A 47,313-nucleotide genomic window follows, 5' to 3' on the forward strand; every position below is an offset into this window, starting at 1 on the left:
CCGACTTCCTTCAGATTCCGTCTCGCGATGGACACCCTTGTCTTAAGCTATGCACTTGGCACTATTAACCCGTGCTAGGGACTTTCACCCATTAGATTGCGCCCATGCCGGGCGCACAATAAAAAAGTACACATTAAAATTCTGTGCACTTTTTTTTGGTTGGTCTTTACTTAATATAAGTTTCTACTATTTCTCCATAATATAAAGTATGATAATCTCCTGTTTTATAAGATCCTTCTACAATATCTTTTGATAAAAGCTCAGGATTCATCTCCTGTTTATATACAATTTTGCATTCATAGTGAAGTTCACACTCACTAATTATAGGAGTATCTACCTTTTTACTTTTCTCTAATGTTAGATTACACTCCTTGAATTTGTCAATATCCCTTCCAGATTTACTACCACACACCATTAATTCATTTTTCAGATTTTTACTTAAAGGTATACTCACCGTGAAATTATCTGAATTTTCCATAAAATCATAAGTGTACCTTGACTTTCTTACCATAACTGTAAATATAGGTTTATTCCATACATAACCTACCGTTCCCCATCCTATGGTCATAGTATTAATCTTATCACCAGATTTAACTGTTAAAAATGCACCTTGAGTATGCAAAACTTCCATGCCATCTTCTAAATTTTCCATAAAATTAACTTTCATTTCTAAATCCTCCATTCAATTATTCTATAAAAATAGTATTATTATAGGTATAGTTATCCCAGAAACTATTGTAGTTATAAATACACACTGTGAAGCAAGCAGACTGTCCCCACCGTACTTTTCAGAAATTATTGGAGCCATTACTGCTGCAGGCATTGCTTGCAATATAACGCAGATATTTAGTAATAATTCATCCACCCTTAAAAATTTTAACACTACATAAACAATCATTGGAACTATTAAAAGTCTAACTGCAGCAGCATAATATACAGAAACATCAGAAAAAGCAGTCTTAAACTTGATCTCTGCCAGCATTGAACCAACAATTATCATAGATATTGGTGTTGTAGTAGATCCTACAAGTTTTAGTGAAGTGGCAATAGGTACCGGTAAATTTATTGAAAATACGAATACAATCAGGCCAATAAATACTGCTATAAGTGCTGGATTTGCTACTGCTTTCCTCATGGACTTAAATTCTTTCTCACCAGTAAATAACATTACACCTACTGTCCATACTAAAATGTTAAATGGTATATTAAATATTGCTGCATAAAAAACACCTATACTACCATAAATACTTTCAAGCACAGGATAACCCATAAAGCCTACATTGCAAAAAATTGTTATAAACCTAAAAACCTGTTGTTTACTAGTGGGAAACTTAAAAAACATAATTTTACTAATAAATATCAAACTTATGTGTATTAAAAAAGAGTAGAGTAAAATTTTTTGAGCATTACCAACCATCTCTGCTTGATATTTAATATTAAAAGATGTAACTATCATAAATGGTAATGTTATATTTAATAACAATTCTGATAGTCCTTTATCAACTACGTTGTTCAGAAACTTCTTTTTCTTTGCATAAAATCCCACCATCATAATAATAAATAATACTAAAACTTGATTGACTAACTGGCTATTTCCCATTTTTGGTCTCCTCAATTAAAATATGCTACAACTTAACTTTAACATAATAATTGGGAACAGTTAAGAAGTATTTTAAAGATTTGTGCATATACTTTATAAATAATTCATATTAAAACTAATAAGTTTACTAACATTAATGAATAAATGCAAGGGGGAATTTAAAGTGTATATTAATATGGACCAATATATATATGATCTTTATAAAGAAGCTGAGTACTGTAAATATAATATGGTGTGTACAGATAGATTTGATGATGAGATTTTTTATAAAAATTCACTTATAAAAAAGCTTCGTGAATTAAGTGATTTACTAGAGGATGATTTTAAAAGTTCAATAACGTAACTTAATTAAATTTACACCCTCCAGTTTTAAATTTTCTTACAATTGCCCTCAATATAAGGCACATTAAAATAAATAGCAATTCAATATGCTAATATATTCTAATGTGCCTAAATTCATTTATAATGACATAAACTCTATTTTTCTATTTTTAAAATACACAGGTTTCAAGTTACATATCTCACATATCCTACTGGCTACCATAAAATTGTTACCAATATCCTCTGCATGATGAGCATCGGAACCTATAGTTACATATTTCCCACCCATTTCTTTATATGAACTATAAACATGGATTAAATTATTATATGCCTGCACATCTTTAAGTCTTCTTGTATTAATCTCCATTACTTTTCCATTATGTACTATAACTTTTAGCACTTCATCTATATATTCTTTAAATTCGGGATAGTGTATTTCATTATCCTTATAGGTAGCATATCTAGATATGTAATCAATATGCCCTAAGCTATCAATAAAATCATACTTTTTTACACAATCAACCATACTTGAAAAATATTGTTCAAAAGATTCACTTTTAGTTTTTCCTTCATAATATTTAGGACTAAAAATATCTTCCCCCTTAGTAACATGTATGGATCCAATTACATAATCAAAGGGATATTTATTAATTATCTCTCTATTTTCTTCTAAGCAAATCAGTTGCATGCCAATTTCAATTCCAAGCATTAAATTATCACTTTTATACTTTTTATAGTCTTTAAAATACTTATCTATGTCAAAAGTAAAATCTGTTCCTGTTGGGAATTTTAGATCTAGATGCTCTGTAATAGTCATCCCTATGTCAAGCTTTCTAGCATGTTCTATTCCGTGCTGAAGTTTCATTTTAGAGTCTAAAGAAAACTCTGTATGTATATGTGAATCTATCATAAGTCATCTTCCTCTCATTTTTTTAAAATTTAATAAGCATATCTTATCTTCGTTTTAAAAAAATTAATCCAAATAGTATTTGCTAACATAAGGAGACATCATGGCCTGCATTAAACAACCATAGTTCATATTGAAATCAACAATATCCCCAACCTTATAGTCTTTTTCACTTTTAGTAACATCTAATATTAAGTGATCACTACTTGCACCAAGAATTTTAACTTTCTCATTTAGTGGAAATACTCCATCAACATAAATATCTTGCCTACCTAAAGCAACAATAGCTTTTCTTATTATGCCCTCATCCTCAAAATGAGGTGTATTCCCAAATGCATCCATACCAATTGTACCTGTTGGAACTGATGGTTTATTTTTAACTTCAATAATTTCTCCCTTAAGTATAAAACAATCACTATAACAATTATCTATTTTATGGCCATAAGCTGTCTCTGTACCCAAAACAATGGCCTCACCTACTCGAAGCTGGTTTATACCACTAGGAATAGTACCATTCATAACTAATGGAAGCGAACTAGAATTTCCACCTGATACAACAGGTAACTCAATCCCTAATTGCTCCTTAATGCTATGTTTAATTTTAATTAGTTTACCTAAATTTTCTTCATCTGGAATAACTCCTCCATAGCAAGTTAGGTTAGTACCAATTCCTATAAGCACTATGTTATCAATAGCAATAATTTCTTTTACAGTAGCTAATACGTCCTCTTCAAGTACACCTTCTCTTAAATCTCCCAAATCAACCATTAATATAATGCTATGAGTCTTTTTCATTCTCTTTGCAGCTTTAGAAATTTTTTTAATAGTTTCTATTTCTGAATTAAGACTTATATCAGAATACTTTACTACAAGTCCTGCATTACTTGGCATAGGAATTCTTAAAAGTAATTTTTCACATTTTATATCTTTAGCCTTTTTAAGATTGCCTATTCTGGCATCAGCAATACCCTTAATACCACCTTTAACCATTGCTTTTGTAATGGGAGTATTGGCACAATACGATTTTGTCACCCCAAAAACATCTATTCCTTTATTTTCGCACATATTTACAATTTCTACGGTATTATGTGTTATTTTGCTTAAGTTTACCTCTACACATGGATAGTTTGTTCTCATAATTTAAACCTCTCCTTTGGTTGCTTAATTGCTACTTTTTATTTCAAGTAATATTTCAGTGAGTAGATGCCACCCACGTGGCAAGTTGCAACTTATACAAGCTATTTTTACTTTACTGCAAGTCTGCTGGGAAAACCAAACCAATTTGTTTTCTTGTTTCATCCATAGTCTCCATTACCCACTTAGAATTTTGTAACAACTTGGAATCGCCCTCTATATCATTATTTTTAATCATGGTTATAAATGTGTCTATTTCATAGCACATATCATGTTCATTATGAAATTGTGTAAGATCTTCTTCTTTTCCATCTCTAAGAATCAGTGTCACTTTTTCAAATTTATTTATATTTTTAATTATTATATTTCCATCTTCGCCTTGAATCTCTGAAAACAAATTTGAATTTGTTATTTTTGAATACACAGCTATAGCATCCATTTCATCATATTTAAATATTATGCTTCCTTCCCCATCAACCCCTGATTCCAAAATTAGTGCATTTGCTTTTATTTCCTTTGGTTTACCAAACAAATTTATCATAGGATGTATACAATAAACACCTATATCCATTAGCCCTCCATTGGATAATTTTTGATTAAACGCATTTAGTACTATTCCTTCCCTATATTTATCATAGCGAGAAGAGTACTGACAATAGCTTCCAAAATATTTTCTTACCTTACCTATTCTGTATAGATTATCTTTAATAATTTTAAAATTTGGAAGTTGTGTTGTTTTCATTGCTTCCATTAAAATAACACCATTGTCTTTTGCAGCATTTATCATATTATTTACTTGTTTTGCATTTGATGCAAAAGCTTTTTCACACATTACATGTTTTTTATGGTTTAGAAATAATATAGCTTGCTTTTCATGAACTGCATTCGGCGATGCAATATACACTGCATCAATTAAATCACTTTTAGCCATCTCCTCCAAATCTGTGAAAACATGTTGAACGTCATATTTTTTTGCAAATGCAATCCCTTTTTCTTCATTTCTTGAATATACTGCTGTTAAAATAAAATCTTCAACCTGCGAACCACCATTTAAAAACCAGTCTGTAATATTATTTGTTCCTACAACTCCAAATCTTATAATTTTCTTATTCATTAAATTCATCTCCTATACATATATCTTACATATATATATAAGGTATCATACTTCTATGCTATTTAATATATTATTGACAAAATATACAATAGAGCTTATTCTGATTTAACAATAATAACTGTTACTTCACAATGATTTGATTTAATTGAATTTTAAAAAAATAATAAAACTGGGGTGGTATTTTGAGTAATAAAAAAATTCTAACTGGCAATGAAGCAATAAGTAGAGGTTTTTGGGAAGGTGGTGGAATGATTGCGTCCAGTTATCCAGGATCACCTACTGTACAAATTTTAGATTCTTTAAAACAGTATAAAGAGATTTATAGTGATTGGGGAACTAATGAAAAAGTAGCAATGGAAATCGCAATGGGAGGCAGTATTGCCGGCGGGCGATCAATGGTTTCTATGAAACACGTAGGTGTAAACATTGCAAGTGATCCTTTTATGACTTTTACCCAAACAAAAACAAAGGGTGGATTTATATTAGTTGTAGGTGATGATCCAGGACTTTCAAGTTCACAAAATGAACAGGACAGTAGATTTTGGGGTAAATTCGCTAATATACCTATTTTAGATCCAAGCAGTCCACAAGAAGCAAAAGATTTTGCAAAAGATGGCCTAAAACTTAGTGAGAAATTCCATACACCAGTCCTAATAAGAATGATGAGTAGATTATGTCATTGTAGGGCAGCAGTAGAATTAGGTGATAGAGAAAATTTTATTCCTGAAGGTTTTGTACCCGAACAAGGAAGATACAGCATGCTTCCACCCTACTCTAATGCACAGCAGTATTTCATGAAAGAAAGAATAGAAAAACTTCAAAACTTCAATGAAGATTATGAATATAATTATTTAGAAGAAGGGAATGGAAAGGAATTTTTAATAATTACTTCTGGGCTTATATACGAGTCTTTAAAAGAATTAGAATTAAAAAACATAAGTATACTAAAATTGGGTATGATTTGGCCCCTTCCTATAGAAAAAATCAAAAAAATAAGTGAAGAATATGTCAATATAATAGTAATTGAAGAAATGTTACCTTTTATGGAAGAAGAACTTAAAATAAATGGAATTAAAGCAAAAGGAAAAGAATTTTTTTCCTTTACTGGTGAACTCACTATTGAGGATATAAAAACGGGTTTAATAAAAGCTGGAGCTTTAATTAAGCCTGCCGAAGTAGGAATATCACAAAAGGAAGAAACCATTACAAGAACACCTATGCTTTGTGCAGGCTGCCCCCATAGACCCATATTTCATATTTTAAAAGCTAATAATGCAACAGTTATAGGGGATATAGGATGTTATTCTCTAGGAATACAAGAACCTTTTGAAGTTCATAAAACAAATATCAGCATGGGTGCATCTCTTGGAATGGCACTTGGAGTTGCTACTGTTCATTCAATGATAAATAAAGGAAAACCAATAGTAGCTACAATTGGAGATGGAACTTTTTTTCATTCTGGTATGACAGGATTTATACAGCTTGCAAAAACCACAGAAAACATAACAGTTATTGTAATGGATAATAGAACTACTGCAATGACCGGCGGGCAAAATACACCAACTACAGGTGATTATTTTAAAGAGGAAGTTGGATATCATGTGAGCATTCCAGATATTTTAAAATCTTATGGAATAGCAGACATTACAGTGGTGGATCAGTTTAAATATAAGGAAACGAAAGAAATTATAAATAATGCAATGAAAAGGTCGGGACTTTCCGTAGTTGTAACAACGCGCCCCTGTGCACTAAATTTTAAAATTAAAAGTCCTCATTATTATGTAGATGAAAATATATGCATAAGTTGTAGAAGCTGCATCAGAACCAACTGCCCACCAATTTCTATGAAAATGTATCCTGGAAAAAAAAAGAAAAATTCTTATATAAATCCAGACATGTGTGTTGGTTGTTCTGTATGTTCTCAGGTCTGCCCTGTGGGTGCAATAAAATGTAGCATTAAAAAACAACAAGAAGGAGTGAATTAGAATGGCAGTTACAAACATTTTTATGGCTGGTGTTGGTGGACAAGGGTTGGTACTTACCACCGAAATAATAGTAGAAGTTGCTTTCTTAGAAGGTTATGATGTAAAAAGCAATGATGTAATTGGACTATCCCAAAGAGGTGGAAAAGTTTGGGGAAGCATAAGATTTGGTGAAAAAATACATTCAGCTTTAATTCCAGAGGGCGAAGGTGATCTTCTTCTTGCAATGGAAGAGTTAGAAGGATTAAGATTATCATCAGCCTTGAAAAAAGGATCGAAAATTATTTTTAATGAAGAAATTATTTTTCCCAATAGAGTACTTATTGAAAAGGATGAATATCCGGGAAATATAATAGAGAAATTAGTAGTAAGCGGATATGAGGTTATTTCTGTAAATGCAAGAGAAATAGGAAGGTCCCTTGGCAATATTAAAACCGCAAATATTGTTCTTTTAGGCAAGCTATCTAAATATTTACCTTTCAAAAAAGAAACGTGGCTAAGCGTTATTGAGAAAAAAGTTCCAGCAAAAACTGTTGAAGTAAATTTTACTGCCTTTAAGGCTGGTAGGCAAGCATAAAGAAAGGGAATCCTTTATTGGGATTCCCTTTCTTTATGCTTGCCACCGGAGTGGCACCATGTATATAATGGATAAGTAGATAAGAGGAGTGGATTTTAATGGAATTGCATAATAAAAAAACTTTTACTAATAAAAAATTAGTGGCAATAATCGCAACCCTATGTTGTTTTTTATGGGGAAGTGCATACCCTGCAATAAAGAATGGGTATATAATGTTTCACATTGCAACTGCAGATGTTTCTTCTAAACTTGTATTTGCTGGGTATAGATTTACTCTTGCAGGTATTATTTTACTCATAGTTGCTCAAGTTTCTGGCAAAAAAATATTTGCCGTTACAAAAGAAAATATTTTTAAAATATTTATCTTAGGTATTACTCAAACACTGCTACAATATATCTTTTTCTACATAGGGCTTGCAAATACTACTGGAGTAAAGGGTGCTATTATGAACTCTATGGGCACCTTCTTTAGTGTTCTTTTAGCTCATTACCTATACAAAAATGATAAATTGAGCAGAAAAAAAATAGTAGGATGTATTATCGGATTCTTTGGTGTTATAATAGCAAATTTTAGCATGGACTTATTCAAATTTTCTTTTAATATTATTGGCGAAGGATTTATAATAATTGCTGCTTTTATTTTTTCTGCTTCTGGTATTTATGCAAAGAAGCTTACCCAAAGTATAGATGTGATGCTCGTTACTGGGTATAATCTTTTTATGGGCGGAGTGATGCTAGTATTTATAGGACTAGTTTCTGGTGGAAGAGTAAATCACTTTACTTCTAGTTCTACAGCATTATTAATTTATATGGCAATTCTATCAGCAACAGCCTTTTCATTATGGACCCTACTTCTAAAATATAATAAGGTAAGTGTTGTATCCATTTATAATTTTTTGATCCCTATCTTTGGGGTAATGCTTTCTTCTATATTTTTAGGTGAAAACATTTTGGAAGCTAAAAACATTGTCGCCCTTGCATTAGTATGCCTAGGAATTTGGTCTGTAAATAAACCTAGTCCTAAGAAAAAAGCCAGTACTAATTAATTTTTTCTTTTTGAATGTTGATATCCATCTATACAATAAAGGGACAGATTATGCAAGTGGGCATATTGTATAATTGACAATATTAAATGTTGTCTATGAATTTAAATGATTTTTATGTCGCAAATTGTCTTGTAATGTATAATAGTGTACATATATGTTATAATAGTAATTGTGGATATAAATAATTCAACAAAATCAGATTTCAAAATGTATAAAGGATGGTATTAAAAATGTTTAAACATGAAAAATTATTTCAAGATTATTTAAAATTGAAAAGTAAAAAGTCAAAAAAATATATTACTGGATTTCAAGCATGTAATAGATCCAAAGAAAATGTAGCAATTAAAGTTAATTTAGAAAATGGGAGTAGTCTAAGAATAGATTATAATGGTAACAGCATAGCATCAAATAAGTTTGAGTTTTAACTAATTATGTGCTTGAAAATACTGTTACAAAAATAAGAAACCTTATAGCATAACAACGGGTTAGTTTTTGAGGTGCATATATAGTCATTATTACAGCAAACAGCATATATTTTAACAATAGAATGAGTAGAAGGTTTAACACTACCTGCTGCTTATTTTTATTTCATAATTATTAAATACAACTGAAAATTTTCGACTTCACTTAATTCGGTTTTTATGAATATTCTTCACCAATTGTTTAAGGCCAAGGATACATTTATTCTCTTCTGTAATCATAAATCTCATTTTTGACATTTAACTCTTATGAAATATTTCTTTATCTTTTTCATACTGCTTTTTATCCCTAAACAATAATATTATAGATATAAATAAGCAAATAAACTCTGCGTAATAAGAAATATTTATATACCACATACCAAAAGAAAATGCTTGGTCAAAAAAGAAACTAATTACTATAGCCGATATTACAGTAGCAAGCCAACCATTCCCCATATAGATATAATTTACTTCGCATAAATCTACAACTTTGAACCAATCGTAGATTTAAAATTAATTAAAAAATTAAGAAAGGCATAAGTTTAACCTTTAAGACCATTTGTTTGACGTTCCATGTTTTCTAAAACGATATCATAGATTTCTCCCAAAGAAGCACAATACTCAATAACCTTCCATGGTATGTTTGTGTGAAAATGAATTTTAATCATTTCAAAGTCCCCAACAGCAAGCAAACAGTCACCTTCAATATTGTTTGTAATATATTCGTTGATTGCATCTTCCGAAAGATTATGTCCTTCGATTAGTAATTGGATATCAAATTTGTATTCAAGCATAATACACTCTCCTTTGTTTCTTTTTTCTATAAATTAATATTTGGCTGCGTGTTCTATAAATAATTTTTATTCCACAGTTTTTTACCAATGTGACGCACTTTATGAAAATTTCGTATTTACTCCCTAATTACTATTTATTGCTCTTGTAAAAACTTCTTTATCTAAATACAATTTATGCAGGTTCTGATTTCTCCATAATATACCATTCACCCTTTATATTCTTAATAGTAAAAGTAATTGGTATGTCTGATGAACCTCCTATGATTTTGCCTTGTAAATCCATTACTTTAACCGAATAAGTCATTTTAACGTAAACAATACCTGCAACTTTGATTTGTGAATTTACTTTTAAACTAAAATCTACTTTGTAAGTTTCTTTTTTGTTCAGCCCACCATAAGCATCATATATATTTGTTCTTTTAAATACTTGTGGTGCTACATGTTTTGATAACTCGTCAGTATACCCCTCATTGGTTAAGAATGTTTCCTTTACCACATCATAAGTATCTGTCTTTGAAAACCATTTGGGCATGAATTTAGTATAGGTGTATCCACTAATAATAAACAAGCATATTATAATCCCTATACTTGGTAGCATATTCTGTTCAATAATCTTTTTCACTTTATTAATCATGTTCTCCACCTTTTTTATATTTTTTAAATACTTCTATTGACTGCGTTATATTCTACAATGTTCAATGAACTATGTGTTTAGAATATATCTAATATTGTATAAAATTATAACATGTTTTCTATATTCTTAAAATAAGCCTTACAACTATAGTATATATGTTATTATTTAATACTGCATTAATTATTTTTAAAACTATTTGTTTATATTTTAAATATTATATAGAAAGAGTTATTCAATAGAACCTTCCTTGTTGCCAATATTTGTTACATGAATCCCATGCCCACCAACAGCAGTAACTGCAAAAACGGCTTTAAACTTTGTTCTAATAGTGATTTATGATATAATTCCAATGCCTGCAATGGAACTGCATACATATTGTCAGATGTCCCAATTTTATAAGTTTGTGCCGCAGTAAATCCAAATTGACTGAAATAGTCTGGGTCTCCATAAATAAGTATTACTGTGTAACCAAGTTCTTTTGCCATTGTATTAGTATTTTCTATTAAAATTCCGCCAATTCCTTTTCCCTGAAAAGCAGGTAGAACAAATATGAGACCAAAAGAAATAACATTATGGTAAGAACAGTTATCATCAATAGCTTTAGTGTAAACAATATTACCGACGATTTTCACATTCACTTCTGAAACAATATCCAATTTACAAATACATGAATCAGATAAAGCAGCTTATCTACAAAAAACCTGGATATGCAACATAATCTTTTAAATTGTTTCAGTCAAAACGGTTATCTTTATCTTTTTCTACAAAATTTGAAGGAAAATGATGATGGAAAATAGAATTAGGATAGTAGCATATTTAAGAGGTATTTATACAAAAGAAAACAACGTTGGAGGAGTACTTAATGAAAATAGATTTAACCGAAGGAAATATTTTAAAAAAGCTTATACTTCTAGCTCTGCCTATCATGGGAACATCCCTAATACAAACAGCTTATAGTCTTACAGATATGCTATGGGTCGGCCGATTAGGTTCGAGATCTGTTACTGCAGTAGGTACCGCTGGCTTTTTCACTTGGTTTGCTTTTGCTTTTATTACAATCCCACAAATAGGAGCTGCGGTTGGAGTATCCCAATCAGTAGGACGAAAAGATGCAAAAGAGACCGATAGTTATATACGGCATTCCATACAAATGATCTTAGTTTTCGCCGTTTTATACGGTGCTACAATGTTAATCTTTAGAAGACAGCTTATAGGTTTTTTTAATATTGCAGGTAATGATATTGTTAGTATGGCAGTTAATTATCTTGCTATAATTTCTGTAGGAATGATGTTTTTCTTTTTACCACCTGTACTTACAGCAATATTCAATGGTCATGGAGACAGTCATACACCTTTTAGAATAAACACAGTTGGACTTATGTTTAATATAATACTAGATCCTATTTTGATATTTGGTCTTGGACCATTTCCTAAAATGGGAGTTGCTGGAGCCGCTGTTGCAACAATATTTGCTCAGTTTGTAGTAACAATAATATTTATATTTGTAATCACAAAGAAAACAGATTATTTTAAAGGACTAAATTTTTTACAAAAACCAGATTGGAAACATATAGCTAAAATTGTTAAGTTTGGCCTACCTGTTGCGGTGCAAAGTGGTGTATTTACTTTTATAGCAATGACCATAGCAAGGATCCTTACTAGATGGGGATCAACTCCCATTGCTGTGCAAAGTGTAGGTTCACAAATTGAATCAATATCATGGATGACAGCCGGAGGTTTTCAAACTGCATTAAGTGCCTTTGTAGGTCAAAATTTCGGAGCAAAAAAGTGGGACAGAATATATAAAGGGTATTTTACATCGTTAGGTATTATTGCAATTTTTGGAACAATAACATCCTGCCTTCTAATATTTTTACCTGGTCCTATTTTTTCTATCTTTATCTCAGAGAAATCAGTAATAAAAGATGGAATAGTTTATTTGAGAATACTTGGAGTTTCCCAACTTTTTATGTGCATAGAAATAACAACAGCTGGAGCTTTTAACGGCCTTGGGAAGACAATGCCTCCTTCAATAGTAGGCATTATTCTAAATGCTATGAGAATTCCAGGAGCACTTTTCTTATCAACCTTTCTTGGACTTAGTGGTGTATGGTGGAGCATAAGCATTAGCAGTATCTTAAAAGGGTTAATATTAACAAGTTGGTTTATAATATTCCTCATTAGACATCCAGAAATAAAAAGAATGAAACAAAAAGGCCACAAAAAAACACCGCTATAAATGTCGGTGTTATTTGTAATACATAACTTGATCTACAAAACTATTTTCTATATTATGAGGAATTGGAAGTTCCATCATTGTTTTAAGTCCTGGTCTACTAGAAATAACTTGAGGAATCATGTTTACAACCATAGCTATAGTTCCTATTCCACCAGGAGTTTCAGGTTTTATTGCTAAATGAAGATCCCCGTCCCCTTTTATATCTATATAGTCACCGGTATCTACCGCCTCACATTCTGGGTGTATTTGTTGTAGGTGTTCCAGTGTTATAATTGGTTTTCCCTTTCTTGTAGCAACCGCAATGTGATTACACCCAGCTACCATACCCGGTTCAACCTTAACATAGGAAGTTTCTCTATAAGTATTTGATATTATTGGGTCGTATGTTTCGGTTATTTCGTCATAATCTAGCCCTAAAGTAATTGCAATCATTTGTATAGATTGCGCAAAGCCTATGTGACCAACTATACATCCCTTTTCAATTCCAGCCTCAAATTCTTCTAGAGATAAACCTACACCATGAGTACTCATTACAGTGGGACCAAAAGGAGATAAATCACTTATCCTTTCTGCTCTAATGGAATCTACACTTCTACAAGCAGCAGACAAGCTGATAATTAATGTGTCTAAAACAAATCCTGGATTAACCCCTGTACCTAAAATTGTTACATTATTTTTTTTTGCCAGTCTGTCCATTTCTTCTGACAATTCTTTTTCAACAATATATGGATAAGCCATTTCTTCTGCAATAGTAATACAGTTCTTGCCACTCTCTACTATAAGCTTTATTGCTGGATATACACTTTTAGCAAAGGAATCTATAGCAACTATAACTATATCTGCTTTTATTTCCTTCATTAAAGACTCTGCATCGCCGCTAACAATTACCCCTAAATTTTCATGGTCTAAGATTTCTCCTAAATCACTACCTACTTTTGAAGGTGCCTTATCTAAGGCACCTTCAATTTCAATACCCTTTTTAGTAAGTATCATTTTACCAATACCGGTTCCCATTTCACCAAGTCCCCATATGATAACTTTTATATCTTCCATTATTATTTTTTTACCTTTATTAAATCCCTAACGTCTCCTATTATAGCTCTTGGAACTGGTAAATCCAGCATTGTTTTAAGGCCTGGCTCTGAATTCATTACAAGTGGAATCATATTAACACATATAGCTATTGTAGCAATCCCTCCTGGTATTTCTGGTTTTATTTGAAGGTTCAAGTTTGGTACTCCATTAATTGTAATATAATCTCCAGTATCAATATCCTCCATTTCGGGTTTTATTTGTTGAGGATGTTCCATTGTTACAAACAATTTATCTCCTAAATTTGCATATCCTAATTGCCTACATCCAGCAACGTCTCCAGCTTTTACAGTAACAATATCTGTACTGCGTGGAATAGTGGTAAGAATTGGTGATTTTTCTTGTCTAATATTATTTAGCTTAATATTGAATGCTTCTTCAAACATCCCAAAGGATTGTAAAAATCCAACGTGTCCATCTATTGTATTGTCTTTAACTCCTTGTATAAATTCTTCCTTTTTGAGTCCTATACCTTGCTCAACCATAACTGCTTTTCCAAAACATGCGAGGTCATTAACTCTAGTAGCCTTTATGCTATCAACAGTATCAGAAACTCCTGTAAGCATTATAGCAACTAGATCCATGATGAATCCAGGATTTACTCCAGTTCCTAATATGGAAATCTTATTTTTTTTAGCGATTCTATCCATTTCATCTGATAATTCTGGGTCTAGTGCTCTTGGATAGGACATTTCCTCTGCCGTTGTTACAATATCCATGCCAGCTTCTGCTGCCATTTTTATTAATGGAAATACAACTTTTGTAAAGGAAGCTGTAGCCATAAGGCAAACATCTGCATAACCTTTTTTTATAACATCTTCCGCATCTTTTGTAACTATACAGGAATTATCTTCATTAGACTTTACACCTAATACCTCATAAAGCTTTTTCCCGGTTTTACTAGGATCCATGTCAATAGCACCTACAATAGTAAATCCACTTTTACTTAATACCATTTTTGCAATACCACTACCCATTACACCTAGGCCCCAAACTACAACTCTTACCTTGTTTTTCATAATTTTTTCCTCCTAAACAATTTTTATATTTTAGATAAATAATTAATCAATTAAATTTTTTTAATATGGTTATGCTCCTTTTTCTAAACAGATGCTGACTTCATCAATTTCCATATCCCTAGTTATATCTAAACTTTGGACTAATAAGGCCTTGGCAACTTCACTATTTTCTCTACTTAAAACTCCTGCAGAGGCCATGATATAGTTTTTATCGAGTAGCACTTTAGCACCCTTTTTAGGTAGCATTGTAAGCTCATCCTTTAAATATCTTATTCCCTGGAGCATAGCCTCACCACTGGTCAGTCTTGTAAGTGCACCGCCGGTACCTATTATATATTTAACCTCAGATAAATCCTTACCATAAGCTACAAAACCGCTTTCACCATCATATTTTCTTTTGATAACTCCTACATGCCTACTTATTGCAACATCGAGAGCCTTTTGGGTTAGCAAACTACTTGCATTTATATCCTCTAACTCTGTGGGAATTGGTTTTATATGCTTAGTTATGTGCTCTTTAGTAAGTCCCCCCAAATCCCTTAAATCTAGTAAATCAATAAGGTTTTTGCTGTTAATAAAAACTCCAAGATCTCCTTCTACAGTCCTTTTAGCCTTTGGCTCAGGATTTACAAGCATATCTAAAACTACACTACTTCCCTCAGTAACAGAATGCACATCCGTGGTAGCGCCACCTACATCAAAAACCACCAAATCACCTATGATATCGTATAAAACTTTTGAACTTTCCATAACGGCTCCTGGAGTTGGCATTATACTCCCATTTACCATTTCTTTTATTTTATTCATCCCAGGTGCCTTTACTATATTTTTTTCAAAGGCTTCTTGTATTATTTTTCTTGCTGGTTCCACATTTAAGGTATCTACCATTGGATAAACATTATCAATTGTATAAAGCTCTTGCCCGAAAAATATATCTTTTATTTCTTCCTGATTTTCAATATTTCCACAATATACAATTGGAATGTTAAATTTTTCAGCGCTTATAAGTTCTGCATTATAAAGAGCTGTTTCTCTTTCACCATAATCTGTTCCCCCAGCAATCATTATCATGTTGGGGTTTATTTCATGAATTCTCTTTAAATCACTTTTTCTCATTTTGCCAGCAGTAACCATTTTTATAATGCCACCAGCGCCCAGGGCGGCTTCCCTAGCAGCCTTAACAGTCATTTGCTGCATTAGTCCATGGACAGTTATGCGAAGCCCCCCTGCTGCACTTGAAGTTGCCAGCATCCTATTCCAAGTAAGTGATTCTCCAATTTGATCTTCTATATCCTTTACTGCAGCTTTAAGGCCTATTGTTACATCTCCATCTAACACCGTAGTACAACTTTTACCTTGAAAAGGTATATTAACAACAACCTGACCATTAGCGTGGTAGGATGCGTTAAAAGCTGTAACTAAAGTAGTTGTGCTACCTATTTCAGCAACTAGATAATCTACCTTCAAGTGAATTTCCTCCCTTTTACACTTCTTGCTATTCTTCTATATCAGGAATGCCCATTAATTTTTTGATAATAAAGGATGCAACATCTGTTCCATTTGATCCACGCCCAAATCCAACATCCATACCGTTTGCTTTCGCTATATCATCTGTTACTTGTGTACCGCCAGAAATAAGTATAATTTTATCTCTTACTCCTTTTTCTATGCAAAGATCACTAAGCTTTCTCATATTCTTTATATGCACATCATTATGAGAAATTATTGTACTACATAATATGGCATTAGCATTTGATTCTATAGCGGCATCTACCAATTTTTCTATTGGGCAGGAGGTTCCAAGATAAAGTGCCTCTATACCAAATCTTTCAATACCACCATGTTTTATATCTATAACCTCTCTTAGCCCTACTGAATGTTCATCTTCACCTACAGTAGCTGCAGCAACCTTTATTGGGTGCTCTTTTACGTAATCTTTCATAACTTGATTAGAAAGCACTTTTCTTCTTTTGGGAAGTACTAGTTCATCTCGTTTTACAGGAGTAAAATCGCAAATTCCCTTAATTTCTACAAGGCAGCCTTCAGCCTTTTGCAAAACTTGTTTATGAAGAATTTCTACATTCTTTAAATTCATTCTTTTGCCCATTTCAAGGGCCGCCGCTTCACTAATCTGTTCATTTTCTGGTATAAATAGTGTAATCTTTACATATCCATCTTTAGCCCATTGAACTTCAGGAATGATAGTGCCATCTTCTTTAACCTTTTCCATTCTCTTAAATACATTATCATTTTCATCTAATTCATCGATATATTGAATTTTTGAATGGTTACATAAGGTACATTTTTCTATAGGGTCGCAAGCTTTCTTATATTCTGATGGAACATTATTAAATCCGAAATGACCACAAACTGGTGCAAAATAATCCGCATCTCGTGGAACTATTGTGTCCACAGCATCTCCACCATCCATCTTTCTTGCAATACCATCACCATTTCTTTCTGGGTACTCACCTGAATCTATAAAGAAGCCCGCATCAACTGCTTTAAAATATCCGCCTACTTCGATGATTTCTTCAAGGAATAATATGGCTCTTTCTTCTATTTCTCTAGCTTTTTCGGGAAGATATCCAGTCTTCTTAAGTTCTATCATGTCCATCAGTCCATCCATACCTAGAAACGACTGTTTTGCAGTATTTATCGCATGAATATTATTATAATGCCATGGAACATTACGTCCTTCATCAGGGGTTATAGTACTTTGGATATCTACGGAAGTTAATTCTGAAATTAGAAGATTTAATGTATGACCAACTGTAGCTTCTCTTTCACAAGATTCTACATATTTTGTATTCATCTGAGCTCTCATTTTGTACTTTTTAAAGAAATGCCTAAGTGCCACTGCATAAGGCAGGTCATATCTCATACAAGGAGCGGGCGCTGAAGTTGGTGGCACAGTTGAAAGTGCAATATTTTCTGGTTTCATGCCTACCATTTCTGAAAAGCAAGAATTTATAGCATGTTGTACCATAAGCTCTGGCATTACCTTATAACCCTTCATTGCCGTTGCGTTTGCATTATGTGCACCATCTATTTGAAGTATATTTGCCCAGGACATTACACCTTTTGCAACCGCTGCATCTACAAAAGATCTATACATATTAATATTTCTATAAAGAACATTGTATTGTGGATCTTGATGAGCTCCATTAACGCCTTCTTCCGCGAACATAACTGCTACATCGGGCCCTGCCACACCAGATACATATGAATGGAAATTAATTTTTCTTCCCACTTCTTCTTCTATTAAATCTATAGCTTTTCTTGTTGCTCTAACTTCTTTTCTTGTTATTGGAACGCCACCTATACCTTCTGGGCTTCCTTCAAGTAATCCATCAAAGTGACTTTGCCCCATTGTCCTTATAACCATTAAATGATCCGCTCCATGCCAGGCTGCCATTCTCATTCTTCGTATATCATCTTCGAATCTTCCTGAAGCTATTTCTGTGGTAATAACAGGTCTTGGTTGTGGATCTATGCCTCCAAAACTTCTTGCTGCGGGAAGGCCTTGACTTTTCTTTAGGGGAGCTGATATTTCATGATAAGTAAATTCGCCTACTTTTCCTTCTTTGTTTTCCTCTCTCCAGTGCCAGCCCCTCCATTTTGGTTCATATTTATCTAAGTCTTTTAATATTTCCTCCACATTTAGCTTTATATTTTCTTCTAACATTTCAACCATTACCTGTCACTTCCCTTCATTTTTTCTGAGATTATATCCCACCCTATTCCTTTAGACAATTCCTCTCCGGCTTTAAGATAGTCCATATCTTTTAGATTTGCATAAGTTAAAATAACATTTCCAACACCTTTAGAAAGTAAATTGTACTTTGTAGCATAATCAATTAATGGTTTTGCGTCCAAACTTGAAAATCCCATTCTGAGTACTACTGACCTCTCAATAGCTGGAGATGTATGGGTATAAGCTAAATCAACAATAGGTTTTACAATTTGCTGAGTTAAGCTCCAAAATTTATCATATAATTGTTGCTCTGTAAGTTCTTTTAAAGGTTCTCTTCTTTTCTCAAAATCATCTTCTCTTTTCATAAATTATATTCCCCCCTACCATATTTGAACTTAAGATATTCGCTGAATTAACAAATTTCAACATTGAGCCCCTCTAATATCTCAACTACTTTTTCATTGCTCAGTTTTGTTTCTAGTGCTAAAAACTTAATGTCAACCTTTTCTAATTTATTATCAATCAATTTGTTAACGCTGTTTTTTATATAGGAATTTTTTAACTCTTCCATGTCCACATCTATTACTTCAACTATTGATGGGTGAGATGGAATTACTATATTTTCGCCCGGTACTTGCTCTTTTGGATCACCAACATAAACCTTAATTCCATTATCTTTAGCAAAATTAAGTTGTGGTATTAAATGTTTTCCAGCTCCTGTATATTCAGTCTCTTGCACAACTATTATGGCATCGTCCTCGTATTCCTGAGCAATTGCAAAAGCTGCTACAAGAGAGGTATTTCCTGCTGGGCCTCTTTCTAGTCCTTCAAGTTGGGCTAATATTTCTGTCATCCAAAATACTTCGCCTTGAGTAGTAGTTACATATCTATCTAAATACCTTAGAGGCCTTGCCGCACTTCTAGGTACATCTGATCTGTCTGGAAACGTCATAAATGGAATTCCAAAGCCCGTGTGCCCTGTGGTAAACGATTTCCTATTAAAGTCTATGTCAGAAGCCATATGAAGACCGGAAAGATCAACTGAGGCACCTATTATTTTTGTTTTATCAGCACCTGCCTTAATAAGTCCCCTTGCAGTTCCAGTAACATTTCCACCTCCTGCATGAGTTATAACCACTGCCTCAGGATCTTTACCAAATTTTTCTCTGCACTGCTCGGCTATTTCATAACCTAATGTTTCAATACCTGCAATGCCGTAGGATGAATATAATGAAGCATTATAATAGCCAGTATCTTCAAGTATTTTTAGATAAGTATAAAATAATTCAGGACCTACCGAAAGCCTAATAACTTCTGCTCCAAATCCCTCACATTTTCTTGCTTTTTCTAATATTTCTGGCTGTCCTACTTTTTTCGAATCATAACATTCGTTGGCTATTATACATTTAAGTCCTCTAATATTTGCTTGGGATGCAACTGCCGCTCCATAATTACCTGAAGTAGCTGCTCCTACGCCAAGGTACCCTCTTTTCATTGCATCATATACAGATATAGATGCTCTTCTATCTTTAAAACTTCCAGAGGGGTTACAGCTTTCATCCTTTACAAATATTCTAGCTGCATGTCCAGTTTTAGAGATTTTTCGTGCTAGTTTTGTAATGTTTTTTAATTCCAGTAATGGAGTATTTCCAACCCCTACATCATTTTGAATTTCTTTAACTTCGTCTAAGCAATATCCAACATCCTTCATTAATCCTTCATAATCAAAGGAAAGCTTGCCAGTTTCATATTTACTATAATCTATCCCTATAGATTTAAGAATTATTTCATTCTTATGCTGCATAAGCTCTTCATACTTATTCATTTTTTATTACCTCCTCCTAAAACTGATTATTTTATTTTGATATTATTTCTCTAGCTTGTTTTCCTATATTGCTTATTTCTTCAACATATTTACCATAGGTATGATAATAACCTGGCTCTATTTCCACAATTGTACCTTGGGAAGTTCTACCTATATTAGTTTCAACTTGTGCCACATATCCCAGTTCGCAATCGTCAAGGCACTTTCCGCGTGTCCAGCTTTTAAGAGGAGTTTGCTTAGTTTCATCTGGTATATTAGTAGCTCTATCTTCTGGTGTTAAAACTATTTCTTCTATTTCAACCCAGGTTCCTTTTTTTATCATGATTTTTGCCTCCCAAATTCAAATTTATTGTTGAAAGTATTTTATTTATATAGAGCAATTTCTGTGCCAAATAGTAAACACATGTATTTAAGCCAATGCCTAAAAACATGTGTTCCATATTAGCAAAATATTCTGCATATTGTTTTAGAATAAATTATAGTTATATTGGTAATTTTTGCTATTGCCTCTGATTGCTAAGGTTGCTATGCATGCAAGATATTTTGCACCAGTAGCAAAATATCTTGCTTATTTTAAAATTCTCCCATTATTTTATGAATCTTAATCTTATATTGAAGATTTTGTCTTGAAATACTAAGTTCTCTAGCTGCTTTACTAACATTATAATTATTTTTTTTTAATATTTTTTCTATAATGGTCTTTTCAATATCACTCATATAACACTCTAAATCAAAACTGACATCTTTATTTTTAATGATTCCAGAAACATTATTAAATTTTTCATAAGCTATTCTAAAATCAAAATAATCTTCTGTTAAAATAGAATTATAGTCTGCCATATTTATTGCAGCTTCAATAACATTGGTCAGCTCTCGTATATTACCAGGCCAATCATATTCTTGAAGTTTTCCCATCATAATTTCATCGATACCTCTTATATTCTTACAAAAAATTTTGTTGTATTTTTCAATTAGATTCTCTACAAATATAGGGATATCATCTTTTCTATCTCTTAATGGGGGTATATTTATTCTCAGCACACATAATCTATAATAAAAATCTTTTCTTAATTTTCCACTTTCAATAAGTTTCTCTGGTTCTTCATTTAAGGTAGCTATTATCCTAACATCAATATCAATACTTTTAGTACCTCCAATTGGTGTTATGTACCCCTCTTGAAGTACTCTTAAAAGTTTAGATTGAAGATAAGGCTCTAATGAATTAATTTCATCCAATAACATGGTTCCATGATTTGCTTGTTCAAATAATCCTTTTTTATTCTCTGCTCCTGTAAAGCCACCTTTTTCTGTACCAAAAAGCATTCCCTCCAGAAGTAATGCAGGAATAGCTGCACAATTTATTGGTATAAAAGGCTTATCTTTTCTTAATCCATCATAATGAATGCTTTGAGAAAACACTTCTTTACCTGAACCAGTTTCCGCATATACTAATACAGAGGAATTTGACAGACTAGCTTTTTTTGCTTTTTCTATAGCAATTCTCATAATTGGATTGTCCCCATATATATCTTTAAACGTGTAATGCCTATCTAGCTTTTTATCTAGGTTTTGCAATTTACAAATGCTTTCAGTTAATTCTTTTAACTGAGTCATGTCCTTAGCTATTTCAATCACCGCTATAACCTTATCATCTAAGGTTACTGGCACCGTAGTATTTATAGTTGTGACTTTTTTCTTATATCCATTGCCATAATGTTGTATTAACCCTGAAATTTTCTCACCGCTCTTTAATACATTCATAATGGTAGAATCATCGTCTTTTACATCCTCTAAATATTCACTAACCTTTTTCCCCAAAACTTCACTAGTTTCTACACCTTCTACTTTTCCCATGACACTATTATAATAAATAGTTTTGCCATCACTATCTACTACTTGAATTCCTTCCTCCAGATTTTCTAATAGACATTCTAATATTTTTTCTGCGTTCGGAATTTTAGTATTCATATAAGCCCTCCAATGCAGTATTTACTTTTATAATGATTATATCACTTGAACCCTCCCACTTAAAATACTAACGTATTTTTGAAGTTGGAGATTTTTTTAGTTAGTCAGATATCAACTCAAAAATTTTTAGCTTAAAAAAATAACATCGGCTAGGCCAATGCTACTTTTTAAATTATATTTTATAAGCATACCTAATGAATTCCTATTACCTTAGTATAAAGGAAATTTATTACATAATTGAACTACTTTTTCTCTAATTTTTTCTAAGTTTCCTTCTCTATTTTCTATAGTTTCATTCATAAGTGAAGCTATTATTTTCATTTCTGCTTCTTTAAATCCTCTTGTAGTTACAGCTGGTGTTCCAACTCTTATACCGCTTGTGACAAATGGGCTTAATGTTTCATTTGGTACAGTATTCTTATTTACAGTAATACCAACAAGATCCAATAACTTTTCAGCTTCTTTTCCAGTTATATTTTTATTTGTTAATTCTATAAGTAAAAGATGGTTATCTGTACCTCCAGATACTAATTTAAAATCATATTTTAAAAGTTCTTCTCCAAGCACCTTTGCATTTTTAACTACTTGTTCAATGTAAACTTTGAATTCTGGTTTTAGAGCTTCTCCAAAACAAACTGCTTTAGCAGCTATAGTCTGCATTAATGGTCCACCTTGCATACCTGGGAAAATAGACTTGTCTATTTGCTTTGCATATTTCTCTTTACATATAATTGCTCCACCTCTAGGTCCTCTTAATGTTTTATGAGTAGTAGTGGTAACAAAATCAGCATAAGGAACTGGCGATTGATGCGCTCCTGTTGCTACAAGACCTGCTATATGAGCCATATCTACAAACATATATGCACCAACTTCATCGCAGATTTCTCTAAAGGCAACAAAATCTATTGCTCTAGGGTATGCACTAGCGCCAACAACTATCATTTTAGGATGATGCTCTCTAGCAAGGGTTCTTACTTCTTCATAATCTATTGTTTCTGTTTCTAGATTAACTCCATAAGGAATGAAATTATATAAAATCCCTGAAAAGTTTACTTTACTTCCATGAGTTAAATGTCCACCGTGACTTAAATTCATACCCAGTACCGTATCTCCTGGTTTTAGTATAGAAAAGTACACAGCCATGTTTGCTTGTGATCCTGAATGAGGTTGCACATTGACATGTTCAGCACCAAAAAGCTCTTTCATTCTATCACGTGCCAAATTTTCTACTTTGTCAACTACTCCGCAACCGCCATAATATCTTTTACCAGGGTAACCTTCTGCATATTTATTAGTTAATATAGACCCATTTGCTTCCATTACAGCCTTACTAACAAAATTTTCAGAAGCAATTAGTTCAATATGATCCTCTTGTCTTGCATTCTCCTCTTCAATAATATCGTAAACTTTAGAATCACTGTTTTTTAAATAATCCATCATAGTTGCGCCTTCCTCTCATCTTATAAATTAAATCAGCAAACTCGATGCTGATCTTGTAAAACATATATTCTATATTCATTATAAAATTTAATAGCTTATTAATCAACCTAAAGATGAAAATTTCTCAAAATGTTCTGAATTATTTACGAAATATACTTGTTACGAGATTTTAATATATATTATAGCATATTACTATATCAATGTATGATATTTTCCAATGAAAAAATACGAAAAAATTCACCAAAAATTCAATTTTCTAAATAATAATAGTTTATTAGATTTATGGTATATAATGATAGTGCTAATTTATTATTATATAATATACGTAATCTTATATTTACGGTTTAAAATAGCTATAAAAATCTAAAATTAGTTTTATACTGAAAGGAGACCAAATGTATATTGATGATATTATTCATGTAGCTACGGAAGCTGGTAAAATCATATTAGAAAATGGCGGAGAAACTTATAGAGTTGAACAGACAATTACTATGATTTGTAAGTCCTACGGTATATCCCACACTGAAAGTTTTGTAACTCCTACTGGTATTATGGTTTCTATAACTAATAGTGAAAATAAGACCATTTCATTAGTTAGAAGAATAAATAATAGAACAGTTAATCTTCGTAAGGTTGCTATGATCAATAATTTATCTAGACAAATTGTTTTGAAGCCACTATCCATGGCAGAAATCAGAAAAGAAATTAATTATATTAATAACATACCACCTTATTCTCAAATCACCACAACATTTTTTGCCGCTATCTCTTCAGGATTTTTCACCTTGGTATTTGGTGGAAATTATAAAGACTTTTTTGTAGCCTTTTTAATTGGAGCTCTTATAAATTATTTAAGCGGATATTTAGATAATTTAGAAGTAAATGGTTTTCTGAAAAACATGCTTGGTGGTGCATTGGCTGCAACTGTAGCCCTCACTGCAGCAGCTTTAGGCTTAGTAGGTAATATGAATACTATAATAATAGGATCTATAATGATACTAGTACCTGGTATTTCTATAACAAATGCAATACGTGATACTATTGCTGGTGATTTAGTTTCTGGTGTATCAAGGTCAATCGAAGCTCTTTTTGTAGCCATTGCTATATCTGCAGGCACAAGTATAATTTTCAAAATATGGGTATTGTTATTTGGAGGTAGTTTAATATGATTCTTAATTCATTTTATGCTTTTATAAGTTCTCTAGGTTTTGGAGTACTATTTAATATAAGAGGTAAAAACTTAATTATCGCATCACTTGGAGGAGGGCTTACTTGGTTTACTTATCTTGTTTGCGCAAGACTACAACCCTCATTAGTTTTTTCATTGTTTGTTGCTTCCATGATAGGTAGTATTTACTCAGAAGTAATGGCCCGACTTTATAAGAGTCCTGTGACAATATTTATAATTTGTGCAATTATACCACTTGTTCCAGGTGGAGGAATGTATTATGCCACACTTGAGGCGGTAAAGGGTAATTTTGATGCATCTCTATCCAAAGGTGTTGAAACACTTTTTAGTGCAGGTGCTATTGCAATTGGAATAGTTTTTGTATCTTCTCTAAGTACAATTTTCAAAAAAATAAAGAAGTAAAATTTGTTAACAAATTTTGCTTCTTTATCATTTTATTATTTTAAAAACATAAGAAAAGTTGAAACTAGTTCTTGAATTTTTTCTTCTTCAATTGGATCATCTTCATGTAAAAGACAGTTTTTAGTATATCTCTCTAAAACAAGCCCACCAACTTTGCTCATAGCAGCACGAGCTGCAGCGACTTGAACCAATATATTCTTACAGCAAACTTCGCTAGTCACCATCTTTTCAATGCCTTTAACCTGTCCTTCAATTTTTCTTAGTCTCACTTGGATATCCCTCACTAGCTCATCATTCATTGCTTTATCATTTTCCTTTGTCATATTATCACTCCTATACATAATATAGTGAAACTATTTTAATGTAATATAAACTTCATTACTATTTATCATACCCGGTATAGGTACTATTTATAATTATAGCATCAGAATTATTACAAATCAAGAAAAATTTTATATATTAAAAATTATAACTGTAAAAGCAGCATAATATTTTACTATTATGCTGCTTTTACCCAACTATATTCTCTTAGTGTATTACTTCTTTACAGGCACTTTTTCGATACCAAGTTCCTCAAGTTGCTTATCATCAACCATATTTGGTGCCTGGGTCATTGGACAGAAAGCATTTTGATTTTTAGGGAAAGCTATTACATCTTTAATGTTTTCCGTTCCTGCTAAGAACATAATTATTCTATCTAGTCCAAAAGCAAGTCCACCGTGTGGTGGTGGTCCAAATTTAAATGCTTCAAGCAAGAATCCAAATCTTTCCCAAGCTTTCTCCTGAGTAAATCCTAAAACTTTAAACATAGTCTCTTGTAGACTGGAATCATGTATTCTTATACTTCCTCCACCTAATTCCTCTCCGTTTAATACCATATCGTAAGCTTTTGCCCTAACTCTACCTGGCTCCGACTCTAAATACTGTAGATCTTCATCCATTGGCATTGTGAAGGGATGGTGCGCTGCTATATATCTATTTTCTTCTTCACTATAATCAAATAGTGGGAACTCTGTAACCCATACAAAATTAAATTCCTTATTATCTTTTAAAATTTCAAGATCTTTAGCTACCTGTAATCTTAAAGCACCTAAAGACTGTAACACAATGTTATCTTTATCTGCAACAATAAGTACTAAATCTCCAACTTTTGCCTCTACCTTATCTAATATAGCTTTCATTTGCACTTCGTTTAAGAACTTAGAAATAGGTGATTTAATTCCCTCTTCTTTATAAGCAATATAAGCAAGGCCTTTTGCTTTGTAAGTTTTGACAAACTCACCTAATTTGTCTAATTTTTTTCTACCCATATCTGCAGAGCCGGTAACTTTTATAGCTCTTACTGACCCCTCATTATCTATGGCATTTTTAAATACAACAAATTCGCTATCACGTACTGCCTGCGTAATATCCACTATTTCCATTCCAAATCTTAGATCTGGCTTATCTGATCCATATTTATCCATAGCTTCCTTGTATTTTATTCTTTTTAGAGGAATAACAACTTCCTCATTTAAAACTTCTTTAAATACTTTTTTAATTAATGCTTCATTTACCGCTATAACATCATCTTGTTCCACAAAAGACATCTCTATATCTACTTGTGTAAACTCTGGTTGTCTATTAGATCTTAAATCTTCATCCCTAAAACATCTTGCTATTTGGAAATACTTATCATATCCAGAAACCATTAATAATTGTTTAAACAATTGTGGAGACTGTGGAAGTGCATAAAAGTTGCCAGGATAATTCCTACTTGGAACTAAATAATCACGAGCTCCTTCTGGAGTACTTTTTGTAAGCATTGGTGTTTCTATTTCTAAAAAACCATTTTCATCTAGAAAATCACGGATAACCTTAGTTGTCTTAGATCGTGTCATAAGTATTCTCTGCATATCCGGTCTTCTTAAATCAAGATACCTATATTTCAGACGTACATTTTCTGATGCATCTAAATCTTCTTTTATATATATAGGTGGAGTTTCTGATTCAGACAATATCTTTATATTTACTCCCTTAAGTTCTACTTGCCCAGTTGGCATGTTATCATTAGGAGATTGTCTTTTAATTATTTCACCAGTTACAGCAATGCAATACTCTGGTTTCACCAAATCTGCCTTTTCAAAGGCTTCTTTGTTTATTTCTTCTCCAAATACTAATTGAATCAGACCTGTTCTATCCCTTAAATCGATAAAAACTAGTCCTCCTAAATTCCTTTTTGTTTGAACCCATCCCATTACTGTTTCTTTATTTGATATATGTGTTTCACGAAGATCCCCACACATATTGGTTCTCTTTAAACCATCTAACGCTTCAGCCATTTTATTTACTTCCTCTCTTAACAATTAAGGGCTAAAAATTAAGCCTTAACTATATTAATAATTTCTTGTAAGTTTTCTAATTTAACTTCAAACTGCTGTCCATCTGACATTCTTTTTATCTTTGCAATTCCACTTTGAACTTCATCTTCACCTAAAATAATTGTAAAGTAGGCTTCAATCTTATTGGCATATTTCATTTGAGCCTTTACGCTTTTCTCCATATGGTCGCATTCACATTTTATTCCCTTTTCTCGAAGAGAATTCACAATTTTAATTGCTTCATACTTAGATTCCGCGTTCATGGACCCAACATATAACTCCATATACTTTTCACTAGGTATTTCTATATGATTTTCTTCTAGAGACATTAATAGTCTTTCAATTCCCATACCAAAGCCCATAGCTGGAACATCTGGTCCACCTATTTGTTTGATTAAATTATCATATCTTCCGCCACCACATAGTGCAAGACCATTTTTGTCAAGTACTTCAAATACAGTCTTGGTATAATAATCAAGTCCCCTTACAATTAAAGGATCAACCCCAAACTCTATTCCCATAACTTTCAGGTATTTTTTAAGACTTTCAAAGTGATTAGAACAGTCTTCACAAATGTAATCCGATATAATTGGAGCACCACTAACTATTTGCTTACAACTATTGACTTTACAATCTAAAATTCTTAATGGATTTTTTTCAAACCTACTCTTACAAGTTTCACAAAGCTTATCATATTTCTCCGCTAAAAAATCCGTTAATGCTTTATTATATTTTTTTCTACAACTAGGGCATCCCATAGAGTTGATTTTTAATTGAACACCATCTATTCCAAGCTCTTTATATACCCTCATAACAAGACTAATTACCTCAGCATCAATAGAAGCTTCTTTTGAGCCACAAACTTCAACTCCAAACTGATGATGCTCCCTAAATCTTCCCTTTTGCATTTTTTCATACCTAAAACAAGGAGTAAAATAATATAACTTTGTAGGTTGCACCTCATTAAATAAACCATTTTCTATAAATGCTCTTACTGCAGGTGCTGTACCCTCTGGTTTTAGTGTAATACTTCTTCCACCCTTATCTTCAAAAGTGTACATTTCCTTTTGAACCACATCTGTGGTTTCTCCTACTCCTCTTTTAAACAGTTCCGTCTGTTCAAACATAGGGGTTCTGATCTCTCTACATCCATACACAGAACATAATTTTCTAAATAGATTTTCTACATATTGCCATTTATATATATTTTCAGGTAATATATCTTTAGTACCCTTAGGTGCTTGAATATCCATTTTTTTCCTCCTCTGCCAATCACTTAATTTATTTAGTATCGCAACCATATAACGTTTCTAGCAATTCTATTTTCTTTTGGATCATCTCATCTAACCTTTTTATATATTCCCTAACATCTTTGATATTGGCAAATCTTTCATGCCTGTTTTCATCTAAAAATACAACTTTACAAACTGCATCTGCACCAAGTGCAATAACTGTCTGTTTTTCTTCAATCATTTGAATATTATATATTCCTTCTTTACCAGGTCTTTTATATCCAATATTTTCCATATTGCCCACCATATTTTTCTGTCTGTACATATAATAAGGTTTCATATGAAGTTTTTTAGACAGTTCAACAGTATGCTCATACATTTTATTTAATTCTTCTTGACCAGGAACTTCAAACCTATAATTATTAAGCATTTTTTCGTGAAGCTTTGATGCTCTTTTTATGGACAAACCATGAATTGTAATACTGTCAGGTTTAAGCTCCAATATTTTTTCACATGTTTTTATTATATGTGTTAGCTTCTCTCCTGGAAGTCCTACTATTAAATCCATATTTATATTATCAAACCCTAGTTCTCTCGCCATATCAAATTTTTCTATAACATTTTCTACGGAATGAGTTCTTCCAATTAATTTCAAGGTATCATCATTCATAGTTTGAGGATTAATGCTTATTCTATCTACTCCATACTTTTTCATAGTGCATAACTTTTTATAAGTAATGCTGTCTGGTCTTCCGCATTCTACTGTAAATTCCCTTACATTATTTTGCTCAGTAAACCCTTCATAAATGCACTTCATTATAAATTCAAATTGCTCATCATTTACAGAAGTAGGAGTACCCCCTCCAAAATAAACGCATTCAATATTTAGCTTCTTTTCCTGAATATAATTACTTATGGCTTTAATCTCATGAGACAATGCCTCCAGGTAAGGCTCCACTATGTCCTTGCACTTTTCTATAGGATTAGAAGCAAAAGAACAGTATAAACAACGTGTAGGGCAAAATGGCATTCCAATATAAACACTTATGTTGTCTTTTTTTGTATTAACAATGTTTCTCTCAAACTTTGCAACATCAATACAAAGTTGTGCTTTATCTTCCCTTGTAACATGTTTCTCTTTAAATTCTGATATGATAGCATCCTCAGAGAGTCCATCTTGTAGTAACTCAAGCGCTTTTTTAGAAGGCCTGATTCCTATTAATGTACCCCAAGGTAGTTCATCAGTAGTATGTTTTGAGAAATATAGAAAAACAGCTTTTTTAACTTCTTCCTTAAGTTTATATGACTTATTAATTATGTACTCATAACTCTCAGAGCCCTTTTGTATATCTATTACATCTTCCTTTACTTCAATATTATAATCATAATTTTCTTCTACAAATTTAATATCAGGAAATAGAAAGAATAAATTTATGATTTGATATACATCATAATTAAATTTCTTATTATTTAACTTTACATTTATCATTATAACTCCTTAATAAAACATAATTTATAAAATACCTAGTGTTAAAAATCCCTGACTTAATTTTGTAAAAAGGGATTATTCATTTTTTCATTATTTATTGTGCTACATGGTCCATGACCAGGATACACTATGGTACCTTCAGGAAGACATAGTAGCTTTGTTTTAATACTAGTAATTATACTATTAAAATCTCCTCCGGCAAAATCTGTTCTTCCAATAGAACCTGCAAAAAGAGTATCTCCAGTAAAAACACAGTTTCCTACTAAAAAGCACATACCACCTGGTGTATGTCCAGGTGAGTCAATGCAAGTAAATTCTAAATCTGAAATTTTTATTATATCCCCTTGACTTAATAATTTGTCTGCCCCACCTTCAATAAGAGGCCCAAACAAATATTCACCCTGAGTTATTAAATCATCATCTTTTTTGTTTATGCATACAATTGCCTTTGTTATGTTTTTCAACTCCGCCACGCCTGTTGTGTGATCCAGATGTCCATGGGTCAAAAGTATATACTTAACAATTGCCCCCATGGCATTTATAGCCTTATCAATATCATCCACATCTCCACCTGGATCTAACACTACAGCTTCTTTAGTATTATCATCCATTATAATATAACAATTTGATCCATATATTCCTGTAACAATACGTTTTATTTCCATTTAAATCCTCCTTGTCTAGAAATCTTTCTTACTCTCTACAAGTAAGGTTACTGGTCCATCATTTTGTATGAATACCTGCATATCTGCACCAAAATCCCCAGTTTTAATTTCACCTAATACTGCATTACACTGTTTAACAAATTCTAAATATAATATTTCTGCTTTTTCTCCACTAAGCGCTCTCATAAAACTCGGCCTTCTGCCTTTTCTACAATCTCCATATAGTGTGAATTGAGAAACTACAAGCATTTCACCACCCACATCTATAAGAGACTTATTCATTTTTTCATCTTCTTCAAATATCCTTAGGTTTACGATTTTATCAACTAGGTATTTAACGTCCTCTTCAGTATCTTCCTGGCAGATTCCAAGGAGAACATTTAGCCCAAAACCTATTTCACTGCACAATTTACCATTTATTTCAACCTTTGATGATTTAACTCTTTGCACTACTGCTCTCACAGACATCACTCTCCTAAATAGAATAAAGCTACTCTTTTAATTCTTTATTCTATAAACTTCAATTACACCAGTCAATTTAGTGATTTTCTTTTGTAATTCTTTCAAATGCTCTATATCAGCCACTTTTAATTTTATATTTATTAATGCCACATTATTTTTTAAAGTTTTTGCATTAATTGAATAGAGTTGCGTCTTTGTCACTGTTATTACTTCCATTATAGCAGACAATAAACCATACCTATCATCTGATTTAATTTCAATCTCAGTAATATAGCCTTTACCTTCAGGCTCTCCCCAGCTTACCTCCACTACTTTATTAATTTCATTTTTCATTAAGGTTTCAACATTCTTACAATCACGCCTATGAACCGAAACTCCTCGGCCCTTAGTTATATAGCCTATTATTTCGTCGCCCGGAACAGGATTACAACACTTAGCGAACCTTACAAGTACATTTCCTTCGCCTTTGACTATTAGTCCTTGAAAATCCATTTTCTTTTTCTCATCTTTATTAGCAGTCTTTGTTATTTTTTGTTCAATGTCCTCTATTGTCAAGTTTTCAGTTTTATTTTTATTTTCAAAAACCTCTCTCAATCTATTAACTACAGTTGAAGGCATAATATCTCCAACTCCAACATAAGCGAATAAATCATCTAAAGCTTTAAAATTGTATTTCTTATATATTTTTTCAATTGCTTCGCCTTTAGCAATTTCCCCAAAATTATATCCTTGCCTTTTAGATTCTTTTTCCAATACTTCCTTACCTTTTTCAATACTCTCTTCTCTTTTAGCCTTTTTAAACCAAGCCTTAATTTTACTTTTAGCTTGATTACTCTTTGTAATATTCAACCAATCAATATTGGGTCCCTTTGGCGTAGGCGAAGTTACAATTTCAACAATTTCTCCAGTTTTTAAGTGATATTCCAGTGGTACCATTCGCCCATTTACTTTTGCACCCATACACCTATGACCTATATCTGTATGAATTCTATATGCAAAATCAATGGGTGTTGCATCAAGAGGCAAATTAATAACTTCACCTTTTGGCGAAAACACAAAAACTTCATCTGAAAATAAGTCAATTTTAAATCCTTCCATAAACTCTTCTGCATCAAAAGTTTCTCCTTGCCATTCAAGGATATCCTTTAGCCAAGAAAGTTTAGAATCAAATTTTTGATCTTCATCATCGTTGTCTTCTTTACCCTCTTTATATTTCCAATGAGCTGCAATACCATATTCTGCTGTTTTATGCATCTCATAAGTTCTAATTTGAATTTCAAAAGGTTTACCCTGTGGTCCAATTACAGTTGAATGTAGCGATTGATACATGTTGGGTTTTGGCATAGCAATATAATCTTTAAATCTTCCAGGAATTGGTTTATAAACAGTATGCACTATACCTAGAGCTGCATAACAATTCCCAATATCATTAACCAAGATTCTAACAGCAGTCAAATCAAATACTTGATCTATAGTCTTATTTTTTGCAACCATTTTTCTATAGATACTATAAAAATGTTTTGGTCTTCCATCAATGTCGGCCTCTATTCCAACAATATTTAAGTTGAGCTTTAATTCCAGCACTATATTATTTATATTTTCTTCTCTTTCAACCCTTTTTTCCGCAATTTTTCTTACTAAGTTATAATATTCATTTGGGTTTAAATACCGAAGAGATAAATCTTCTAGTTCCCATTTAATCTTAGACATTCCAAGGCGGTGAGCCAATGGAGCATAAATATCCAGTGTTTCTTTCGCCTTTTGCTTTTGCTTTGCAACCGGCATATATTTTAGAGTTCGCATATTATGGAGTCTGTCTGCAAGCTTAATGAGGATAACTCTAATATCCTTTGCCATAGCAAGTAGCATTTTACGAACATTATCCGCTTGTTCCTCTTCCTTAGTCTTATATTTTATTAGACCAAGCTTAGTTACACCCTCAACTAAGTTTGCTACCTCTATATTAAATTCTCTACTTATATCTTCAAAAGTATATACTGTATCCTCAATTACATCATGAAGTAAGCCCGCTACAATTGTGCTGGTATCAAGTCCCATTTCTGCCAAAATACATGCCACTTCAACAGGGTGCACAATGTAAGGCTCTCCTGATTCTCTCTTTTGCTCTTTATGAGCAGCATAAGAAAAATTAAAGGCTTTAGTAATAAGATCCTTATCTACAGTATTACAATTATTATCAATCTTATATAACAATTTTTCCAACATGGCTTATACACTCCTAAAATCAAAGGCTGGTTTTATTAACCAGCCGATACTTTTTACTAATATTATATATTATTGTGTAGAATTTTGCAATTTTTATTTAATAATTTAGTCAATTAAATTTGAGTCCTACCTAAACATCATACTTTACAAGGGACATTATATCATAATCTTGTAATTTATTTTTGCCATTGAGCCCTGTTAATTCAATTACAAAGTTTAATGAAACAATTTCTCCACCCATTTGCTCTATAAGTTTTGTTACCGCTGCAACTGTACCACCAGTAGCAAGTAAATCATCTACTATAGCTACCTTTTGTCCAGGTTTTATTGCATCCTTATGAATTTCAAGTTTATCGCATCCATATTCTAGGTCATACTCAATTTCTATAGTATCGTATGGCAACTTACCAGGCTTTCTAACTGGTACAAATCCTGCACCAAGAGCATAGGCAACTGGCACACCAAATAAAAATCCTCTTGCCTCTGGTCCTACTATAACATCTACATTTTTGTCTTTTAAATATGATACCATACCATCTATAGTAAACTTAAGCGCATTCTTATCTTGTAATAATGTAGTTATATCTTTAAAACTGATACCTTTCTTTGGAAAATCTTCTATTATTCTAATACTGTTTTTTAAATCCATGGATATTCCCCCCCAAATAAAATCATGTACAAAATGAAATATTTCATTATTTTCAACTATACTTTTTTTATAATATATAATCTTTATTATATATTATAATGAGTTATTTATGCAACAGAAAGATTCTTCAGTATTTTATCGAAGTATGAGACTATTTTTTAGTTCCTTATCTAAGTACTTTGATATTTGCAGTGCTCTATTCCTATCAGAAGTAATAAATAACTCAACAACAATTTTAGCATTATCCATTCTTCCAACCGGATTGATGGTAGGCATCACTGTTAATGCTAATTTTGATACTGTATCTTTATTAATGCTAACAATACTATGAGTTTTTAAAAGTGCACGAATCCCATAATTATTTGTGCTTCCTAATTGTTTTATGCCGAGTTCTACAATTATCTTATTTTCGCTCTCTAGCTTTGTTATACTTGAAATAGTACCTATCATTACCAAATCCATATATTTGTTTATAGATTTCATCTTATAGTATGCTGATATAGCTTGAGCTATTTTAAATGTCATTCCTGATGTACTTAACCCCTTAAAGGGATAATTGCACCCCTTCTGATTTGCATTCACAACAATAGTGTCAGGAGGCCTTTTAATAGGTTCATGAAAATCAGTTATTATAACATCAATTCCCATACATTTACATAATTCTATTTCATCGAAAGAATTTATCCCACAGCCTAAAGTTATTATAAGTTCTGGTCCTAAATATTTAATGTGCCTATTAATATCACTTTCATTCAAATCACGATTTTCACTTCGCTTGCTTGGTATAAAATACTCAACATCAGCATTTAGAAACCTTAGTACTAACATCAATAACGAAATAGCCGTAATACTATCCACATCGTAAAATCCATACAAGACAATTTTTTCTCGCGCGTTTATAGCTTTCACAATTCTATATAATGCATCCTCCATTCCTTTTAATAAAAATGGATTATACATATTATAATCTATAAAATCATTATTATTTACTTTCATGTTTTTAAGATAATCCACCACAAAAACTCCTCAAAATACTTTAATGTTATTAACAAAAATAAAAAGACAAAGAAGTACCTAATACATCATACTTCTTTGTCTTTAATTTTAAACTATTTAAGCGAGTTAAGCTATTGCTTTCTTATTTGCTTTCTTGCTTCTTTTCTTAAGTAGCACCCAAGTAGGGCTTGCAATAAATATTGAAGAATAGCATCCAACTAATATACCTATTATTAGTGGGAAACTAAGATCTCTAATAGATGGTACAAATACATATACTGAAATTATAGTAAATAGTGTTGTAGCAACTGTATTTATTGACCTTGACATAGTTTGTGTAATACTTGTATTAGTAATATCCTCTAAAGATGATTTTCTCATTCCCTTTTGATTTTCTCTAATTCTATCAAATACAACAATAGTATCATTAATAGAATAACCAACTATAGTAAGGATTGCAGCAATAAATGCTGCATTTACTGGTATTTGGAATATAGCATATACTCCAAGTGTAATTAAAACATCATGTACTAATGCAGTTACTGCTGCAATTCCAAATTTAAATTCAAATCTTATTCCGATATATCCCAGCATACAAATTACGGCGATAATTAAACCAATTATTGCTTTTGACTTTAATTCGCTACCAATAACTGCACCAGTTGTATCTTGTTTAATTAATTCACTAGATTTAAATTGTGTCTTAATTTCTTTTAGCATAGTTCCTGTTTGTTCAGCCGTAAGAGCATCACTTTTCATTGTTATTTCCAACTCTTTATTACTATCTATTGTTTTAGATGAATATTCGTTTTTTGCGTATTTATCTATTATTTTATCAACGTCTGTTTTTACAAATGTTTGATTCATTTTTATTTCAAGTATTGTGCCACCTTTAAAATCTATACCATAGTTTAGTCCTTTGGTTACCATAAATCCCATTCCTATTACAATTATGAAAAGAGACATAGCAAACCATATTTTAGTTTTTTCAACTATTTTTAGCATATGCTTACCCCCTCTTCACGCCAAAATGAGATGTTTTATTAAGTAGTCCCATTTCGACAGCTAATTTTAATAAGAATTTAGTGCTAGTAAGTGCAGTAAATACACTTATAACTATACCAATCATGAGTGTTAGAGCAAAACCCTTAACTGCGCCTGTTCCAATTGTATAAAGAACTAAAGCAGCAATTATAGTTGTAATATTTGAATCTAATATTGATGACAATGCTCTATGAAATCCAGCATCAACAGAAGATTTTATTGATTTTCCAGTTTTAAGTTCTTCTTTTATTCTTTCGAAAATTAACACATTGGCATCTACTGCCATACCAACCGTAAGCAGAAATCCTGCTATACCCGCAAGTGTCAAAGTAGCATTAATTGCTGAGAATGCGCCAAGAACCAAAACAACATATAAAATTAGTGATACATCTGCAATCATACCTGGTGCTCTATAATATAAAAGCATAAATATCAATATAAATAATATTCCAATAGCTCCAGCCTTCATACTTAGAGGCAATGCACTTTTACCTAGTGTAGCTCCAACCGTTTTAACTGAAAGAGCTTTTAGTGTTACAGGCAATGCTCCTGATTTAATAATTTGAGATTGTCTTGTAGCTTCTGCTAAATCTTTACTTCCAGAAATTTCAGCCTTACCATCTGAGATAACTGCTTGAACTGTAGGACTAGTTAATTCATCTTTATCCATATAAATGGTAATTGGTTTTCCTAAAAATTTCTGAGTTGCTATTGCAAATTTTTTCTTTCCTGATTCATTGAGTTCAAGATTTATAACAGGTTTATTATCTTGACCTATGGACGCATTTGCATCTTTTACATCTATACCAGTAAGAATTGTCACTTTATCAGGACCAACAAATGTAAGTTCTCCTGATTTTGCAACAGTATCAAGAACTACTTTAGAATCGAACATACCCGGTATTTCAATTCTAATTCTATTATTGCCTTCTTTGGCAACTAGTGTTTCACTAACTCCCATTTTGTTAACCCTCATAGAAATAAGTTCAATTGCTCTGTCCAAGGTCTTTGAATCAACCTTTCCACCTTGAACTTCTTCAAGAACTGAAATTCCACCTTGTAAATCTAAACCTTTATTTATTGTTTCAGTAAAGGGTTTAAACCTATAACTGCCTATTGTAACTCCTTTAAAACCTGTATATGCCAATATCCCAACAACTAAAACACTGGCCAAGAACAGTATGGTGCTTTTCTTCTTTTTCATCTTTATCCCCCTCTGTTGCTTAATCATAAATACAAGTATATTATGATTAACAAAATTAGTCAATATTAGGTAACTGCAATTTACTTACCCATAGTTTTTGCTTTTAAAGCTATTGCACATTCTATTCTTTTCTTTTGCATCTTGCATCCAAGTTCATACGGAATATGCATATCTCCATTAAAGTTGAAGTTATTTGCTTGGCATCCACCACTACAATAAAATTTAGCCCAGCATTTAAGGCATGTAGGTTTGTTGTAAATGTGCGCCTGCTTAAACTCTAATTCCATTTTTTTATTATTCATACCATTATATATATCGCCCATAATAAAATCTTTATTACCAACGAATTGATGGCAAGGGTATATCTCACCCTTTGGTGTAACAGCTATATATTCATGGCCCGCTCCACATCCGGAAATCCTCTTATAAACACAAGGTCCGCCTTGCAAATCTATATTAAAATGGTAAAATTTAAATTCAGTTCCATCTTTATATCTTTGAAGCATATCCTTATATAATTTATCATATTGCTCAAAAATAACCGGTAGATCTTCCTCTCTAAGTGAAAGTTCATGTTCAGGTGGTAGCACTACTGGCTCTATGGAGATTTCTTTAAATCCAAGGTCTGCCATATGTTTAACATCTTCAAAAAAGTCTGTGTTTTCTCTAGTGAAGGTTCCCCTAACATAGTATTGTTTTGACCTATCTCTCATATCAACCATTTTTTTAATATTAGGGAGTATTTTATCGTAGGAACCGCTTCCATCTACTCTAACTCTAACTTTATCATTAACAGACTTTCTACCATCAATACTAAGTACTATATTCCCCATATTTTCATCCAAATATTTCATAATTTCATCATTAAGTAATACAGCATTAGTTGTCATAGTAAATCTTATATTCTTATTGTAAATTTTTTCTTGCACTTTAGCATGTTCCACTATTTCTTTTATTACATCAAAAGCCATAAGTGGTTCTCCACCAAATAAATCTACCTCAATATTTTTTCTTGGTCCAGATTTCTCTATAACAAAATCTATTGCTTTCATGCCTACTTCTGCTGACATTGTTTCTCTACAGCCATGGTACTCGCCTTCATCAGCAAAGCAGTATTTACATCTTAAATTACAATCATGAACAATATTCAGACACAGTGCCTTTATGTAAGACTCGTTTTGTCCAACATTCATTGCTATTTCTTTGTATAAATCTTCTGTGTATAGCATTTTACCCTGAATTAAACTTTGAATTTCGCTATACCCCTCTTCAATATCTTCCACCTTATATTTACCTTTAAAATCCTCTATTAACTCTTCTTTTTTTCTAAGTTCATTATCGTCTAAAAGATCATAAACTATTTCGTCTACTAAATGTAGTGCTCCAGAATTTACATCAATTACATAATGTTCGCTATCTTGAATAAATTTATGAATTAGTGACAAGTTTTTTCCTCCTAACTAAATTTAAAGCAGTAACCCTAAGTTACTGCCCCCTTAATTATACTAATTTTCACAAGCTAAGTTTGCTACTGTACAGGAAGTTTTGCATGCTGATTGGCAAGAATTAGCACATTCTTTACATCCTGGTTTTTTTAAACTCTCTTTAATTGTTGCTGCGTTTATAGTTTTTATATGTTTCATTTTTATTCCTCCATATCATAAAGTGACTTGTTGATTGTATCATAATATCATGGATAAATAAAGTATCTTTATAGATTTATTCCAAGCATTCCAGATAAAGCGCCAATGCCGAGTGCTAAAGATGTTCTTATTACTTCCCTCATTCCAATAGCAGGGTTTCCACCACCTACGACTTTAACTAAATATAATAATAACATGTAAGTAGCTGCTACGATAATCCCCATTAGCCAACCTTTTTCTCCTGATTTTTTCGCAGCAAATATTGCTCCATAAAGCACACTGACTAATGTCATTACAATATAAAAACCAGATGTTACCTTCATGCTAGCTGGCAAATAACCTGTTATTACAGAATAAATAACCAATCCAATTAAAGTCAAAATTGCAGCCCTAAATACTCCTTCTGCAGCGCAAGAATATTTTATTTTATTTTCCATGTATAACCCCCCTCTTTCTATAGATTTAATAATTTTTTAACTAAAAATCTATAATATTAATTATGATTAAAAGGAGGGTTTTATTACTTAATTTTCTATTTTTTCTCTAATACTTCAGCACTATTTGTATTTATAACTGTGCCTATACCACTTTTTCCTAATTTAACTCTAGTTCTGTCTGGACCACTTTCTAATATAATGTAGTCATCTTGAATATTGATGATTTTTCCCATTATACCGCCTTTAGTCATTACTTCATCATTTACTTTTAAATTATTTAAAAGTGCAGCATATCTTTTCTTTCTTTTGTTTTCTGGTATAAATACTACAAGATAAAATACAACTAGCATTAATATTATAGGTAATAAAGATACTATTTGTGAACTCATTTATGTTCCCCTCCTTTCCATAACATTTTTTCTAAAATATAATAAAATAATTCTCCTATAAAAATCAATTAGTAAGGAATTAATAACATTCCTTATTTTTAATTTTACAGTTTAATTATATTATAGTAAATAACTATACTTTTTCGTTCCAGTGAGCTAGCTTTTCTTCCTTAAATTCTTCAAAACAATCATTGTCAATAGCAGATCGTATATCCTCCATAAGTTTATTGTAAAAATATAGATTATGCAGCACACAAAGCCTCATGGCTAACATCTCTTTCGCCTTAAATAAGTGTCTTATGTAAGCTCTTGTATAATTTTTACATGTAGGACATTGACATCCCTCATCAATAGGAGCACCATCTAACTCAAATTTAGCATTCATTATATTTATTTTACCATCTTTTGTGAACACATGTCCATGCCTTCCATTTCTTGCTGGCAATACACAATCAAAAAAATCCACTCCTCTTGATACAGCTTCTAAAATATTACTGGGATAGCCTACTCCCATAAGGTATATTGGCTTATCCTGAGGAAGATGAGGAACAACTGCATCAATGATCCTATACATATCTTCGTGACTCTCTCCCACTGCAAGGCCACCTATAGCATAGCCATCTAAATTCATTTTACGTATAGTTTTAGCATGTTCTATTCTAATATCCTCGTAGGTTCCCCCCTGATTTATACCAAATAACATTTGTTTGTTATTTATAGTATTGGGAAGTGAATTTAATCTATCCATTTCAGTTACACAACGCTTTAGCCATCTTGTAGTTCTTGCCACTGAATCTGCTACATATTCTCTAGTAGATGGGTTGGTTACACATTCATCAAAGGCCATAGCAATGGTTGATCCTAAATTGCTTTGAATCTGCATACTTTCCTCAGGCCCCATAAATATTTTCTTTCCATCAATATGTGAATTAAAATAAACTCCTTCTTCTTTAATCTTCCTCATAGCTGATAACGAAAATACTTGAAATCCACCTGAATCAGTAAGAATAGGTCTATCCCAATTCATAAATTTGTGAAGTCCACCCATTTGCCTTATAACCTTGTCTGACGGTCTTAAGTGCAAATGATAGGTGTTAGATAATTCAACTTGGCAGTTTATTTCTTTTAAATCCATACTAGAAACAGCACCCTTAATAGCTGCTTGAGTTCCCACATTCATAAATACAGGTGTTTGAATAGTTCCATGAGGAGTTGTAAACTCACCACGTCTTACTTTACCACTTTTCTTAAGTAATTTATACATATTTGCCCTTCTTTCATTACAATAATTAAATCATCATCTGCGATGCTACAATATTAACAACTTTGGAAGCAAGTTTACCTCTTTGTAGACCTCTGCGGCAGGATAACAATTATTAATTGTTATCCTGCCACCAAAGCAATCTTCCAAGGCTAGGCAACTGCCACTTAAAGAAGATGGCGGACTTAAAGCTTCCAAAATGTTGTTAAAAGTTAGCTCTTACTAATATAAAAACATTGCATCCCCAAAACTGAAGAATCTATATTTTTCTTTTACTGCCATATCGTATGCACCCATAATTAAATCTTGACCAGCAAAAGCGCAAACTAACATTATTAACGTGGATTCTGGCAAATGAAAATTCGTTATTATTGCATCAACAATTTTGAATTTATATCCTGGATAAATAAATATATCTGTCCATCCTGATTTTTCCTCTACTCTACCATTATCATCTGCTATACTTTCTAATGTCCTATTAGATGTAGTCCCTACTGCAATTATTCTACCGCCCTTGTCTTTTACTTCATTAATTACCGCTGCTGTCTCGCTACTAAGCATATAGTACTCAGAATGCATTTCATGTTCTTCCACTGTGTCTGCTTTTACAGGTCTAAAAGTGCCCAAACCTATATGTAGTGTTACGAAGGCAAGGTGTACACCCTTAGCTTTAATTTGCTTTAGTAAATCCTCTGTAAAATGAAGTCCAGCAGTAGGCGCTGCTGCTGATCCTATTGCTTTTGAAAATACAGTCTGATATCTTTCTTTATCCTCTAATTTTTCAGTTATATAAGGTGGTAGTGGCATTTCTCCTAATTTATCTAAAACCTCTTCAAAGATTCCTTCAAATTCAAATCTTACTATTCTACTTCCACCCTCAGAAACGCTCATAATCTCTGCCTTTAGCTCTCCATCACCAAAAATAAACATAGTTCCAATTTTCGCCTTTTTCCCAGGTTTAACTAAAGTTTCCCAGTGGTTAACATCTAGTCTCTTTAGAAGCAAAAATTCCATTTTACCACCAGTTCCTTCTTTAACACCTAAAAGTCTTGCTGGTAAAACTCTGGTATCATTTAACACAAGGCAATCTCCTGGATTTAAATAATCTATTATATTTTTAAAATGTTTATGTTCTATTTGTTTATTTGATTTATTAACTACCATAAGCCTTGACTCATCTCTTTTTTCAAGTGGATGTTGCGCAATAAGCTCCTTTGGTAGATCAAAATAAAAATCCTTTACTTTCAAAAAAATTACACCCTTTCTTCATATAAAAATAGTTTAATTATCATCTTTTTCATCATCAAATACTGTTAATTGTTTTAAATTTTTATGTTTGCTTCGTTTTTTTATTGGTCTATTTAAATGTTCATAGGCTTTTGCAGATGCTACCCTTCCCCTTGGAGTTCTTATTATGAATCCCTTTTGAATTAAATAAGGCTCATAGACATCCTCTAAAGTTCCTAGTTCTTCTCCTATAAAATAAGATAGTGTCTCTATCCCCACTGGTCCACCATTAAAATTGTCTATGATAGCCTGTAGCATTTTATTATCTATTCTATCAAACCCTTCGCCATCTATTTCAAGAAGTTCAGCTGCAGCCTTTGATAAATTTAAATCTATAATTCCATCTCCCTTAACATCACAATAATCACGGACTCTCTTAAGCAAACGATTAGCAATTCTCGGAGTACCTCTTGAACGTCTTGCAATTTCTATTGCGGCATCCTTTGTTATTTCTACTTTTAAAATAGATGCAGAGCGAATTATTATTTCTTTTAATTCATCCTGCGTATAATATTCCATGGCACTTAAAACACCAAATCTATCTCGAAGAGGCGCTGTTAATAACCCAATTCTAGTGGTTGCACCAATAAGTGTAAACTTGGGCAAATCTAGTCTTATAGATTTTGCTGAAGCTCCCTTTCCAATTACAATGTCAAGTGCATAATCTTCCATAGCGGGATACAATATTTCCTCTACTGACCTATTAAGCCTATGTATTTCATCTATAAAAAGCACATCATAATCACTCAAACTAGTTAAAATAGCCGCCAAATCCCCTGCTCTTTCAATAGCTGGTCCCGATGTTACTTTCAAACTTCCCTTCATTTCCTTTGCAATAATATTAGCAAGGGTTGTCTTCCCAAGGCCAGGTGGCCCATACAGCAATACATGATCAAGTGCTTCTTCTCTATATTGAGCTGCTTTAATAAATATACTCAATTTTTCTTTTATCTTAGGTTGACCAATATACTCTCTAAGATTTTGTGGTCTTAGGGAATATTCAGCATCCATATCTTCTTCAATGATAGAAGAAGTAATAATTCTTTCCTCAATATCATCCATAGTACTCCCACCTTAGTTCATTAAATATTTTAAACAATCTTTAATCATATTTTCAAGTGATAGTGTTTTATTTGTAGCACTTAATGCCTTCTCTCCTTCCTTTTCAGAATATCCAAGTGACATAAGTGCTCCTAATACCTCTATAAGTTTTCTATCCTCTGCTTCATCATTACCTGAAAGCTGTGATAAATTGTTAACTGTAGACTGCTCAATATGTATTTTTTCTCTGAGTTCTAGAATTATTCTTTGAGCAATTTTTTTGCCTATGCCTGGTGCTCTCTGTAATGTTTTTTCATCTCCAGATACAATAGCATATTTCAAATTTGTAACACTACAAATTGAAAGTAGTGATAAGGCTGCTTTTGCACCAACTCCATTGGTACTCATTACAAGAGTAAACATCTCTATTTCGTCTTTTGTTATAAATCCATATAGTCCAATAAAATCCTCTCTAACAATTTGCTTTATGTATAATAACACACTTTCATCAGTTTTAGGCATGTTTGCCATAGTACTTCCTGAAGTATATATTTTATAACCCATACCGTTATTATCTACTACAATATAATCCTTATTAATTCCTACAAAAGTTCCTTTTATATATTCGTACATAATATTCCTCCCAGGATGTTGTCTTGGGTAGAATATAATAATTAATCATTATCCTACCATTTCATATCGACATATAATACTTTACCACCTAAATGCTATTAATTCAATAATTAACAATGGAAATTTTTAAGTCACAAGTAATTAATATAATATCCCATTGTTAAATTATTAGCTGAGACACTTAATATCAAAGGCTTTTTATTCAATTCACCCAAAGCAAAAAAACTTAGGAAAAATTTTTCCTAAGTTTTTAACACATATTTTTTTGATCTGTGAATATTAAGACTTTAATAAACCCCTTGCATAATCAAAAGCCTTTTCTGGGGTTTTAAATTCTCCTTTTTCATATTCTTCATCCATTTCCATACCTTTACTACTATCGCTATCTTTTACATACTTTCTACCTTTTATTAGGTCATCTACTAATCCGTCTTTTTCTTTTAAATCATCTATTCTAATATATTGTAATTCTCCACTTTCCTTTGCTTGAAAATCATATTTCTGCTGACTCCCATCCTCTGCATAAACATTAGAATTAAATATCTTTTGGGCAATTATATCCCCATTTTTGTCTGTTTTATAAATTGTTACAAAGTTATTATATACACCTAAAAAATATGTGTTTGCGCTATAACTGTACCTGTCACTATTATTAACAAAAACTACTTGAGAATTACTCATACTATTAACAATGTACCCTTGATTTTTAAAAAACTCATCAAGTTCCTTTTGTGTTTTATTATTAAGTGCGGTATATTCATTAAAATGTTTTTCTAATACCATATTTCTTACTTCTTTATCTTTATATTTAATCTTAAAAATAAATTTTGTATCTTTAGATACCGAAGCAAAATTAGTAGTTAGTGATGTTTGAAGCGAAGCATTTTTTTCAATATTAGTACTTTTCGAAGTAAGTTTCAAATATGGCAACTTATTACTAGCTTCAATCACTATATTATTTTCATTTATATAGTTGGCAATGGAATAGCTAATGCCAAAGAAAACAATTGTGAATACTCCTAACAATAAATATAAATTCTTTATATTTTTCATATTACCCCTCCTTATTAGAAATTATGTCCAAATAGAAGGGTATTATTCAATATATCAGTGATAATATTACATATTTATACTCAAATACAGTTGTTTTATTTATCTAGACCCTTTCCAGAATCAGTAACATCATCTAAACTATAAGGATAAGGCTCAAAAAAGCTTTGATTCATAAGATTTCTCTCTTCAAAACGTATAGCATTTGCTTTTATAATATAAAGTGGAACACTAAAAGGAACTTTACTCATTCGGTACTGCTCTATTGTATCTAAAATAAATTCTTTTTCTCTATGAGTTAGCTTATCTGAAAAATATCCCATAGACCTTGTTAGTACATTTATATTAGAAGTATACCTTGGTATCTTATTTAAGGCCAGAGCAAGATTTTTTTCATATTCCGCATACACCTGTTGCACACTAAGCTCTCCGTGCCTCCCTATAATACCACCTAATATTTTAAGTTGTTTTTGATTGTATGACATAAGAAGAAGCTTATTGGTACCATGAAATTCAACTAAATCTTCTATATACATAGTTTCTCTTATTACCCTGAAATTTTTCATAAGATATAATTTTGTTAAAAAATGTTGCCTTATATTATAATTTTTAACCCTGCCATCATCCTCAACGGCCAGATTAGAAAACTTATTTATTACAAGGTCTCCGAATAATCCATTTCCTTTAACCGAGCTGGAACCTTTTTCTATACTTTTGTAAATTTTAACCTCCTTCATTCCACAAGAGGGAGATTTACTTTTCAGCATAAAACCATCCACCTTTGGAAGATTCATAAGAAATTTTTCTCCAAATTCAGTCATTTCAGCACTTAGTTCTCTTTCGGTGTTGTGTTGTATAAGTTTTACAGGAGCAACTTCATTTTCTCTAACCAATCTTATAGCTTCCCTAGGGGTTTCTAATCCTATTTGAACTTCAGGACACACAGTTATAAACTCCACATAGTCCTTTAGTTTTTCTACTAAATGACAACCATCCAACTGTCCATTATATCTACAAGCTTCAAAACCTAAGCATCTGCTCACTACAACTACTGGTTTAACACTATTTGTTCTCTCTTTATATGATAATTTCATATATATGCACCCTCTCTAAATTATAATTTATCTATAAATAATCCATATTAACATTATTCAATAAGGATTTTAATTTCCCTCTTTTTTATCATGCACAACAATGTATTTTTTAATCCCTTTTATATAATAAAATCAACCACAAAAAAAAACTGCTGTGATTGAGATATCCAACCATCACAGTTTTTTTATTCACTTATATTTTTTACTTCTTAACAATTTCCAACTGCATATTGCTGAATATCTGATTTAGTTTCATTATCCAGTCTTCCTATAGTTTCAGATAAAACTCTACATATCAATTCTAAATGACTATCTTTAAAATCCAGTCTTTTAGATGATAGAATACAAAGCTGCCATTGCAATGTTTCTAATAAAAACATATTATATATATCTGTAGGTACATTTTTTTTAACATACTCTAATCTTTTAAGTGCTTCATCGTCATAGATTTCATAAGCTTTCGTAATAACATTATTGTATTCTTTATAAATAGTTTCATCAAAAAACATAAGATCACCTTCCTCTAATAAAATTTATGTTGTAAAATTGAATTTTATTACTATTTATATGTTTAGTTAATATTTTAAATCTTATACTCCGCACAATGTATTACAAAATCCTTATATTTAATTTTAAGGCTTTTTTAAGTTGTATTTTCAAAAATAGTGCTAAATTTTTAAATACTTCAATGATGAAATCGACTATAATTT

At 31.9% G+C, this 47,313-nt stretch carries 49 protein-coding genes; 8 read left to right on the plus strand and 41 right to left on the minus strand.

From position 1 onward, the window contains the following. Positions 1-166: 166 nt before the first annotated feature. Both ACREVU_RS01760 and ACREVU_RS01765 read right to left on the minus strand, forming a co-directional pair. Positions 167-667: a flavin reductase family protein gene (locus ACREVU_RS01760; RefSeq protein ID WP_431549918.1), complete on the minus strand. Its 501-nt coding sequence runs from the start codon at positions 665-667 to the stop codon at positions 167-169. Between the two features lie 24 nt (positions 668-691). Next, positions 692-1,600 carry an AEC family transporter gene (locus ACREVU_RS01765; protein ID WP_431549919.1) on the minus strand — a complete coding sequence of 303 codons (909 nt, stop codon included), beginning with the start codon at positions 1,598-1,600 and terminating at the stop codon, positions 692-694. A gap of 163 nt (positions 1,601-1,763) precedes the next feature. Here ACREVU_RS01765 and ACREVU_RS01770 point away from each other — a divergent pair, with 163 nt between their 5' ends. Next, a complete protein-coding gene (locus ACREVU_RS01770; protein ID WP_431549920.1) occupies positions 1,764-1,943 on the plus strand; it encodes a hypothetical protein in 180 nt (59 codons plus the stop codon). A gap of 117 nt (positions 1,944-2,060) precedes the next feature. Here ACREVU_RS01770 and ACREVU_RS01775 read toward each other — a convergent pair whose 3' ends face one another. The 3 genes from ACREVU_RS01775 to ACREVU_RS01785 all read right to left on the minus strand — a co-directional run bounded on the left by ACREVU_RS01775 (position 2,061) and on the right by ACREVU_RS01785 (position 5,076). Further along, positions 2,061-2,831, minus strand: coding sequence for a histidinol phosphate phosphatase (locus tag ACREVU_RS01775; protein WP_431549921.1), 771 nt, complete (start codon positions 2,829-2,831; stop codon positions 2,061-2,063). A gap of 63 nt (positions 2,832-2,894) precedes the next feature. Then, the gene (gene orr / locus ACREVU_RS01780; protein WP_431549922.1) at positions 2,895-3,965 is read right to left on the minus strand and encodes an ornithine racemase Orr; all 1,071 of its coding nucleotides are present in this window, start codon (positions 3,963-3,965) and stop codon (positions 2,895-2,897) included. 112 nt (positions 3,966-4,077) lie between these two features. Then, positions 4,078-5,076 (minus strand): Gfo/Idh/MocA family protein, encoded by a 999-nt coding sequence (locus tag ACREVU_RS01785; protein ID WP_431549923.1) that lies wholly within the window; start codon positions 5,074-5,076, stop codon positions 4,078-4,080. Between the two features lie 182 nt (positions 5,077-5,258). On the opposite strand from ACREVU_RS01785, the gene ACREVU_RS01790 reads away from it, so the two are divergent. The 4 genes from ACREVU_RS01790 (at position 5,259) to ACREVU_RS01805 (ending at position 9,106) form a co-directional block, all read left to right on the plus strand. After that, positions 5,259-7,061 carry a thiamine pyrophosphate-dependent enzyme gene (locus tag ACREVU_RS01790; RefSeq protein ID WP_431549924.1) on the plus strand — a complete coding sequence of 601 codons (1,803 nt, stop codon included), beginning with the start codon at positions 5,259-5,261 and terminating at the stop codon, positions 7,059-7,061. A gap of 1 nt (position 7,062) precedes the next feature. Beyond that, the gene (locus ACREVU_RS01795; RefSeq protein WP_431549925.1) at positions 7,063-7,635 is read left to right on the plus strand and encodes an indolepyruvate oxidoreductase subunit beta; all 573 of its coding nucleotides are present in this window, start codon (positions 7,063-7,065) and stop codon (positions 7,633-7,635) included. Between the two features lie 104 nt (positions 7,636-7,739). After that, positions 7,740-8,681: a DMT family transporter gene (locus tag ACREVU_RS01800; protein WP_431549961.1), complete on the plus strand. Its 942-nt coding sequence runs from the start codon at positions 7,740-7,742 to the stop codon at positions 8,679-8,681. A 230-nt stretch (positions 8,682-8,911) separates the two neighbouring features. Then, positions 8,912-9,106 carry a hypothetical protein gene (locus ACREVU_RS01805; RefSeq protein WP_431549926.1) on the plus strand — a complete coding sequence of 65 codons (195 nt, stop codon included), beginning with the start codon at positions 8,912-8,914 and terminating at the stop codon, positions 9,104-9,106. A 294-nt stretch (positions 9,107-9,400) separates the two neighbouring features. Here ACREVU_RS01805 and ACREVU_RS01810 read toward each other — a convergent pair whose 3' ends face one another. From ACREVU_RS01810 to ACREVU_RS01825, 4 genes are all read right to left on the minus strand, one after another. Further along, positions 9,401-9,598 (minus strand): hypothetical protein, encoded by a 198-nt coding sequence (locus ACREVU_RS01810; RefSeq protein ID WP_431549927.1) that lies wholly within the window; start codon positions 9,596-9,598, stop codon positions 9,401-9,403. A gap of 86 nt (positions 9,599-9,684) precedes the next feature. Next, positions 9,685-9,936, minus strand: coding sequence for a fatty acid kinase subunit FakA-related protein (locus ACREVU_RS01815; protein WP_431549657.1), 252 nt, complete (start codon positions 9,934-9,936; stop codon positions 9,685-9,687). 172 nt (positions 9,937-10,108) lie between these two features. After that, a complete protein-coding gene (locus tag ACREVU_RS01820; protein ID WP_431549928.1) occupies positions 10,109-10,570 on the minus strand; it encodes a hypothetical protein in 462 nt (153 codons plus the stop codon). 263 nt (positions 10,571-10,833) lie between these two features. Further along, positions 10,834-11,226 carry a GNAT family N-acetyltransferase gene (locus ACREVU_RS01825; protein ID WP_431549929.1) on the minus strand — a complete coding sequence of 131 codons (393 nt, stop codon included), beginning with the start codon at positions 11,224-11,226 and terminating at the stop codon, positions 10,834-10,836. 206 nt (positions 11,227-11,432) lie between these two features. On the opposite strand from ACREVU_RS01825, the gene ACREVU_RS01830 reads away from it, so the two are divergent. Further along, positions 11,433-12,809 carry an MATE family efflux transporter gene (locus tag ACREVU_RS01830; RefSeq protein WP_431549930.1) on the plus strand — a complete coding sequence of 459 codons (1,377 nt, stop codon included), beginning with the start codon at positions 11,433-11,435 and terminating at the stop codon, positions 12,807-12,809. A gap of 9 nt (positions 12,810-12,818) precedes the next feature. Here the strand turns inward: ACREVU_RS01830 and ord (ACREVU_RS01835) are convergent, their stop codons facing one another. From ord (ACREVU_RS01835) to glyA, 9 genes are all read right to left on the minus strand, one after another. Next, on the minus strand, positions 12,819-13,862 hold the full coding sequence (gene ord / locus ACREVU_RS01835) for a 2,4-diaminopentanoate dehydrogenase (RefSeq protein WP_431549931.1): 1,044 nt from the start codon (positions 13,860-13,862) through the stop codon (positions 12,819-12,821). 2 nt (positions 13,863-13,864) lie between these two features. Continuing rightward, positions 13,865-14,920, minus strand: coding sequence for a 2,4-diaminopentanoate dehydrogenase (gene ord, locus ACREVU_RS01840; RefSeq protein ID WP_431549932.1), 1,056 nt, complete (start codon positions 14,918-14,920; stop codon positions 13,865-13,867). Positions 14,921-14,989: 69 nt separating this feature from the next. Continuing rightward, positions 14,990-16,387 (minus strand): GlmL-related ornithine degradation protein, encoded by a 1,398-nt coding sequence (locus ACREVU_RS01845; protein WP_431549933.1) that lies wholly within the window; start codon positions 16,385-16,387, stop codon positions 14,990-14,992. A 28-nt stretch (positions 16,388-16,415) separates the two neighbouring features. Continuing rightward, positions 16,416-18,617, minus strand: coding sequence for a D-ornithine 4,5-aminomutase subunit OraE (gene oraE, locus ACREVU_RS01850; protein ID WP_431549934.1), 2,202 nt, complete (start codon positions 18,615-18,617; stop codon positions 16,416-16,418). Further along, positions 18,617-18,982, minus strand: a complete 366-nt coding sequence (locus tag ACREVU_RS01855; RefSeq protein WP_431549935.1) for an ornithine aminomutase subunit alpha — start codon at positions 18,980-18,982, stop codon at positions 18,617-18,619. Before ACREVU_RS01855 ends, oraE begins: the two co-directional genes overlap by 1 nt. Positions 18,983-19,029: 47 nt before the next feature. Continuing rightward, positions 19,030-20,442 carry a 2-amino-4-oxopentanoate thiolase subunit OrtB gene (ortB, locus tag ACREVU_RS01860; RefSeq protein WP_431549936.1) on the minus strand — a complete coding sequence of 471 codons (1,413 nt, stop codon included), beginning with the start codon at positions 20,440-20,442 and terminating at the stop codon, positions 19,030-19,032. 31 nt (positions 20,443-20,473) lie between these two features. Then, positions 20,474-20,764, minus strand: coding sequence for a 2-amino-4-oxopentanoate thiolase subunit OrtA (gene ortA, locus ACREVU_RS01865; protein ID WP_431549937.1), 291 nt, complete (start codon positions 20,762-20,764; stop codon positions 20,474-20,476). A 251-nt stretch (positions 20,765-21,015) separates the two neighbouring features. Then, positions 21,016-22,410 (minus strand): sigma-54 interaction domain-containing protein, encoded by a 1,395-nt coding sequence (locus ACREVU_RS01870; protein ID WP_431549938.1) that lies wholly within the window; start codon positions 22,408-22,410, stop codon positions 21,016-21,018. A 210-nt stretch (positions 22,411-22,620) separates the two neighbouring features. Continuing rightward, positions 22,621-23,847: a serine hydroxymethyltransferase gene (gene glyA / locus ACREVU_RS01875; protein ID WP_431549962.1), complete on the minus strand. Its 1,227-nt coding sequence runs from the start codon at positions 23,845-23,847 to the stop codon at positions 22,621-22,623. Positions 23,848-24,245: 398 nt separating this feature from the next. On the opposite strand from glyA, the gene ACREVU_RS01880 reads away from it, so the two are divergent. Together ACREVU_RS01880 and ACREVU_RS01885 are read left to right on the plus strand one after the other, a co-directional pair. Continuing rightward, positions 24,246-25,019, plus strand: a complete 774-nt coding sequence (locus ACREVU_RS01880; RefSeq protein ID WP_431549939.1) for a threonine/serine exporter family protein — start codon at positions 24,246-24,248, stop codon at positions 25,017-25,019. Further along, entirely contained in the window at positions 25,016-25,441 is a 426-nt protein-coding gene (locus tag ACREVU_RS01885) for a threonine/serine exporter family protein (protein ID WP_431549940.1), read from the plus strand. The genes ACREVU_RS01880 and ACREVU_RS01885 overlap by 4 nt, the downstream gene beginning before the upstream one ends. A 35-nt stretch (positions 25,442-25,476) precedes the next feature. Here ACREVU_RS01885 and ACREVU_RS01890 read toward each other — a convergent pair whose 3' ends face one another. The 23 genes from ACREVU_RS01890 to ACREVU_RS02000 form a co-directional block, all read right to left on the minus strand. Beyond that, on the minus strand, positions 25,477-25,764 hold the full coding sequence (locus tag ACREVU_RS01890) for a metal-sensitive transcriptional regulator (protein WP_431549941.1): 288 nt from the start codon (positions 25,762-25,764) through the stop codon (positions 25,477-25,479). 213 nt (positions 25,765-25,977) lie between these two features. Further along, complete coding sequence (gene aspS / locus ACREVU_RS01895; RefSeq protein WP_431549942.1) at positions 25,978-27,762, minus strand: aspartate--tRNA ligase; 1,785 nt, start codon at positions 27,760-27,762, stop codon at positions 25,978-25,980. Between the two features lie 38 nt (positions 27,763-27,800). Then, positions 27,801-29,054 (minus strand): histidine--tRNA ligase, encoded by a 1,254-nt coding sequence (gene hisS, locus ACREVU_RS01900; RefSeq protein ID WP_431549943.1) that lies wholly within the window; start codon positions 29,052-29,054, stop codon positions 27,801-27,803. Between the two features lie 28 nt (positions 29,055-29,082). After that, complete coding sequence (locus ACREVU_RS01905; RefSeq protein WP_431549944.1) at positions 29,083-30,522, minus strand: coproporphyrinogen III oxidase; 1,440 nt, start codon at positions 30,520-30,522, stop codon at positions 29,083-29,085. Positions 30,523-30,578: 56 nt separating this feature from the next. Further along, positions 30,579-31,187 (minus strand): MBL fold metallo-hydrolase, encoded by a 609-nt coding sequence (locus ACREVU_RS01910; RefSeq protein ID WP_431549945.1) that lies wholly within the window; start codon positions 31,185-31,187, stop codon positions 30,579-30,581. 15 nt (positions 31,188-31,202) lie between these two features. After that, positions 31,203-31,649 (minus strand): D-aminoacyl-tRNA deacylase, encoded by a 447-nt coding sequence (gene dtd, locus ACREVU_RS01915; RefSeq protein WP_431549946.1) that lies wholly within the window; start codon positions 31,647-31,649, stop codon positions 31,203-31,205. A 36-nt stretch (positions 31,650-31,685) separates the two neighbouring features. Beyond that, positions 31,686-33,875, minus strand: a complete 2,190-nt coding sequence (locus tag ACREVU_RS01920; protein WP_431549947.1) for a RelA/SpoT family protein — start codon at positions 33,873-33,875, stop codon at positions 31,686-31,688. Positions 33,876-34,005: 130 nt separating this feature from the next. Beyond that, the gene (locus tag ACREVU_RS01925) at positions 34,006-34,524 is read right to left on the minus strand and encodes an adenine phosphoribosyltransferase (protein ID WP_431549948.1); all 519 of its coding nucleotides are present in this window, start codon (positions 34,522-34,524) and stop codon (positions 34,006-34,008) included. A gap of 135 nt (positions 34,525-34,659) precedes the next feature. Then, positions 34,660-35,520 carry a DHH family phosphoesterase gene (locus tag ACREVU_RS01930; RefSeq protein ID WP_431549963.1) on the minus strand — a complete coding sequence of 287 codons (861 nt, stop codon included), beginning with the start codon at positions 35,518-35,520 and terminating at the stop codon, positions 34,660-34,662. A 126-nt stretch (positions 35,521-35,646) separates the two neighbouring features. Then, positions 35,647-36,525: a protein translocase subunit SecF gene (gene secF, locus ACREVU_RS01935; protein WP_431549949.1), complete on the minus strand. Its 879-nt coding sequence runs from the start codon at positions 36,523-36,525 to the stop codon at positions 35,647-35,649. Positions 36,526-36,529: 4 nt separating this feature from the next. Further along, positions 36,530-37,768 (minus strand): protein translocase subunit SecD, encoded by a 1,239-nt coding sequence (gene secD, locus ACREVU_RS01940; protein ID WP_431549950.1) that lies wholly within the window; start codon positions 37,766-37,768, stop codon positions 36,530-36,532. 80 nt (positions 37,769-37,848) lie between these two features. Beyond that, on the minus strand, positions 37,849-39,213 hold the full coding sequence (gene scfB / locus ACREVU_RS01945) for a thioether cross-link-forming SCIFF peptide maturase (protein ID WP_431549951.1): 1,365 nt from the start codon (positions 39,211-39,213) through the stop codon (positions 37,849-37,851). A gap of 60 nt (positions 39,214-39,273) precedes the next feature. Then, positions 39,274-39,411 carry a six-cysteine ranthipeptide SCIFF gene (scfA, locus tag ACREVU_RS01950; RefSeq protein WP_071612985.1) on the minus strand — a complete coding sequence of 46 codons (138 nt, stop codon included), beginning with the start codon at positions 39,409-39,411 and terminating at the stop codon, positions 39,274-39,276. 68 nt (positions 39,412-39,479) lie between these two features. Next, on the minus strand, positions 39,480-39,848 hold the full coding sequence (locus ACREVU_RS01955) for a TIGR04086 family membrane protein (protein WP_431549952.1): 369 nt from the start codon (positions 39,846-39,848) through the stop codon (positions 39,480-39,482). Between the two features lie 95 nt (positions 39,849-39,943). Next, positions 39,944-40,237, minus strand: a complete 294-nt coding sequence (gene yajC, locus ACREVU_RS01960; RefSeq protein WP_431549953.1) for a preprotein translocase subunit YajC — start codon at positions 40,235-40,237, stop codon at positions 39,944-39,946. A gap of 133 nt (positions 40,238-40,370) precedes the next feature. After that, the gene (tgt, locus tag ACREVU_RS01965; protein WP_431549954.1) at positions 40,371-41,501 is read right to left on the minus strand and encodes a tRNA guanosine(34) transglycosylase Tgt; all 1,131 of its coding nucleotides are present in this window, start codon (positions 41,499-41,501) and stop codon (positions 40,371-40,373) included. A 45-nt stretch (positions 41,502-41,546) separates the two neighbouring features. Continuing rightward, on the minus strand, positions 41,547-41,696 hold the full coding sequence (locus ACREVU_RS01970; RefSeq protein ID WP_431549955.1) for a hypothetical protein: 150 nt from the start codon (positions 41,694-41,696) through the stop codon (positions 41,547-41,549). Between the two features lie 24 nt (positions 41,697-41,720). Further along, positions 41,721-42,746 (minus strand): tRNA preQ1(34) S-adenosylmethionine ribosyltransferase-isomerase QueA, encoded by a 1,026-nt coding sequence (gene queA, locus ACREVU_RS01975; protein ID WP_431549956.1) that lies wholly within the window; start codon positions 42,744-42,746, stop codon positions 41,721-41,723. Between the two features lie 33 nt (positions 42,747-42,779). Continuing rightward, positions 42,780-43,838: a Holliday junction branch migration DNA helicase RuvB gene (ruvB, locus tag ACREVU_RS01980; RefSeq protein ID WP_431549964.1), complete on the minus strand. Its 1,059-nt coding sequence runs from the start codon at positions 43,836-43,838 to the stop codon at positions 42,780-42,782. Positions 43,839-43,859: 21 nt separating this feature from the next. Next, the gene (gene ruvA, locus ACREVU_RS01985) at positions 43,860-44,459 is read right to left on the minus strand and encodes a Holliday junction branch migration protein RuvA (protein ID WP_431549957.1); all 600 of its coding nucleotides are present in this window, start codon (positions 44,457-44,459) and stop codon (positions 43,860-43,862) included. A 279-nt stretch (positions 44,460-44,738) separates the two neighbouring features. Beyond that, positions 44,739-45,512, minus strand: a complete 774-nt coding sequence (locus tag ACREVU_RS01990) for a hypothetical protein (RefSeq protein ID WP_431549958.1) — start codon at positions 45,510-45,512, stop codon at positions 44,739-44,741. Between the two features lie 95 nt (positions 45,513-45,607). Further along, complete coding sequence (locus ACREVU_RS01995) at positions 45,608-46,603, minus strand: YbgA family protein (RefSeq protein ID WP_431549959.1); 996 nt, start codon at positions 46,601-46,603, stop codon at positions 45,608-45,610. A 209-nt stretch (positions 46,604-46,812) separates the two neighbouring features. Then, on the minus strand, positions 46,813-47,112 hold the full coding sequence (locus ACREVU_RS02000) for a hypothetical protein (RefSeq protein ID WP_431549960.1): 300 nt from the start codon (positions 47,110-47,112) through the stop codon (positions 46,813-46,815). Positions 47,113-47,313 lie beyond the last annotated feature (201 nt).

Origin of the sequence: Clostridium sp., assembly GCF_050717535.1 — a bacterium.
Lineage (GTDB): Bacteria > Bacillota > Clostridia > Clostridiales > Clostridiaceae > Clostridium_AD.

Bases quoted from the DNA above. Each gene is read 5' to 3' on its own strand.
- ACREVU_RS01760 (WP_431549918.1), bottom strand. From the start codon at position 667: ATGAAAGTTAATTTTATGGAAAATTTAGAAGATGGCATGGAAGTTTTG.
- ACREVU_RS01765 (WP_431549919.1), bottom strand. From the start codon at position 1,600: ATGGGAAATAGCCAGTTAGTCAATCAAGTTTTAGTATTATTTATTATT.
- ACREVU_RS01775 (WP_431549921.1), bottom strand. From the start codon at position 2,831: ATGATAGATTCACATATACATACAGAGTTTTCTTTAGACTCTAAAATG.
- orr (WP_431549922.1), bottom strand. From the start codon at position 3,965: ATGAGAACAAACTATCCATGTGTAGAGGTAAACTTAAGCAAAATAACA.
- ACREVU_RS01785 (WP_431549923.1), bottom strand. From the start codon at position 5,076: ATGAATAAGAAAATTATAAGATTTGGAGTTGTAGGAACAAATAATATT.
- ACREVU_RS01795 (WP_431549925.1), top strand. From the start codon at position 7,063: ATGGCAGTTACAAACATTTTTATGGCTGGTGTTGGTGGACAAGGGTTG.
- ACREVU_RS01805 (WP_431549926.1), top strand. From the start codon at position 8,912: ATGTTTAAACATGAAAAATTATTTCAAGATTATTTAAAATTGAAAAGT.
- ACREVU_RS01810 (WP_431549927.1), bottom strand. From the start codon at position 9,598: ATGGGGAATGGTTGGCTTGCTACTGTAATATCGGCTATAGTAATTAGT.
- ACREVU_RS01815 (WP_431549657.1), bottom strand. From the start codon at position 9,936: ATGCTTGAATACAAATTTGATATCCAATTACTAATCGAAGGACATAAT.
- ACREVU_RS01820 (WP_431549928.1), bottom strand. From the start codon at position 10,570: ATGATTAATAAAGTGAAAAAGATTATTGAACAGAATATGCTACCAAGT.
- ACREVU_RS01830 (WP_431549930.1), top strand. From the start codon at position 11,433: ATGAAAATAGATTTAACCGAAGGAAATATTTTAAAAAAGCTTATACTT.
- ord (WP_431549931.1), bottom strand. From the start codon at position 13,862: ATGGAAGATATAAAAGTTATCATATGGGGACTTGGTGAAATGGGAACC.
- ord (WP_431549932.1), bottom strand. From the start codon at position 14,920: ATGAAAAACAAGGTAAGAGTTGTAGTTTGGGGCCTAGGTGTAATGGGT.
- oraE (WP_431549934.1), bottom strand. From the start codon at position 18,617: ATGGTTGAAATGTTAGAAGAAAATATAAAGCTAAATGTGGAGGAAATA.
- ACREVU_RS01855 (WP_431549935.1), bottom strand. From the start codon at position 18,982: ATGAAAAGAGAAGATGATTTTGAGAAAAGAAGAGAACCTTTAAAAGAA.
- ortB (WP_431549936.1), bottom strand. From the start codon at position 20,442: ATGAATAAGTATGAAGAGCTTATGCAGCATAAGAATGAAATAATTCTT.
- ortA (WP_431549937.1), bottom strand. From the start codon at position 20,764: ATGATAAAAAAAGGAACCTGGGTTGAAATAGAAGAAATAGTTTTAACA.
- ACREVU_RS01870 (WP_431549938.1), bottom strand. From the start codon at position 22,410: ATGAATACTAAAATTCCGAACGCAGAAAAAATATTAGAATGTCTATTA.
- glyA (WP_431549962.1), bottom strand. From the start codon at position 23,847: ATGGATTATTTAAAAAACAGTGATTCTAAAGTTTACGATATTATTGAA.
- ACREVU_RS01880 (WP_431549939.1), top strand. From the start codon at position 24,246: ATGTATATTGATGATATTATTCATGTAGCTACGGAAGCTGGTAAAATC.
- ACREVU_RS01885 (WP_431549940.1), top strand. From the start codon at position 25,016: ATGATTCTTAATTCATTTTATGCTTTTATAAGTTCTCTAGGTTTTGGA.
- ACREVU_RS01890 (WP_431549941.1), bottom strand. From the start codon at position 25,764: ATGACAAAGGAAAATGATAAAGCAATGAATGATGAGCTAGTGAGGGAT.
- aspS (WP_431549942.1), bottom strand. From the start codon at position 27,762: ATGGCTGAAGCGTTAGATGGTTTAAAGAGAACCAATATGTGTGGGGAT.
- hisS (WP_431549943.1), bottom strand. From the start codon at position 29,054: ATGGATATTCAAGCACCTAAGGGTACTAAAGATATATTACCTGAAAAT.
- ACREVU_RS01905 (WP_431549944.1), bottom strand. From the start codon at position 30,522: ATGATAAATGTAAAGTTAAATAATAAGAAATTTAATTATGATGTATAT.
- ACREVU_RS01910 (WP_431549945.1), bottom strand. From the start codon at position 31,187: ATGGAAATAAAACGTATTGTTACAGGAATATATGGATCAAATTGTTAT.
- ACREVU_RS01920 (WP_431549947.1), bottom strand. From the start codon at position 33,875: ATGTTGGAAAAATTGTTATATAAGATTGATAATAATTGTAATACTGTA.
- ACREVU_RS01925 (WP_431549948.1), bottom strand. From the start codon at position 34,524: ATGGATTTAAAAAACAGTATTAGAATAATAGAAGATTTTCCAAAGAAA.
- ACREVU_RS01930 (WP_431549963.1), bottom strand. From the start codon at position 35,520: ATGAAAGTAAATAATAATGATTTTATAGATTATAATATGTATAATCCA.
- secF (WP_431549949.1), bottom strand. From the start codon at position 36,525: ATGCTAAAAATAGTTGAAAAAACTAAAATATGGTTTGCTATGTCTCTT.
- secD (WP_431549950.1), bottom strand. From the start codon at position 37,768: ATGAAAAAGAAGAAAAGCACCATACTGTTCTTGGCCAGTGTTTTAGTT.
- scfA (WP_071612985.1), bottom strand. From the start codon at position 39,411: ATGAAACATATAAAAACTATAAACGCAGCAACAATTAAAGAGAGTTTA.
- ACREVU_RS01955 (WP_431549952.1), bottom strand. From the start codon at position 39,848: ATGGAAAATAAAATAAAATATTCTTGCGCTGCAGAAGGAGTATTTAGG.
- yajC (WP_431549953.1), bottom strand. From the start codon at position 40,237: ATGAGTTCACAAATAGTATCTTTATTACCTATAATATTAATGCTAGTT.
- tgt (WP_431549954.1), bottom strand. From the start codon at position 41,501: ATGTATAAATTACTTAAGAAAAGTGGTAAAGTAAGACGTGGTGAGTTT.
- ruvA (WP_431549957.1), bottom strand. From the start codon at position 44,459: ATGTACGAATATATAAAAGGAACTTTTGTAGGAATTAATAAGGATTAT.
- ACREVU_RS01990 (WP_431549958.1), bottom strand. From the start codon at position 45,512: ATGAAAAATATAAAGAATTTATATTTATTGTTAGGAGTATTCACAATT.
- ACREVU_RS01995 (WP_431549959.1), bottom strand. From the start codon at position 46,603: ATGAAATTATCATATAAAGAGAGAACAAATAGTGTTAAACCAGTAGTT.
- ACREVU_RS02000 (WP_431549960.1), bottom strand. From the start codon at position 47,112: ATGTTTTTTGATGAAACTATTTATAAAGAATACAATAATGTTATTACG.